This is a genomic window from Pseudomonas kielensis (assembly GCF_030505375.1).
Taxonomy (GTDB): Bacteria; Pseudomonadota; Gammaproteobacteria; order Pseudomonadales; family Pseudomonadaceae; genus Aquipseudomonas; species Aquipseudomonas kielensis.
The window spans coordinates 5,466,463-5,519,982 of record NZ_CP130043.1 but is presented as its reverse complement, the minus strand read 5'-3'; the positions used below and the strand labels follow the sequence as shown (position 1 = coordinate 5,519,982).

At 61.5% G+C, this 53,520-nt stretch carries 61 protein-coding genes and 2 pseudogenes (2 of these 63 cut by a window edge); 34 read left to right on the top strand and 29 right to left on the bottom strand.

The window, feature by feature from the left end:
* Positions 1-747, bottom strand: the 5' portion of a protein-coding gene (gene pdxR / locus Q1W70_RS25540; RefSeq protein WP_182344461.1) for a MocR-like pyridoxine biosynthesis transcription factor PdxR. It extends 654 nt beyond the left edge of the window; only the first 747 of its 1,401 coding nucleotides appear in the window; the start codon lies at positions 745-747; its stop codon lies beyond the left edge, outside the window.
* Between the two features lie 87 nt (positions 748-834).
* Between pdxR and Q1W70_RS25535 the strand changes: the two genes are divergently transcribed.
* From Q1W70_RS25535 to Q1W70_RS25520, 4 genes are all read left to right on the top strand, one after another.
* A complete protein-coding gene (locus tag Q1W70_RS25535) occupies positions 835-1,281 on the top strand; it encodes a GNAT family N-acetyltransferase (RefSeq protein ID WP_166591203.1) in 447 nt (148 codons plus the stop codon).
* A complete protein-coding gene (locus tag Q1W70_RS25530) occupies positions 1,278-1,898 on the top strand; it encodes an FMN-dependent NADH-azoreductase (protein ID WP_166591202.1) in 621 nt (206 codons plus the stop codon). Before Q1W70_RS25535 ends, Q1W70_RS25530 begins: the two co-directional genes overlap by 4 nt.
* A 27-nt stretch (positions 1,899-1,925) precedes the next feature.
* Positions 1,926-2,357 (top strand): carboxymuconolactone decarboxylase family protein, encoded by a 432-nt coding sequence (locus tag Q1W70_RS25525; RefSeq protein ID WP_185817998.1) that lies wholly within the window; start codon positions 1,926-1,928, stop codon positions 2,355-2,357.
* 141 nt (positions 2,358-2,498) lie between these two features.
* Positions 2,499-2,999 carry a DUF2867 domain-containing protein gene (locus Q1W70_RS25520; RefSeq protein ID WP_371927868.1) on the top strand — a complete coding sequence of 167 codons (501 nt, stop codon included), beginning with the start codon at positions 2,499-2,501 and terminating at the stop codon, positions 2,997-2,999.
* Positions 3,000-3,006: 7 nt separating this feature from the next.
* Here Q1W70_RS25520 and Q1W70_RS25515 read toward each other — a convergent pair whose 3' ends face one another.
* Positions 3,007-3,441 (bottom strand): Lrp/AsnC family transcriptional regulator, encoded by a 435-nt coding sequence (locus Q1W70_RS25515; RefSeq protein WP_095169736.1) that lies wholly within the window; start codon positions 3,439-3,441, stop codon positions 3,007-3,009.
* Positions 3,442-3,580: 139 nt separating this feature from the next.
* Between Q1W70_RS25515 and Q1W70_RS25510 the strand changes: the two genes are divergently transcribed.
* On the top strand, positions 3,581-6,628 hold the full coding sequence (locus tag Q1W70_RS25510; RefSeq protein WP_166591199.1) for an aminotransferase class III-fold pyridoxal phosphate-dependent enzyme: 3,048 nt from the start codon (positions 3,581-3,583) through the stop codon (positions 6,626-6,628).
* Between the two features lie 247 nt (positions 6,629-6,875).
* Positions 6,876-7,406, top strand: a complete 531-nt coding sequence (locus Q1W70_RS25505) for a glyoxalase superfamily protein (RefSeq protein WP_166591198.1) — start codon at positions 6,876-6,878, stop codon at positions 7,404-7,406.
* Between the two features lie 40 nt (positions 7,407-7,446).
* On the opposite strand, the gene Q1W70_RS25500 is transcribed toward Q1W70_RS25505, so the two are convergent.
* On the bottom strand, positions 7,447-8,697 hold the full coding sequence (locus Q1W70_RS25500; RefSeq protein WP_166591197.1) for a 2-aminoadipate transaminase: 1,251 nt from the start codon (positions 8,695-8,697) through the stop codon (positions 7,447-7,449).
* A gap of 370 nt (positions 8,698-9,067) precedes the next feature.
* Between Q1W70_RS25500 and Q1W70_RS25495 the strand changes: the two genes are divergently transcribed.
* From Q1W70_RS25495 to Q1W70_RS25480, 4 genes are all read left to right on the top strand, one after another.
* The gene (locus tag Q1W70_RS25495; protein WP_166591196.1) at positions 9,068-9,856 is read left to right on the top strand and encodes an ABC transporter substrate-binding protein; all 789 of its coding nucleotides are present in this window, start codon (positions 9,068-9,070) and stop codon (positions 9,854-9,856) included.
* A 63-nt stretch (positions 9,857-9,919) separates the two neighbouring features.
* Positions 9,920-10,567, top strand: a complete 648-nt coding sequence (locus Q1W70_RS25490; protein ID WP_159995468.1) for an amino acid ABC transporter permease — start codon at positions 9,920-9,922, stop codon at positions 10,565-10,567.
* A gap of 10 nt (positions 10,568-10,577) precedes the next feature.
* Entirely contained in the window at positions 10,578-11,237 is a 660-nt protein-coding gene (locus Q1W70_RS25485) for an amino acid ABC transporter permease (protein ID WP_166591195.1), read from the top strand.
* Positions 11,234-12,001: an amino acid ABC transporter ATP-binding protein gene (locus tag Q1W70_RS25480; RefSeq protein WP_166591194.1), complete on the top strand. Its 768-nt coding sequence runs from the start codon at positions 11,234-11,236 to the stop codon at positions 11,999-12,001. The genes Q1W70_RS25485 and Q1W70_RS25480 overlap by 4 nt, the downstream gene beginning before the upstream one ends.
* Positions 12,002-12,132: 131 nt before the next feature.
* Here the strand turns inward: Q1W70_RS25480 and Q1W70_RS25475 are convergent, their stop codons facing one another.
* The gene (locus Q1W70_RS25475) at positions 12,133-12,747 is read right to left on the bottom strand and encodes a histidine phosphatase family protein (protein WP_302098294.1); all 615 of its coding nucleotides are present in this window, start codon (positions 12,745-12,747) and stop codon (positions 12,133-12,135) included.
* 114 nt (positions 12,748-12,861) lie between these two features.
* Between Q1W70_RS25475 and Q1W70_RS25470 the strand changes: the two genes are divergently transcribed.
* A complete protein-coding gene (locus tag Q1W70_RS25470) occupies positions 12,862-13,602 on the top strand; it encodes an AzlC family ABC transporter permease (protein WP_166591193.1) in 741 nt (246 codons plus the stop codon).
* On the top strand, positions 13,599-13,925 hold the full coding sequence (locus tag Q1W70_RS25465) for an AzlD domain-containing protein (RefSeq protein WP_166591192.1): 327 nt from the start codon (positions 13,599-13,601) through the stop codon (positions 13,923-13,925). Before Q1W70_RS25470 ends, Q1W70_RS25465 begins: the two co-directional genes overlap by 4 nt.
* 30 nt (positions 13,926-13,955) lie before the next feature.
* Here Q1W70_RS25465 and Q1W70_RS25460 read toward each other — a convergent pair whose 3' ends face one another.
* Positions 13,956-14,165 (bottom strand): hypothetical protein, encoded by a 210-nt coding sequence (locus Q1W70_RS25460; RefSeq protein WP_166591191.1) that lies wholly within the window; start codon positions 14,163-14,165, stop codon positions 13,956-13,958.
* A gap of 394 nt (positions 14,166-14,559) precedes the next feature.
* Between Q1W70_RS25460 and Q1W70_RS25455 the strand changes: the two genes are divergently transcribed.
* Positions 14,560-14,787, top strand: a complete 228-nt coding sequence (locus tag Q1W70_RS25455) for a hypothetical protein (RefSeq protein WP_166591190.1) — start codon at positions 14,560-14,562, stop codon at positions 14,785-14,787.
* 25 nt (positions 14,788-14,812) lie between these two features.
* On the opposite strand, the gene Q1W70_RS25450 is transcribed toward Q1W70_RS25455, so the two are convergent.
* Complete coding sequence (locus Q1W70_RS25450; RefSeq protein WP_166591189.1) at positions 14,813-15,013, bottom strand: hypothetical protein; 201 nt, start codon at positions 15,011-15,013, stop codon at positions 14,813-14,815.
* Positions 15,014-15,302: 289 nt separating this feature from the next.
* Positions 15,303-15,780 (bottom strand): annotated as a pseudogene (locus Q1W70_RS25445) (PA2171 family ribosome-binding persister protein).
* 311 nt (positions 15,781-16,091) lie between these two features.
* On the opposite strand from Q1W70_RS25445, the gene Q1W70_RS25440 reads away from it, so the two are divergent.
* Positions 16,092-17,135, top strand: coding sequence for a sterol desaturase family protein (locus Q1W70_RS25440; RefSeq protein WP_166591187.1), 1,044 nt, complete (start codon positions 16,092-16,094; stop codon positions 17,133-17,135).
* Here Q1W70_RS25440 and Q1W70_RS25435 read toward each other — a convergent pair.
* Positions 17,127-18,464 (bottom strand): MFS transporter, encoded by a 1,338-nt coding sequence (locus Q1W70_RS25435; protein ID WP_166591186.1) that lies wholly within the window; start codon positions 18,462-18,464, stop codon positions 17,127-17,129. The genes Q1W70_RS25440 and Q1W70_RS25435 overlap by 9 nt on opposite strands.
* Before the next feature lie 267 nt (positions 18,465-18,731).
* Between Q1W70_RS25435 and Q1W70_RS25430 the strand changes: the two genes are divergently transcribed.
* The 8 genes from Q1W70_RS25430 to Q1W70_RS25395 all read left to right on the top strand — a co-directional run bounded on the left by Q1W70_RS25430 (position 18,732) and on the right by Q1W70_RS25395 (position 26,528).
* Positions 18,732-19,037 carry a hypothetical protein gene (locus tag Q1W70_RS25430; protein ID WP_166591185.1) on the top strand — a complete coding sequence of 102 codons (306 nt, stop codon included), beginning with the start codon at positions 18,732-18,734 and terminating at the stop codon, positions 19,035-19,037.
* Between the two features lie 179 nt (positions 19,038-19,216).
* Positions 19,217-19,396, top strand: a complete 180-nt coding sequence (locus Q1W70_RS25425; protein ID WP_166591184.1) for a ribbon-helix-helix protein, CopG family — start codon at positions 19,217-19,219, stop codon at positions 19,394-19,396.
* A gap of 644 nt (positions 19,397-20,040) precedes the next feature.
* On the top strand, positions 20,041-20,265 hold the full coding sequence (locus tag Q1W70_RS25420; RefSeq protein ID WP_166591183.1) for a hypothetical protein: 225 nt from the start codon (positions 20,041-20,043) through the stop codon (positions 20,263-20,265).
* Positions 20,266-20,369: 104 nt separating this feature from the next.
* The gene (locus Q1W70_RS25415; protein WP_166591182.1) at positions 20,370-20,603 is read left to right on the top strand and encodes a hypothetical protein; all 234 of its coding nucleotides are present in this window, start codon (positions 20,370-20,372) and stop codon (positions 20,601-20,603) included.
* Between the two features lie 338 nt (positions 20,604-20,941).
* Positions 20,942-23,773 (top strand): xanthine dehydrogenase family protein molybdopterin-binding subunit, encoded by a 2,832-nt coding sequence (locus Q1W70_RS25410; RefSeq protein ID WP_166591181.1) that lies wholly within the window; start codon positions 20,942-20,944, stop codon positions 23,771-23,773.
* Positions 23,766-24,305 (top strand): (2Fe-2S)-binding protein, encoded by a 540-nt coding sequence (locus Q1W70_RS25405; RefSeq protein ID WP_095168494.1) that lies wholly within the window; start codon positions 23,766-23,768, stop codon positions 24,303-24,305. Before Q1W70_RS25410 ends, Q1W70_RS25405 begins: the two co-directional genes overlap by 8 nt.
* Before the next feature lie 2 nt (positions 24,306-24,307).
* Complete coding sequence (locus Q1W70_RS25400) at positions 24,308-25,555, top strand: cytochrome c (RefSeq protein ID WP_166591180.1); 1,248 nt, start codon at positions 24,308-24,310, stop codon at positions 25,553-25,555.
* A gap of 1 nt (position 25,556) precedes the next feature.
* Positions 25,557-26,528 (top strand): XdhC family protein, encoded by a 972-nt coding sequence (locus Q1W70_RS25395; protein WP_166591179.1) that lies wholly within the window; start codon positions 25,557-25,559, stop codon positions 26,526-26,528.
* 36 nt (positions 26,529-26,564) lie between these two features.
* On the opposite strand, the gene Q1W70_RS25390 is transcribed toward Q1W70_RS25395, so the two are convergent.
* The 8 genes from Q1W70_RS25390 to Q1W70_RS25355 form a co-directional block, all read right to left on the bottom strand.
* Positions 26,565-26,795: a hypothetical protein gene (locus Q1W70_RS25390; RefSeq protein ID WP_095168489.1), complete on the bottom strand. Its 231-nt coding sequence runs from the start codon at positions 26,793-26,795 to the stop codon at positions 26,565-26,567.
* Positions 26,796-26,809: 14 nt separating this feature from the next.
* Positions 26,810-26,986: a hypothetical protein gene (locus tag Q1W70_RS25385; protein ID WP_166591178.1), complete on the bottom strand. Its 177-nt coding sequence runs from the start codon at positions 26,984-26,986 to the stop codon at positions 26,810-26,812.
* 58 nt (positions 26,987-27,044) lie between these two features.
* Positions 27,045-28,697: an ABC-F family ATP-binding cassette domain-containing protein gene (locus tag Q1W70_RS25380; RefSeq protein ID WP_302098290.1), complete on the bottom strand. Its 1,653-nt coding sequence runs from the start codon at positions 28,695-28,697 to the stop codon at positions 27,045-27,047.
* 144 nt (positions 28,698-28,841) lie between these two features.
* Entirely contained in the window at positions 28,842-29,879 is a 1,038-nt protein-coding gene (locus tag Q1W70_RS25375; RefSeq protein ID WP_302098289.1) for a DNA topoisomerase IB, read from the bottom strand.
* Positions 29,880-29,945: 66 nt separating this feature from the next.
* The gene (gene modC, locus Q1W70_RS25370) at positions 29,946-31,034 is read right to left on the bottom strand and encodes a molybdenum ABC transporter ATP-binding protein (protein ID WP_185818007.1); all 1,089 of its coding nucleotides are present in this window, start codon (positions 31,032-31,034) and stop codon (positions 29,946-29,948) included.
* 3 nt (positions 31,035-31,037) lie between these two features.
* A complete protein-coding gene (gene modB, locus Q1W70_RS25365; RefSeq protein ID WP_166592998.1) occupies positions 31,038-31,718 on the bottom strand; it encodes a molybdate ABC transporter permease subunit in 681 nt (226 codons plus the stop codon).
* On the bottom strand, positions 31,719-32,486 hold the full coding sequence (gene modA, locus Q1W70_RS25360) for a molybdate ABC transporter substrate-binding protein (RefSeq protein ID WP_302098287.1): 768 nt from the start codon (positions 32,484-32,486) through the stop codon (positions 31,719-31,721).
* A gap of 249 nt (positions 32,487-32,735) precedes the next feature.
* Positions 32,736-33,800 carry an NAD(P)H-dependent flavin oxidoreductase gene (locus Q1W70_RS25355; RefSeq protein WP_166593013.1) on the bottom strand — a complete coding sequence of 355 codons (1,065 nt, stop codon included), beginning with the start codon at positions 33,798-33,800 and terminating at the stop codon, positions 32,736-32,738.
* Between the two features lie 161 nt (positions 33,801-33,961).
* On the opposite strand from Q1W70_RS25355, the gene Q1W70_RS25350 reads away from it, so the two are divergent.
* Positions 33,962-34,420 carry a GyrI-like domain-containing protein gene (locus Q1W70_RS25350; RefSeq protein WP_302098286.1) on the top strand — a complete coding sequence of 153 codons (459 nt, stop codon included), beginning with the start codon at positions 33,962-33,964 and terminating at the stop codon, positions 34,418-34,420.
* Here the strand turns inward: Q1W70_RS25350 and ada are convergent.
* From ada to Q1W70_RS25325, 5 genes are all read right to left on the bottom strand, one after another.
* Positions 34,417-35,478: a bifunctional DNA-binding transcriptional regulator/O6-methylguanine-DNA methyltransferase Ada gene (gene ada / locus Q1W70_RS25345; RefSeq protein WP_166593001.1), complete on the bottom strand. Its 1,062-nt coding sequence runs from the start codon at positions 35,476-35,478 to the stop codon at positions 34,417-34,419. The two genes, Q1W70_RS25350 and ada, sit on opposite strands and share 4 nt — an antisense overlap.
* A gap of 85 nt (positions 35,479-35,563) precedes the next feature.
* Positions 35,564-36,241 carry a DNA oxidative demethylase AlkB gene (gene alkB / locus Q1W70_RS25340; protein ID WP_302098285.1) on the bottom strand — a complete coding sequence of 226 codons (678 nt, stop codon included), beginning with the start codon at positions 36,239-36,241 and terminating at the stop codon, positions 35,564-35,566.
* Entirely contained in the window at positions 36,231-36,995 is a 765-nt protein-coding gene (locus Q1W70_RS25335) for a 2OG-Fe(II) oxygenase (protein WP_166593003.1), read from the bottom strand. Before Q1W70_RS25335 ends, alkB begins: the two co-directional genes overlap by 11 nt.
* A gap of 110 nt (positions 36,996-37,105) precedes the next feature.
* A complete protein-coding gene (locus Q1W70_RS25330; protein ID WP_166593004.1) occupies positions 37,106-37,276 on the bottom strand; it encodes a hypothetical protein in 171 nt (56 codons plus the stop codon).
* Between the two features lie 34 nt (positions 37,277-37,310).
* Positions 37,311-37,613, bottom strand: a complete 303-nt coding sequence (locus tag Q1W70_RS25325; protein ID WP_095168468.1) for a DUF1883 domain-containing protein — start codon at positions 37,611-37,613, stop codon at positions 37,311-37,313.
* Between the two features lie 209 nt (positions 37,614-37,822).
* Between Q1W70_RS25325 and Q1W70_RS25320 the strand changes: the two genes are divergently transcribed.
* The 4 genes and pseudogenes from Q1W70_RS25320 to Q1W70_RS25305 all read left to right on the top strand — a co-directional run bounded on the left by Q1W70_RS25320 (position 37,823) and on the right by Q1W70_RS25305 (position 40,309).
* Positions 37,823-38,173: a hypothetical protein gene (locus Q1W70_RS25320; RefSeq protein ID WP_166593005.1), complete on the top strand. Its 351-nt coding sequence runs from the start codon at positions 37,823-37,825 to the stop codon at positions 38,171-38,173.
* Positions 38,174-38,418: 245 nt separating this feature from the next.
* Positions 38,419-39,066 (top strand): c-type cytochrome, encoded by a 648-nt coding sequence (locus Q1W70_RS25315; protein WP_302098282.1) that lies wholly within the window; start codon positions 38,419-38,421, stop codon positions 39,064-39,066.
* Positions 39,063-39,987 (top strand): annotated as a pseudogene (locus tag Q1W70_RS25310) (c-type cytochrome). The gene Q1W70_RS25315 and the pseudogene Q1W70_RS25310 overlap by 4 nt, the downstream one beginning before the upstream one ends.
* A gap of 91 nt (positions 39,988-40,078) precedes the next feature.
* The gene (locus Q1W70_RS25305; RefSeq protein WP_166593014.1) at positions 40,079-40,309 is read left to right on the top strand and encodes a hypothetical protein; all 231 of its coding nucleotides are present in this window, start codon (positions 40,079-40,081) and stop codon (positions 40,307-40,309) included.
* Between the two features lie 11 nt (positions 40,310-40,320).
* Here the strand turns inward: Q1W70_RS25305 and Q1W70_RS25300 are convergent, their stop codons facing one another.
* A complete protein-coding gene (locus Q1W70_RS25300) occupies positions 40,321-40,602 on the bottom strand; it encodes a hypothetical protein (RefSeq protein ID WP_166593008.1) in 282 nt (93 codons plus the stop codon).
* Between the two features lie 137 nt (positions 40,603-40,739).
* A complete protein-coding gene (locus Q1W70_RS25295) occupies positions 40,740-40,928 on the bottom strand; it encodes a hypothetical protein (protein ID WP_159995516.1) in 189 nt (62 codons plus the stop codon).
* 211 nt (positions 40,929-41,139) lie between these two features.
* Between Q1W70_RS25295 and galU the strand changes: the two genes are divergently transcribed.
* Together galU and gorA are read left to right on the top strand one after the other, a co-directional pair.
* Positions 41,140-41,979 carry a UTP--glucose-1-phosphate uridylyltransferase GalU gene (gene galU, locus Q1W70_RS25290; RefSeq protein ID WP_095108460.1) on the top strand — a complete coding sequence of 280 codons (840 nt, stop codon included), beginning with the start codon at positions 41,140-41,142 and terminating at the stop codon, positions 41,977-41,979.
* 129 nt (positions 41,980-42,108) lie between these two features.
* Positions 42,109-43,467: a glutathione-disulfide reductase gene (gene gorA / locus Q1W70_RS25285; protein ID WP_166593009.1), complete on the top strand. Its 1,359-nt coding sequence runs from the start codon at positions 42,109-42,111 to the stop codon at positions 43,465-43,467.
* Here gorA and Q1W70_RS25280 read toward each other — a convergent pair.
* A complete protein-coding gene (locus Q1W70_RS25280) occupies positions 43,464-44,498 on the bottom strand; it encodes a DNA-binding protein (protein ID WP_166593010.1) in 1,035 nt (344 codons plus the stop codon). The two genes, gorA and Q1W70_RS25280, sit on opposite strands and share 4 nt — an antisense overlap.
* A 270-nt stretch (positions 44,499-44,768) precedes the next feature.
* Here Q1W70_RS25280 and ahpC point away from each other — a divergent pair, with 270 nt between their 5' ends.
* Both ahpC and ahpF read left to right on the top strand, forming a co-directional pair.
* Complete coding sequence (gene ahpC, locus Q1W70_RS25275) at positions 44,769-45,332, top strand: alkyl hydroperoxide reductase subunit C (RefSeq protein ID WP_095168453.1); 564 nt, start codon at positions 44,769-44,771, stop codon at positions 45,330-45,332.
* A gap of 121 nt (positions 45,333-45,453) precedes the next feature.
* Entirely contained in the window at positions 45,454-47,016 is a 1,563-nt protein-coding gene (ahpF, locus tag Q1W70_RS25270) for an alkyl hydroperoxide reductase subunit F (RefSeq protein ID WP_166593011.1), read from the top strand.
* 76 nt (positions 47,017-47,092) lie between these two features.
* Here ahpF and gloA read toward each other — a convergent pair whose 3' ends face one another.
* Positions 47,093-47,620 carry a lactoylglutathione lyase gene (gloA, locus tag Q1W70_RS25265; RefSeq protein ID WP_166593012.1) on the bottom strand — a complete coding sequence of 176 codons (528 nt, stop codon included), beginning with the start codon at positions 47,618-47,620 and terminating at the stop codon, positions 47,093-47,095.
* Between the two features lie 177 nt (positions 47,621-47,797).
* Here gloA and Q1W70_RS25260 point away from each other — a divergent pair, with 177 nt between their 5' ends.
* Complete coding sequence (locus Q1W70_RS25260) at positions 47,798-48,334, top strand: DUF4946 domain-containing protein (protein WP_166593015.1); 537 nt, start codon at positions 47,798-47,800, stop codon at positions 48,332-48,334.
* Positions 48,335-48,495: 161 nt separating this feature from the next.
* On the opposite strand, the gene Q1W70_RS25255 is transcribed toward Q1W70_RS25260, so the two are convergent.
* A complete protein-coding gene (locus Q1W70_RS25255; RefSeq protein WP_302098903.1) occupies positions 48,496-49,647 on the bottom strand; it encodes an ISL3 family transposase in 1,152 nt (383 codons plus the stop codon).
* Between Q1W70_RS25255 and Q1W70_RS25250 the strand changes: the two genes are divergently transcribed.
* Positions 49,570-49,791 (top strand): hypothetical protein, encoded by a 222-nt coding sequence (locus Q1W70_RS25250; protein ID WP_256669976.1) that lies wholly within the window; start codon positions 49,570-49,572, stop codon positions 49,789-49,791. The genes Q1W70_RS25255 and Q1W70_RS25250 overlap by 78 nt on opposite strands.
* 56 nt (positions 49,792-49,847) lie before the next feature.
* Here the strand turns inward: Q1W70_RS25250 and Q1W70_RS25245 are convergent, their stop codons facing one another.
* The 3 genes from Q1W70_RS25245 to Q1W70_RS25235 form a co-directional block, all read right to left on the bottom strand.
* A complete protein-coding gene (locus Q1W70_RS25245) occupies positions 49,848-50,210 on the bottom strand; it encodes a histone-like nucleoid-structuring protein, MvaT/MvaU family (protein WP_166592770.1) in 363 nt (120 codons plus the stop codon).
* Positions 50,211-50,431: 221 nt separating this feature from the next.
* The gene (locus tag Q1W70_RS25240) at positions 50,432-51,991 is read right to left on the bottom strand and encodes an EAL domain-containing protein (RefSeq protein ID WP_166592771.1); all 1,560 of its coding nucleotides are present in this window, start codon (positions 51,989-51,991) and stop codon (positions 50,432-50,434) included.
* 114 nt (positions 51,992-52,105) lie between these two features.
* Positions 52,106-52,978, bottom strand: coding sequence for a LysR family transcriptional regulator (locus Q1W70_RS25235; protein ID WP_166592772.1), 873 nt, complete (start codon positions 52,976-52,978; stop codon positions 52,106-52,108).
* Between the two features lie 78 nt (positions 52,979-53,056).
* Here Q1W70_RS25235 and Q1W70_RS25230 point away from each other — a divergent pair, with 78 nt between their 5' ends.
* Positions 53,057-53,520: the 5' portion of a DMT family transporter gene (locus tag Q1W70_RS25230; protein ID WP_182344492.1), read on the top strand. The gene runs 478 nt beyond the window's last position; the window shows 464 of its 942 coding nt (coding positions 1-464); its start codon is at positions 53,057-53,059; its stop codon lies off the right edge, out of view.

Sequence of the window (53,520 nt, the reverse complement as noted above, 5' to 3'; positions counted from 1 at the left end):
GGTGGGCGTGACCACGGCAAAGCGGGCATCCGGGGCGCGGCGGATGCCTTGCGCGACGTCCAGTCCCTGGTCATCCACGGGCACCGGTACCCACTGTGCGCCGGCTTCCTGCAGGGCGTTGCGGGCCATGAAATAGCCGGGCTCTTCCAGCCAGCAGCTATCACCAGGCTGCATCAGGGTGTGGCTGATCAGGTCCAGGCACGCGCGATAGCCAGCGCAGACAAATATCTGCTGCGGGTGACAGGTGATGCCGCGGGAGATGCCCAGGTAGGTGGCGATGGCCGCACGCAACGGGGCGTGGCCGCGAGGGTCCGGGTAGACCAGGCCCTCGACGCCGGACTGGCGTAACTGGCGGCCCGCCAGTCGGGTCCAGAGCTTGCGCGGAAAGGCATCCAGGGCGGGCAGGCCCATCTGCAGGGCGAGCGGCTGAGCTCCGCTGTGGGTGGTCTGGTACGCGGTCGAGGCCAGCGGGGGGTGAAGGATGGGCGAGGAAACGGTTGCCAGGTGTGGTGTCACCACCGTTCCGGCGGCCCCGCGAGCCGTCAGGTAACCCTCGCCAATCAGTAGCTGGTAGGCCGCGTCCACGGTGCCGCGCGCTAGGTTCAGTTCCGCCGCCAGTGCACGGACAGCAGGCACCCGGTCTCCCGGACGCAGGCGGCCGTCGGCGATGGATTCACGAAATCGCTGATAGAGCTGGCGATAGATCGGCGCTGACTGGCAGCGGTCCAGTTGGAAGGGCGCAATCATGGCCTAGTCGTTTATGCATTTTTCGGCCCTGTAGCTTAAGCCATTGCCGCCCTAAAGTGTGCCATCTCTTCACGGCGGACCACGGACATGCCTTACACCTTTGAACATCTTGACGACGAGCAGGCCTTGGCGGCCAGCTTTGAGCTAATGAGGGTCTTGCGCCCGCACGTTGTCGACCCGGATCGCTATGTCGCGCAACTGGTTCGGCAGACGGCGCAGGGCTACCGCGTGCTGGCAGCGAAGGAGGGTGGGCGCCTGCTTGGCCTGGCCGGTTACCGCGAGCTGGAGAACCTGCTCTACGGGCGTTTCATCTACGTCGATGACCTGGTGGTCAGCCCCGAACTGCAGCGTAGCGGCGTCGGCGCGCAACTGTTGAGCGCGGTTCGCGAGCAGGCCCAGCAGCGCGGTTGTGATCACCTGGTGCTGGATACCGGCCTGCACATGCCGCTGGCTCAACGCTTCTATTTCCGCCAGGGGCTATTGGCCCGTGGCATGCATTTCACCCAGAGCCTGCGGGCAGGAAGTGCGGCATGAACACTGTTTTGTTGATCAATGCCAGCCCGCAGGGGCAGGTGTCCCATGCCAACCAGTTGGCACTGGAGTTAGTGGCCTCCCTGCGTAACCGTCATCCGCAGCTCGAACTGGTCGAGCGTGACCTGGGCGCCCAGCCGTTGCCCCCGCTGGGCATGGACTATGCCCGCGCGCTGACCACGGCCACGCCGTTCGACTCGCCAACGTTCGAGGTATCCGAGGCGTTGATCGGCGAGTTGGAACGCTGCGACATGCTGCTGATCGCCACGCCGATGCACAACTTCACCCTCCCGGCCGCGCTCAAGCTGTGGGTCGACTATGTCCTGCGCATCCACCGCACATTCAGCTCAGGCCCCGAGGGCAAGACCGGTCTGCTGCGCGATCGCCCGGTGTACGTGTTGGTCGGCTCCGGTGGGTTCCACCAGGGCGAGCGGGCCCGGCAAGCGGATTTCCTGACCTCGTACCTGCGCCACGTGCTGAACACCCTCGGGCTGTTCGACCTGCACTTTTCTTATCTCCAGGGTTTGGTGCTGGGTGAGGAAGCTGTCCGCGCAACGCTCGACAACAGCCGCGCCCGCCTGGCATTGGAGCCGCTGTTCAACCACCTCGTTTGTGCCTGATCCGTTTTACTACCCAGGAGTTTTACCATGAGCCAACTCAGACTGCCGTTTCCTTCCCTGTCACCTGCCGCTTACCAGGGCCTGCTCGCCACCAACACGGCGCTGGCCGCCAGCCCCCTGGGCCTACAACTGCTGGAGCTGGTGTATTTGCGCATCTCGCAGATCAACGGCTGCGCGTTCTGCCTGGGCAAACATGCGCAGACACTGCGTGAAAGTGAGGTGGCGCAAGAGAAGCTGGATTGCCTGGCGGGCTGGCGCATCAGCGAGCTGTTCAACGACCGCGAACGCGCCGCCCTGGCCTGGGCCGAGACGCTCACCTACGTCAGCGAGAAGGGGGCGCCAGACGAATTGTACGCGCCGTTGAAAGCACACTTCAGTGATGTCGAGATCAGCGACCTGACGTTGGCCGCAGCCTTGATGAATGCTTTCAACCGGCTGGCGGTGGGGATGAAGCTCTAAGGGCAAGAAGCCTATTCTCAAACCCCTGGGTGAGGCCGATAATCCGAGCGAGTGTGAATTTTTCGAACAGCTGGATGAGCTGTTCCAGCACTCCTCATGGCGGATCAATCCGCAGTCTTCACCCAGGTTGAGGGATTATCCTTGGTTGGCACATCAGTTGTTCACACCCTGCGTCCACTGTCCGAACTGGATTACTACGACTGCCGCTCGGCCGCGCTGGCGGCGGACATCAGCGTGCTTGAGGCATGGAACATCATCACGGCGCAAACGGGGTGGTTCATGCGTCTGGCGTTCCGGGTCAGGGACCGGATTTCCTCGTTGTTCGGCGTCAAGCGCATCGGCGGTTTTTCCGGGAGCCGGCGCCAGACAGTGAGTGTGGGGGACTACCTGGATTTTTTCCTGGTGGAGCATTGTGCCCCCGACGTGCTGGTGCTGACCGAGCGTGACCGGCACCTGGATGTGATGATTTGCCTGTCGATAACCGCACGGGTGGTGACGATCACCTCATCGGTGGTCACCCACAACGCCTTCGGCCGCGCCTACATGGTGCCGGTGGGGCCAGCGCACAAGGTCATCATCCAGCGCAACCTGCGGCAACTGCAGCGCGCGCTGGCGCAAGGCGCATCAGCGCTATCGGATTAGGCGCCGATCACTGGCGATCAATGTCGCGCCGCAGGACCACGGCGGTGGTGATGTCTTCAACGGATTCGTGAATGGCGACGGCGTCCCGGACGCGGTTGAGGTCATCGATGGTGCGCGATTCAACCTCGATCACCAGGTCGAGCTGGCCACTGACCGAGGACACGCGGCGTACCTGGGAGTTCTGGGCCAGCAGGTCCAGCAGGCCGATGGCGGGGGTGCGTTTGAGGCTGACCAGCAGGATGGCGCGAATCACGTGGGCGTCGATTTCGCCGATGTCGGCACGGTAGCCGCGGATCACGCCATTGCGTTCCAGGTTGATCACGCGCTCGCTGGTGGCACTGCGTGACAGTCCGATTCTCGCGGCCAGGGCCTTCAGGGCGATGCGCGCTTCTTTCGACAGGATCTCCAGGATTTCGCGGTCTTTGGTGTCCAGGTCGCGCATATCAACTCCCCTATTTTGCTGCCGATTTTGTGCCGGTCGATTCCGACAATATGCAGGCCAAAGCCGACCGTATACTTACTGCCTTCCCTGGTTTCGCGTGCCAAGCTATCTGAAAAAAATGGCTTGGAAAACAATTACTATGACTAATCTTTCCCATCCTGCCCCGCAGTTCTCGACAGGCGATGCCGAAAAGCTGGGCGTGCAGCTTTTCAACGTAATCGGTACGGCCACGCCTCTGGACGGTGAGCGAGATCGCAACTACCGGTTGCAGACCCAAGGCGATGCGGGGTGGATCCTGAAAGTCGTCAACTCCACCGAGCCACGGGTCGAAAGCGAGTTCCAGGCGGCCATTCTCAGCCACCTCGCCAGTCACAATCCCGAGCTGACCGTGCCGTTTCTGAAGAAGAGCCTGGCCGGTGATTTCCTCGCCACGGCAGTGGCGGCCTCTGGCGAGACCCATGCGGTGCGCCTGGTCAGTTGGCTGCACGGCACACCGCTGGCCGAGGTCGAGCGCACCTTCGAATTGATGCGCAGCCTGGGCCAATCCTTTGGTGATATCGATCGAGCGCTGCAGGGCTTCATGCACCCCGGCGCGGTGCGCGACCTGGACTGGGATCTGCGCCACGCCGCCCGTTCGCGCGAACGCCTGCACTTCGTCAAGGACCCGGGCAAACGGGCGATTCTGCAACGCTTCATCGAGGCGTTCGAACAACACGTCCAGCCCCGGCTGGCGCGCCTGCGCGCCCAGGTCATTCACAATGACGGCAACGACTGGAACATCCTCGTCGATTCCGGCAATCACCAGAAAGTCTCGGGCATCATCGATTTTGGCGATGCGGTCCACACGATTCTGATCGCCGAAGTGGCCATCACTTGTGCCTATTCGATTCTCGACATGGAAGACCCCATCGGCGCGGCGGCCGCCCTGGCTGCCGGGTTCCATGACAAGTACCCGCTGCAGCCGGAAGAGTTGGACGTCCTGTTCAACCTCATCGCCATGCGCCTGGTGACCAGCGTGACCTTGTCGGCCTCGCGGCACGACCAAACGCAAGACAACCCTTACCTGGCCATCAGCGAAGCCCCGGCCTGGCGCCTGCTGGAGCGCATGGACGCGATGAACCCGCGCCTGGCGACGGCGATCCTGCGCAAGGCCTGTGGGTTTGATGCGGTCGAAGGCGCCGGTGCGATTCGCCGCTGGGTGGCCGAGAACAGCCAGTCATTCGCGGATATCGTGCGGCCGTCGGCGGCGAGCATGAACAAGGCGATTGCGCCGTTCGGCGATGCCTCCCATGTGATGACGGTTGCTTCAGCCGAGCAGCGTCCGGCAGAGGCCACCCAGTGGTGGGAAGACTTTGCGGCCGAGCACAAGGTGCCGCTGGGTATCGGGCCATGGGGCGAGGAAAGAACCATCTACACCGACGCCGCGTTCGAGTCGCGCTTCATCCAAGGGCAGCGGCGCATCGTGCACGTCGGTGTCGACCTGATCATGCCGGCAGGAACGCCGCTCTATACGCCGGTCGCCGGGGTGGTGCAGAGCGTCGAGGTCGAGTTGGAGCCGCTGGGCTACGGCGGCCTGATCATGCTCAAGCACACCCCTGAAGGGTGCCCGCCATTCCTGACCCTGTGGGGCCACATGGCCCATGAAGCGCTGACTCGCCTCAAGCCCGGTGACCGGCTTGAAGCGGGTGCGCTGGTCGGGTACATGGGGGCGGATCAGGAAAATGGCGGGTGGATTCCCCACGTGCATTTCCAGATGTCCACGGACACCGGCCTGCAAGCGAGCGAGTTCATCGGTGTCGGTGAACGGGCTTATCTTGAGGTCTGGGCCGATGTGTTCCCCGACACCTCGACGCTGGCCGGGATCCCGCCGGAAACCTACAGCCAGGATGGACGCAGCAAGGCTGAGATTGTCGCCAAGCGCAAGGAGCTGTTGCTGCCCAACCTGTCGATTTCCTATTCGGACCCGATCAAGTTCGTGCGCGGCGATGGGGTCTGGTTGATCGATAACTTCGGTCGGGCCTATCTGGACTGCTTCAACAACGTGTGCCACCTCGGCCACTCCCACCCGGATGTGGTGCAAGCACTGTCGCGCCAGGCGGGACGCCTGAACACCAACACCCGCTACCTGCACGACAATATCGTGGAGTATGCCGAGCGACTCACCGCGACCTTGCCGGAAGGCTTGGCGGTGGCGTCCTTTGGTTGTTCAGGCAGTGAAGCCAACAGCCTCATGCTGCGCATGGCGCGCAACCACACCGGGCGCAACGACGCCATCGTGCTGGATTGGGCGTACCACGGCACCACTCAGGAACTGATTGACCTGAGCCCCTACAAGTACAAGCGCAAGGCCGGTAAAGGCCGGGCCGAGCATGTGTTTGAAGCGACCGTGCCGGATGCCTACCGAGCACCACAGGATTGGCCGTTCGAGGAGCTGGGCAAGCGTTTTGCGCAAAGTGTGGCGGAGCAGATTGACTGCATGCGCAAGCAGGGCAGGGCCCCGGCGTTCTTCTTGGCGGAATCGATTCCCAGTGTCGCCGGGCAACTGTTCTTCCCGGAAAACTACCTCAAGGAAGTCTATGCCATGGTCCGCGCTGAGGGCGGCCTGTGCCTGGCGGACGAAGTCCAGGTCGGCTTTGGTCGTGTCGGTAGCCACTGGTGGGCGTTTGAAACCCAGGGCGTGGTGCCCGATGCGGTGACCATGGGCAAACCCATTGGCAACGGCCATCCGATGTCGGCCGTGGTGACCACTCGGGAGATCGCCGACAGCTTCAACAACGGTATGGAGTACTTCAATACCTTTGCCGGCAGTCCGGTGTCTTGTGCGGTAGGGCTCTCGGTGCTGGAGGTGATCGAGCGCGATAACCTCAAGCTCAATGCGCTGACCATGGGTAACTATCTGCTCGAGGGTTTCCGCAAGCTGCAGCAGCGCTATGACGTGATCGGCGACGTGCGCGGACAGGGCCTGTTCCTTGGGATAGAACTGGTCACTGACCGCAAGACCAAGGAGCCCGCCACGCACATGGCCAAACGGGTGGCCGATGGTGCCCGGGAGCGCGGCATCCTGATCGGTACCGAAGGTCCGTATGACAACGTCCTGAAAATGCGTCCCTCGATGATTTTCAGCCAGGCCAACGCGGACTTCCTGCTGGAAGTGCTGGACGACAGCTTCAGGGCTGCACTGCAGTAAATCCCCGGGGCAGGGCGTGCGACAACAAACGTGTCGCACGCCGTCCGCGGTCGCCGCAAGGCCTGAGGTGATCAAGCGGTTGGCGCTGACAGAGCGGTTGTGTACTATCGGCGCTGGCCGCTGCTGCCCGCCGCTCGCTCCCTTGGGGAAAGGTGAAAGCAGGTTTTCTTCAAACTCTCCTGTATCACTCTTGATAGTCGAGGTTTGGCAACGCGAGCACCAGAATGCTTCGACTCCGGGAGTCACAATGCTGTCTATTCTCAAAGCCAAGCAGATGGCCAAGCACCTGCGTGCTTCGCTCGAGCAGCACCATCAACCCGTGTCCCACTCCACCGCGCTAGAACTGGTCGCCCAGCAACTGGGCTACAAAGACTGGAACACCGCCTCGGCACTGCTGCCAGAAGAACATCCCCAACCCACTGTGACCTTCGACAAAGCCATTCCGATCTTGCGAATGTTCGACGAAGCCAAGGCGCGGGAGTTTTATCTGGATTTTCTGGGTTTCAGCGTCGAATTCGAGCACCGCTTCGAAGCGGATCTGCCGCTGTACCTGGGCATCAGCCGTAACGGCCTGCAACTGCACCTGTCCGAACACCATGGCGATGCGAGCCCCGGGGCGACGATATTCGTGCCGATGCACAACATCGACCTGCTGCGCGATGAGTTGCAGGGCAAACGGTACGGTTACGGACGTCCCGATATCGTCGAGCAGGGCTGGGGCAAGGTTCTGGAAGTGTACGACCCGTTCGGCAACCGGATCCGCTTCTGTCAAAGCTGATGGGGGGCGGGCCCTGAGCCGTAGCCAGGGCCCGCCCGGTTTAGCGAATAGCTGCCAGGCAGCGCTCGAAAATATCCAGGCCTGCTTCCAGGACGTGCGGCTCGATCGTCAGGGGTGGCAGCAGACGGATGATGTGCCGGGATTTTCCGCTGGGCATCAGCAGCAGGCCCTGCTGTCTGGCGCTTTCGAGTAGCTGTGCCAACACCGCCGTGGCGGGCGCGCCTTCGGGCGTGAGCAGCTCAATACCGCGCATGGCCCCGACACCGGTCAATTTGCCGAGATAGGGCGACAGCTTGTTCTGCTGCCAGGCCTGATAGCGGTTGAGGATCGCCTGTTCCTGGGATTCACCCCAGGCCGCCAGGTTGGCATCGGTCATCTCGTCCAGGGTGGCCAGCGCCGCCGCGCATGCAATCGGGTTACCGGAGTAAGTGCCTCCCAGTCCGCCTTTGGGCAGGGTGTCGAGCAGTGCTTTTTTGCCGACCACCGCGCCCAGCGGCAGGCCGCCGGCAATGCTTTTGCCCAGCAGGATCAGATCCGGTTCTATGCCCAGGCGGGTGAAGGCAAACCGTTGCCCGGTACGCCCGAATCCCGACTGGATTTCATCGACGATGAGCAGAATGCCTTTTTCATCGCAGAACCTGCGCAGTGCTTGTGCGAACGACGGCTCGAGCGCCAGGAACCCGCCTTCGCCCTGCACCGGTTCGAGAATGAAACAGGCCACTTCATTGACGTCGATTTCGACGCTGAACAACCGATCCAGGGCCTTGAGCGCCTCCTCGGTCGTGACCCCGTTGTCTTGACTGGGGTAGGGCAGGTGGTAAACCGGGCCGGGCAGGGTCCCGACCCGCTGCTTATAGGGTGCGACTTTGCCGTTCAGGTTCAGGGTGGCCAGGGTCCGTCCATGGAAGCCGCCATCAAAGGCAATGACCGCCGTTCGGCCGGTCGCCGCACGGACGATTTTCAGCGCGTTTTCTGCCGCCTCCGCACCGCTGTTGGTCAACATGCCGCTGACCGCATACGACACCGGGATGAAGCTGGCCAGGCGCTCCATCAACTGCTTGTACGGTGCGTGTGGCGCGGCGTTGAAGGCGTAGTGGGTCAGTCGGCCGGCTTGCGTGCAGACCGCCTCGACAATCCGTGGGTTGCAATGGCCCAGGTTGAGCACGCCGATGCCACCGACGAAGTCGATGTAGCGCTTGCCGTCCGTGTCCCAGACATGGGCATTGAGACCGTGGCTCAAGGTGACGGGGTGGACAATGGCGATGGACTCGCTGATGGATGACGCGGTCATGGGGTGGTCCCTGGCTTCATGGATTTTTCCCTATGAAAGCGAGGATCGCCTGGCCACCACAAGCGAAAAGAAATGCCCCGGTCATTCCATAAACTCCTGAAGTGTCCCGATGCTGGATTTCTCAACCCGGCACGGCATTGCGCCAATGCCGCATCCAGCAGCCGAGGACCTGTGCCATGGCGCACGAGGCAGAGGTTTGCCGCGAGCATTTCGCGGTCAACCCGGCATAGTGTCGGTCAACTCCGGCAATGTGTCAGGCAGGCTGACACCTTGCTTGGTGCATTCCAAAATTGCCTATGCAAAACTTTTTGTGAAGGCTGGGTGAACAACCCCTGAAAAATAAATAATAACTCTTCGAAGGTGCCAACCGATGCTAACCAGAAAGCTCAAAGGCTTGATTGTCGCTTCCACCGTGGCGGCTGCGGCGTTACTTTCCACCTGCGCTGTTCTGGCTGACGATCTGCAGAAGATCCAGGACGCCAAAGAGATCCGGATCGCCATGAGCGGTCAGTACTCCCCCTTCAGCTTTGCCAACGAACAGAACCAGATTGTCGGCTTCGACGCCTCCATCAGCGAGGCCCTGGCGGAACGCATGGGGGTCAAGGTGACGATCGTCACCACGCCATTCGACGGGATCATCGCCGGCCTGCTGGCAAAGAAATACGACGCTATCATCGCCTCCATGACCATTACCCCGGAACGCCAGAAGGCCGTGGATTTTGTCGGTCCCTATTACCATGCGGGTCGCACGATCGTGGTCAAGGAGGGCTCGCCCATCCAGAGCCTGGATGACCTCAAGGATGTGACCGTCGGCGTCACGCTCGGCGATGCCCACGACAAGTGGGCCCGGGCGCGCGGCAACCTCAAGGTCAGGACCTACAAGGGGCTGCCGGAAATGCTGGTTGACCTGGAGGCCGGGCGGATCAACGCACTGGTAATGGACAGTGTTCCAGTGCTGGTTGCCGTCAAGGAAACCGGGCAGAAGGTGCGCATCATTACCCCGCCCGAGAGCGACGGTGGCATTGAAGGCATGGGCATTGCGCTGCGCAAGAACAACCCTGAGCTCAAGGCGACGATGCAGCAGGCCCTGCAAGACATGCTCGCCGACGGCACCTACGAAAAGATCTCGATGAAGTGGATCGGCAACGATATCCGCTGATTCATCGCACGCCTGGCTCGACCTGGGGTCGGGCCAGTCAATCCGACTTTTCCGAGGGTTCCCATGGATCTGACACTCATACAGCGCACATTCCCGTTTTTCCTCGAAGCGGCGTGGATTACCGTGCAGATCTCGGTGCTGGCTCTGCTCCTGGGGTTACTGGTGGCGTTCGTGCTGGTGGCTGCGCGGTTGTCCACGGTGTTCCTGTTCCGGTGCCTGGCAAGAATCTACGTCAGCGTTTTTCGCGGCACGCCGTGCCTGGTTCAATTGTTCATCATTTACTTCGGCGGGCCGCAGATCGGCCTTGAACTGGAGCCGTTCGCGGCCGGGGTGATTGGCCTGGGCCTGAACATTGCGGCGTATATGGCCGAATCCATTCGCGGCGCCATCAGCAACGTCGACCCGGGCCAGGAAGAAGCGGCGCGTTCCATTGGTTTCGGACGCCGCCAGACGTTATGGCTGGTCACGCTGCCCCAGGCAGCCAAGTTGATGATTCGGCCCCTGGGGGTGAACGCGGTCGCACTGATCAAAGGCTCGGCCCTGGTATCGACTATTTCGGTGGTTGAACTTTCCTATACCGCGCAGCGTTTTATCAGCTCGACCTACAAGCCCTTTGAAATTTTCATGGTGTCTGCGCTGCTGTACATCGTGATGGTCTACTCGGTTCGATTTGTCGTCGACTATCTCGACAATCGTTTCGCGGCAAGGTGAGAACATACCCATGCAAGGTCTGGATCTAAGCATCGTTACACCTTATTCCGAGTTGCTGGCGACGGGTCTGTGGTGGACGGTCGTGATGTTTGTCAGTTCCAGCATCTTGAGTTTGCTGGCAGGGATCGCCTTTGCCCTGATCGTGCTGTACGCGCCAAAACTCATGGCGTTGCCGGTGCGTTTTATGACCTGGCTGCTGATGGGCACGCCACTGCTGCTGCAGTTGTACGTGATTTATTACGGCCTGGTGCAGGTGGGGATAGACATTCCCGCCCTGGGGGCGGGCATCATCGGTCTTAGCCTGCACTTTGCGGTCTACAACGCCGACGTGATCCGCGCTGGCGTGGTGTCAGTCGACCCCGGGCAGATCGAAGGCGCCCGCTCCATCGGCCTGAGCCGTGGCCAGACCCAGCGCTACGTTGTCGTCCCGCAAGCGTTGCGCAGCACCATTGCCCCCCTGGGCAACAACCTGATTGTCCTGCTCAAGGACACGTCTCTGGTTTCCATCATCGGTATTGCCGAGTTGGTGTATAGCGCCCAGCTTGCGGTGAGTGAAACCTACAGCCCATTTGAGTTTTATCTGACTGTTGCGGTTATTTACTATGCAGCCAACCTTGTTCTGGAAGTCGGCCTGCATCTTCTCGAAAAAAAGGTAGAGATGTCACGATGATCAGCGAAAAATTCATGGTTGAGGTCAAGGGCGCACGTAAGGCCTACGGCGCACTCGAAGTACTCAAGGGCATCGATCTTTCGGTCTCGCGCGGACAAATCGTCGCCATCATCGGCCCCAGCGGATCGGGTAAAAGCACGCTGTTGCGGTCAATCAATCAACTGGAAGTGCTTAACGATGGCGAGATCTGGCTGGAGGGTGAACAAGTCAATCGGCCATTGAAAGGTCGTGCCTATGAGCAGCATATAAACGCCGTGCGTCAGCAGATGGGCATGGTGTTCCAGCACTTCAATTTGTTCCCGCACTTGACCGTGTTTGAAAACATTGCGCTTGGCCCGATCAAGCTCAAGGGCCTTTCGAAAAAAGCTTCCCGTGAACTGGCAATGGAATATTTGTCAAAAGTAGGGTTGGCCAACAAGTTCGATGAGTACCCCTCGCGCCTGTCGGGCGGCCAGAAGCAGCGCGTGGCGATTGCCAGGGCACTGGCGATGCAGCCCAAGGTCATGCTGTTCGACGAGGCGACATCGGCACTGGACCCCGAGCTTGTCGAGGAGGTCAACCAGGTCATGAAGCAGCTCGCGGCGGAACACATGACCATGTTGATCGTCACCCACGAAATGCGGTTTGCCGGCGAAGTGGCAGACCGGATTGTGTTCATGGATGGGGGGGTGGTTGTGGAGGAGGGCGCACCGCAGGATATTTTGCAAAACCCGGTCCACGAGCGGACGCGGTCATTCCTGAAAAAGCACCTGCATGATCGATAGCGTGTAGGGCTGCGATCTTTTGATCTTGGCCATGTGGGAGCGAGCTTGCTCGCGATGGGGCCGGCACAGCCAACATCGACGATGCCTGGCATACAGTCATCTCGAGCAAGCGCAACGCCGCCCGGCGGCTCCTACAGATGCAGAGCGCTTGACCAGCGCTGTCCGTCAAAGGTGAAGCAAACAGACTCACCATTAACGATTGGGTTCGCCTGGTCGAACTCACGAAACGCGTCCATGGCCGCGGCATCGATTCGCTGGGGTGCCAGCAGAATCAGCCAGCGTACGACCTGCATGAACTGTCCGTGGCCGAACACCAGCACCGAGCCGGTTTTGCCTTGCAGTTGGCGCAGCGTTGTTTGCGCGCGCAGCACCAGGCCGCGGAAGGACTCTGTCCCGGGGCCGTTGCTGTGATCCGGCTCGCTGGCGCGCCAATAGGCTTCTACCCAAGGACGTCTTTGCGCCGCCGTTGTCTTCATGCAGTTCGCGGGCGAGAGGTAGGTGAACTCCTCGACCGGCCACACCTCTACCGGGACGCCCGGGAATGTGCGCAGGGTGGGGGCTGCGGTATCTTGGGCTCGGATGAACGGCGACATGACGATCAAGTCCGGTGCCGCCTCAAAAGACTGGGCAATGGCCTGGGCCTGGGCTTTGCCGCGCTCAGTGAGGGCAATCAGGGCCGGGTCCGATGATGCTCCGCCGGCATTGGCGGCGCTCTCGCCATGTCTGATCCACGTTACCGTCAACACCAGGTCCTGCCCCTCGCTGATTAATTCATCCGGGCACAATAAATCCCCCGGCAGGGCTTTGTAAGCTTTATGGTCTCGATACCTGGCGACGCGAACACACTACAAGGAGTCCACATGCCCTACCGAACAGCAAGGGAAGCATTCATGCACGGTGTGCGGGCGCTGTTGCCATTGAGTCCCGGGGTCGTGCCCTTTGGCTTGTTGACGGGGGTCATGGCTATCAGCCTGGGCCTTTCGCCCGGCACGACCATGGGCATGACGCTGCTGTTCTACTCCGGATCGGCGCAGATGGTTGCGCTGCAATTGCTGCATACGGGCGTCATGCCGCTGGCGATTGTGGTGACGGCCCTGGTGATCAACTTGCGCTTCATCATGTACAGCGCATCACTGGCACCCCATCTGCATCATTTGCCCCGCCGCTGGACCTGGCCCTTGTCCTACATGCTGTCCGACCAGTCCTACGCCCTATGCAGTGTCAAACTGGCGTCCGGCGAGCTCGGGCGATTTGCCCAGCATTACTATGCCGGCACCGCCGTTGCCATGTGGCTGGTATGGCAACTGTCGGTATTGGCAGGCATCTACCTGGGCGCCAGCATTCCCGAAAGCTGGTCGCTGAGTTTTGCCATCCCGCTGTCGTTTCTCGCGTTGCTGGTGCCCGGTATACGCAATGCACCGAGTCTGGGGGCCGCCACGGTAGGCGGATTGATCGCCGTGTTTGCGGTGGACATGCCCTATAACCTGGGCCTGGTCAGCGCCTCTGTGGGTGGTGTGGTGGCGGGGGTGTTGCTCGAGAATCTGCGCAAGCGCCCATCGAGCGAAGCGCTGGCCGCTGACGCCGAGGGGGAAACACGATGAGCGACCTGAGTTTGTGGGGGCTGTTCCTGGCGGTCGGGCTGGGCACGTTCGCCATGCGTCTTTCCTTTGTCGAACTGTATGGCCGACTGCGCATCCCGGCGCTGCTCAGGCGAGCCTTGCTCTATGTGCCGGCGAGTGTGCTGGCGGCCCTGGTGCTGCCCGCCGTGGTGTACCCCGGTGGCCAGGGTGAATTTGTCCTGGCCAATGCGCAGATCCCCGCCGCCATTCTGGCTGCCTGGGTCGCCTGGAAGACTCGCAATACGCTGCTGACACTGGTGGTCGGGATGGGGGCGTTGTGGTTGTTGAAGTATTTTGCCGGGTAACGGCCACCTGTGCTGTGGGCAAGCAGGAGGTCACTCGGGCGTCATCAGCACCGCCAACGTCAGGCTGATGAATTCCTCGTTGTGGTCGATGGTGTCCAGGGCGCCGCGGACCTGATCGGCAACATCGGCCGAGCCGCGCAGCTCGACCCAGTTCGACAGTTCCAGGATGGCCGCTTCGAGGGCGAGCTGGTTTTCGTTGAGCTTGAAGAGCAGGGAAGGCAGCAGGTCGGAATTGGGCATGGTGGATCCTCCGTGGTGGTTTCAGCGTAGCAGCCACATCAGCGGGAGGAGGCGGGAAGGGGGCAGGCGTCGGGTGACTGGAGAAACGTGATCGGGTAATTGAAGATCGGGCGGTTCTCATCGATACATCGAGGACGCCGCGGCTGGTCGAGAGTATTTTTGTGTTCGGTGATGGCGTATTGATATTGCTGCCTGCATACTCTCGAACGGCACATTTGCCTGCCATCACGCCGCCTGGGCATGGAAGTCCGCACTTGATAAAACAAAAAATCTTCGCCGCATTGATCTTGGTTGCCGCTACGGCGTATTCGGTGTTTAACCTATTCAACATGCTGACCTACGGCTAGTCGCGACCAGGGTCAGACACCCCCGTTACCGTCAATTAGTGAGTCTTATGAAAGATGACCTGAGGAACCAGGCGCTGACCAACTGGCGCAGACTGTTCCTGATGCCCCAGAACCTGATCAACGCCGAGGATCGCTATGAAAAGCTGCTGCGCGCGGCCGATCATATGGAGCGCACGCAGTTGATCAGCAGTGACGAGTGGCGTGCGCTTGTCCAGCAGGCGGGTACTTCTTTTGCCAGTACCGCGCAATGCATGGGGGGATCGGTTCAGGAGTGAAAGGGTGGAGGCTGACGCCTGCGCGTTAGTAGCTGGTGGCCTGGCCGAGGGTGTTTTCCTGCGTGCAGGCCATGAGGTGCAACGGCATTGGCGGTTGCTCATCGGTGCAGGTAATTTCCAGATTGCCCACCACCTGGGGCGCGCGCTCACTCAGTCGGGCCGACTCTTGTTCCTTTTCCTTGGCCATTTTCGCGTGGTTCGCTGCGATTTCATGAAGAGTTGACACGTTACATCTCCGGTGACTGACCAAGCGTTTCGCTGGTGTCCTTTAACGTTAGATTGAATTAGCCCTGCGCGTCAGAATTTCGTCATTGCGCGGCGCTAGTGCGGGCTTGTGCAATCCCTAAGCCAGACAGTATAGGGCTAACCCCATGACTTATCGCTACGCGACGAATGGTGGGGCAGTTGCGTTAAACAATTGTGACTGAGCCTGATGCCAGGCGATCACTCGTTCGCCTGCCGAGCGGGCATTGCGGGCCCCGCCGTCGACGTGGGGCCCGCACTTCCGGTGCCGGTCAGGCGGCGACTTTGCCGGCGCTGAGGTCTTTTTTGTACTGCGCCTTCATGGCTTCCATCTGTTTACCCAGCTCTTGCAGCGTGGCGTTGCCCAAGAGCTTTTTCGCCTGGGGAAACATCTCGGTTTCTTCCTCCTTGATGTGATGCTCCAGCAGTCTCCTTCACCACCTTGGCCCGACCGGCAAATTCCGGGGTGGTGGGGTCGGTCAGCTTGAGGTCGGGCAACACCAGGGAATCGACCGTGCGGTGTTCTTCCTTGGCCTCGTAGTACATTTCATCCTGCTCCTTGCCCCCGGCTTTTTTGAATGCCGGGTACAGGATGTCCTCTTCCAGGCGGGTGTGGATGGCGATCTCCATCTCCAGCTTGGCCACCAGTTCGGTGCGTTTTTTCACGGCGCGGTCGGTCGACTCACTGAGTTGGGTGAGGAGGGCTTTGACGCGCTCGTGGTCAGCTTGCAACAGGTCAATGGCGTTCATGCAGGTCACCTCTTTGGTCACGGGGGCATTGCGGTTCGGTCTGTGCCTAGCGCGGGAAACACCCAACAGATATTGCAGGGCCTGTGCCAACGAGATGAATTAATTAGATTTTTAAAATCAAATACTTACGATTAGTCTTGACGCGGTTTGCCATGCAGCTTGCACGGAACGGCGTAGCGCGCCGTGCAAAAAACGTGACGCCAGGGCCTGAAAAAAACCTCGGGCCAGGCACGCCCCGGAGCAGGGCCTGCGCGGCCAATCAGGGGCGAAATGATTTACACTAGCGCCCCTTTCGTGGAGGCCGGTGATTGGTGGACGTTTTAGCACTGCTTTATAACGGCTTGCACAGGTGGGTGATCGGTCCTGTCACCCAGCAGTTCCTGGGCATTTTTGATCTGAACGGGCGCCTTGGCCTGGTCTTCCTGCTGATGTCCTACAGCATTGCCTACGGTCTGTTCCAGTTCCGCCGGCGTCGCGGCCTGACGGATGCCAGGTCATTCTGGCAGTTCATCGGCGGGCGGGGTGTACACCTGCATCGCTCGGCCTTGCTCGATTATCGCTATTACTTCGTGCGGGCGATTCTCAAGGTCGCGTTGGTGCTGCCGATCGTCGCTCTAGTGGACCCGTACATCTTGCGGTCCGGGGACTACCTGCAGTTCTTCACCAACCTGTGGGGCGCGCGGGAGCAGGCAGGGCAGCACCTGGGGCTTTCGCTGCTGTTCGGCCTGGGGGTGTTCCTGGTGCAGGACTTCACTCACTACTGGGGGCACCGGGCCTTTCATAGCCGATGGTTGTGGGCATTTCACAAGGTTCATCATTCGGCGCCGGTGCTGGTGCCTGCGACGGCCAGCCGGGTGCATTTCCTGGAAAAAATCGTTGAGAAACTGATGACCACGGTGACCGTGGGGGCGTACGCCGGGACCTTCTGGTATGCCTGTGGGGGCGAGGTCAGTCGTTACACCCTGTTCGGCGTGACCTACCTGGTGTTGATCCTCAATAGCCTGGCGGCCAATTTGCGCCACAGCCATGTCTGGCTCTCTTTCGGACCGGTGCTGGAACACGTACTGAACAGCCCGGCCCAGCACCAGATTCACCACAGTGACACGCCCCGGCACTTCCACAAGAACTTCGGCACCAACCTGTCACTCTGGGACTGGATGTTCGGCACGCTCTATGTCACCCGCGCCACGCCCGAGCCCATCCGGTTCGGTACGGGGGAGGGCGATCAGGATCGCTACCTGACGGTCTACAGCCTGATCGTCACCCCCTTTGTCGACACCGCGCGCCGGATGGGCTGGGTCAAGCGCCCAATGACCCCAGCCTCGAGCCCATCCGGGCCGCGCCCGTCAGTGTGACACTGGCGATTGGGCAGGCACGGCCTGGGGCTGGCTGCGGATGATCAGCAACCCGGCGGTCGCAATGACCAGGGGCACGATCAGCGCACTGTAGTAGCCCGACGGGCCACCGTGTTCGAGGAACCAGCCGCCACTGGCCGAGCCAATGATGGCGCCGACCCGGCCCAGGGCAATCGCCCAGCCGGTGGCGGTGGCCCGCAAGGCGGTGGGGTAGGCCTGGGCGACCATGTAGTTGAGCACGATCTGCTGACCGCCGATGCCCAGGCCCGCGGCGCCGGCGAGGATGAACACCAGCGACCAGTGGGTACCGCTGTTGGCCAGGCCCCAACTGATGGCGATACCGAACAGGAACAGCGCCAGCAGCAACAGGCGCGCGTTGACTTTCGGCAGGATGATCGCCAGCGGAATGGCGCAGACCACGAACACTGTGTTCACCGCCACGGTGCCCATGGGCGCCTGTTCGGCGGGTAGGCCGGTGGCCTTGAGCACGGTCGGCAACCAGGAAAGGAACATGAACCAGGCGACCCAGTTGAACAGGTAGATGGTCCAGATGCCGCAGGTGGTGCGCGCCAGGCCGCCGGTGAACAAGGAACCGACGCTGGTTTTGATCTCGACTTCGGGCACGCTGAAGGTGCTGCCTGCCGGCGTCTGACGCCCGCTGATGGTGGTGATAATGCGTTCGATCCGCGCGCGCTGGCTGCCCAGGCGATGGCGGGTGAGAAAATGCAGGGAATCCGGCAGCCAGATCATCAGCACCGCCAGCAACACCAGTGGGGCGATCCCGCCCACCAGGAAAATCCCCTGCCAGCCAATCACCGGCAGCATTTTGGCCGCCAGCAATCCACCGAGAATGGCGCCGGCAGGCAGGCCGAGCAGGACGGTGGTCATGATGGTGCCGCGGTTTTTCGCTGGCCCGTATTCCGCTGCCAGCGACAGCACTACCGGGGTTGCACCGCCCATGCCCAGGCCGGCGATAAAGCGCAGGACCAGGATCTGCTCGGTGGTTTGCGCGAATGCGGTTGCCAGGGTGGCGCAACCAAAGAGCGCCACGGCGCCGATGATGGTGGGGCGCCGCCCCAGTTTGTCACCCAACAGCCCCAGCGACATGGCGCCGAGCACCATGCCAACGATGCCAGCGGTGAGGATGGGCGCCAGGGCCCCGGGACCCAGTCCAAAGGCCTGGATAATCGACGGCCCGGTAAAGGAAATGGCCTGGGTATCAAATCCATCGAGGATCGCCACCAGGAAACACAGGGTGAAGATCCGCCACTGGAAGGCGCTGAGGCGCGCGCCATCGATCAGTTCGGGTATGGAATAGTGACTGCTCATGGGGGGCTCCGAGTGCTTTCTAGTTGTAGTTTTTCAGGCGCACCTGTTGAGCATCACGCTAAAGCCTGGGCGGGCCGGGCGTCTAATATCAAATGGGTGCAGCACCATACCTGGTGGGTATGGTGCTGCACTGGGCCATTGCCCTAGGGCGGTGTACTAGTTGGGTACTTTACTTTGTCATTGAGTCGCAAAGTGAGTGGGTGGTATTTCACCGGGAAGTCGCGTTACTGTTGGCAACTAGTGGGTGCTAAAGCCAGGAGTTGTTAGATGTATATAAGATCCAATGTGTATCACGTGTTCATGCAGCAATACCCGGATGCGCACTTTGTGACGGTTTACCATGAAAACGGCCGCGTTTCGGAAATTGCCTCTGGCAAGCGCGAGGGAAAAGTCGAGGTGGTTTTTGTCGGGACCTACGAAGCGACGGGGTGCCTGGTGGTCGAAAGTCGCATCACTGAAGACCCTTGGGGCCTGCCGGAAACGCTCTGCAGCGCAGGTCCCATGCACTACTACAGCCTGGGCGCCGAACGCGCGATGACTCACGCCAACAGCCCGATCTGCTCCAAGCGATGAAGGCACAGCGCGCTTGAAGAAGCCGCATCGCTCAGGTGTTTCGCGCAGAAAGTTAGGCATTACCTGAGGGTTGGACTATGGTCCACTGGGCTTAAGAATATTGTATTTATCATTTAAACCAGGAACTGGAATTCCGCTCGCAGCCTCAATAGCGCTGCGCAGGTCACAAGGATCGTAAAATGCCCAATAGAACTGCACGCCTGACGATACTGATTGACCAGCAGACCAAGAAAGAACTTGAAGAACTTGCTGCGCTGTCTGATCTGACCACTTCGCAAGTTATTCGCAAGCTCATAAAAGACTATCTGGAAGATTCCGATAGCCCGCCGATGCACCCCCAAAAACACCTTATCCAGTAGCCCGTCGGGTTCAGCGCACAGCCGTGGCCGCGGTCTTGTCTCGACCGTCGAGCCACTGTCCGGCAGTGGCTGTCCAAGGCGTTTTTGATGATCGGTAATCCGCCTTTTACGTAAAAAAAGTGTGGTTATTTAAGCACTTAGCTAAAATTTATTTCATTTTTTTACATGTAAATATCTTGTTACAACTCCCTGTGTCGGGTTAATATCGCCCCGCGTTCACCACCACGGTTTATGCATTTTTAAGCCCCAAGTTTCCATCAGCTACTTGGGCTTTTTTTTGCCTGAAATTTGACCTCAAGGCCGGGTAGCGGATATTCCCAGGCCCCATAAGGCCAGGACAAAAGGTTATTAGACCGTCTCCCGGGCCTCTGCTAAAAAAGTAGCTGCACGACAGTCGCCCCGCACCAAGGTGGGTCGACGTGCGACGTGCACTGCATCTCCATTTGCTCAAATGGAAATCGCCCAACATTGTGCTGGGCAACGATCAATGAGTCCGATGCCACCCTTCGGGTCAATTGCTGCGCCTCTGGCCAACTGCTCGCGCAACGCGCAAAGGGCTCATTGATCACTTTCCCTCCTGCTGCCCATCCTCCGCCCGCACTGCCGTTAGAATGACCGCACTTGAACAAGCGGGTGGGTCACTGATGCGCAGAGAAATTGGTTACTGGCACCGGGAAGGGCGCGAGCTGTTCTATTACCTGGAATTCGAACCGCAGACCGCGCAGTTCTTCCTCACCTGCGAGCACAGGCCCCCCGGCGCTGAGATGAGCGTCAGGCGCGTACCGCTGAGCGAAGCCCGCGGCGAGCGTTACTATGAGGATGCCCTGCTGATCATCAAGGAAGAGTTGTTCCGGGATTACCGGATCTGAGCGCAGGGCCAAGGGCAGCCCGGCGCGATCAAGCCGGGCGATTAAGGTGCTACAGTTTTCCCATGCACCTTATCCAGTCGTACCCAGAGACGGAGGCCATTGTCATGTTACTCAACAAACCGGAACAGCAATTGCGACGCGACCTGCAAGGCATTGCATCGGACCTGCGCTGGTCAGCGGTGGACATCAAGGTCATTGCCGAGCGACTGCACCAGGCCGGCAACCCGGCCGACGCGCAGGCGTTGCTGAGGATGTGCGAGGTGTTCGAAAAAACCGAAGCGCGGCTCGTCAGCTACGCCAATGAGGTCAAGGCTCACAAAATCAATCTGAGCACCTGAGCACCTGAGCACGAGTGCCTGGGCTGCATGACCAGAGCTTCAGCCAGGATCTTCCCGCCAGCACCTTCAATCAAGAGCCCCGCGCTCACCCAGTTATCCGCCCATCAAGGAGCAGTCACCCGACTGCTCCCGGCCAAGCCCTGCGCCCGGATAAATTTCAGCGTGCTACTACTATTACTTTTGCCCAGGCCGGGCAAATTCGATAAAGTTAACCATTAGGTCAACTTTTTTCGGTTTGTCGGCCCTTCGCGTCTTCAGGAAGGGTTTCTGTATGACCTGAATTTTCCAGAACACCATAACGACATGGACGGATTTCATAGCCGTCCAGAGGATGATCCATGTCCAACCGTGACATATCCCGGCGCTCCTTCCTGCAGGGCGGGTTGATCGCTGGCGTCAGCGTAACGCTGACACCGCTCAGCTCCCAGGCGCTGGCTGCCTTGATGGAAAACAGCGTGACCGTGCCGTCCGAGCAATGGCTTGGCAACAACGGCAAGGCCCGCATGCGCAACGACTCGCTGTCCAAGGTCTGCGGCAGCAAGGTGTTTGCCCGCGACATCCGTGCCAAGGACATGCCGGGCTGGCCCCAGCAGCAGGGCCACGCGATGCTGCTCAAGACCATTCGTGCCGACCGCCTCTACGAAGGCTTCGACCTGGCGCTGCTGGGTGCCGACCTGCAACCCGATCGCATCGTTACCGCCCAGGACCTGGAGCAGGACGGCATTGTCTTCCCCGAAGACCACGCTCCCGATCCGCTGCTGCCCACCGGTAAGGTACCGATGTTCATCGGCCACCCGGTGGCGATCCTGATCTGGAACGACTTCGAGCGTTTCCGCCAGGCCAAGAACAAGCTCAAGTTCAACGACAAGGCGATCCGCTACGGTGCCCAGGCGCCGCTCTATACCCGCGACCCTTATGGCAGCTTCCGCTACGTGCGGGTGGGCGGTGCGACGTCGGCCGACGAAGACGAATTCGCCAGCCTCAAGGACTCGATCCTGTTCCCGATGATTCGCGAACGCCGCCCGGTATGGAATGCCCAGCCCAACGTGCACGGCAACCTGACCGAGCGCGGGCTGTTTTATGCCGACCGCATGCAGCAGCAACTGCAAACCCCGCCGGAAGGCTGGATGGTCTTTGACGAGCGCTACAAGACGCCGTCCATCGAGCCTGCGGCCCTGGAACCGGACAACGGCAACGGTTGGTACGACCCGGCGACCAAGACCCTGCATTTTGTGGTCGCGACCCAGTGCCCACTGGAAGCCGCCTCGGAAACCGCGAAGATGATCGCGCCGTCGCGTTTCGGCCTCGCCACGCTGAACATGCACCCCGGCTACACCGTGGGTTATGGCTCCAAGGACCACAACATCTTTGTCTACTACGCGGCCCTGGCGGCGTTGTACGGCAACGGTGTACCGGTGCGCCTGGCGAACGATCGCTACGAGCAGTTCCAGAGCGGGATCAAGCGCCACCCGTTCGACATCCGCTACCAACTGGCGGTCGACAAGCAGGATCACAGCTTCAAGATTTTCCGCGCCGACATGACCGTCGACGGCGGTGGCCGGATCAACTACAGCCCTTCGGTGGCGGCAGTCGGTGCTACCGCGGCGCAGTCGATCTACTACATGCCGCAGAACGACCTGCAAGTCACCGCCTACCACTCGCGCGGCGTTGAAGCCGGCTCCATGCGTGGCTACGGCACCCTGCAGAGCATGGCCGCGACCGAAATGATGGTCGACGAGATTGCCGATCGCCTGGGCATCGACGCCATCGCCCTGCGCCAGAAAAACGTGCTGCGCTCGGGCATGAAAAACACCCAGGGCGCGGTGCCGGCCGGGGCCTTGCGCCTGCACGAGATCCTCGAGAAGGCCGCCGCGTTCGACCTGTGGAAAAACCGCAAGGCCTTGAAGCAGGCCGAAGACGCCAAGGACCCTGACAACTGGTACGGGATCGGCTTCGCCATCTGCCAGAAAGACTTCGGCACCGGTTCGGAAGCGCCGATGGCCAGCATCGAGTTCACCGCCGAGGGGCACATTACCCTGCGCCACATCGGCATCGAAATCGGTACCGGCATGTCCACCTCCCAGGCCCTGGTGGTTGCCGACTTCCTCGGCAGCCCGGCCAGCGAAGTCAAGACCGGTGAAACCGAGTGGGACGAGTTGCAGCTGACCAGCAGCGGCAACCCCTACATCATGAGCCAGGCCGAACAGGACAGCGTGCTGCGCAATCCGCGCTGGGTCGGCAAGATTGCCTCGGCATCGTCGGCCACCAACTCGGCCTACTACTTCAGCCATGCCACCCGCGAAGCGGCGCGCGTGCTGTTCAACCACGGCCTGTGGCCTGCCGCCCTGGAAATCTGGCGCCAAGGTCCGTTTGGCGGCCAGGCCAACCCCTACGTGGTGCGCCGTGAAGACGCCCATTGGGTCGACGGCAAGCTGACGGCCAACGGCATGGAACCGCTGCCCTTGGCAGTGCTGGCCAAGCGGGCCCATGAACGTGGGCTGGTGACTGGCGCCACAGTGCATGGTTTCAACCGCTGGAGCTGGGCCGAGGCCGAGTACAGCATCAATGGCGTGCGCGAACGCCTGCCGCTCGATGCGCTGGCCGTGAAGTACGGCGATGGCGCGCCGCAGGCGATCAAGGCGCAGATGAAGTCCGCCGGTTTCCACCTGCTGGACCGTCAGAACGTGGCTTACCCGGCCACGCAACTGAACAACGCTGCCGTCACCTACTACAGCCCGGTGGCGACCATCGTCGAGCTGAAAGTCAACAAAGGGTCGGGCGAGGTGCAAGTGCTCAACCATCACTCCTGGCTCGAATGCGGCCGGGTGTTGGTGCCGGAACTGGTCAAGGGTCAGCTCGAGGGCGGGATCGCCATGGGCATCGGCCACGCGTTGCTGGAAGAGATGCCGTTGTACGAAGGCGGGCCAGGGGAGGGTGACTGGAACTTCAACCGTTACCGTCTGCCGCGGGCCAAGGATGTCGCGGTGTGGAAACAGACCTCGGAAATCCTGCCGCCGTTGTCACCCAGCGACCCGTCCAAGGGCATCGCCGAGGTGGTGATGATCCCGGTGGTGGGTGCCATCGCCAACGCCGTGGCCCACGCCATCGGCAAACGGGTCCGTGACCTGCCTATCACTCCAGCGCGCATCAAGGAGGCCCTCAATGGCTAACCGTCCGCTCCAAATGACCCTCAATGGTCAAACCGTCGGTCCTGTCGAGGTCCCTGATGATCTGCCGATGATCGACTACCTGCACGAGTACCGGAACCTGACCGGCTCGCGCCTGGGTTGTGGCCAGGGCATCTGCCACGCCTGCGTGGTGATCGTCGACAACCCCGATGGCACCAGCGAGGAAGTGCGCACCTGCATCACCGGCGCGCACTACTTCGAGGGCAAGAAGATCCGCACCATCGAGGGCCATGCGACCCGCGACGAGGCTGGCAAGGTCACTGAGCTGAACCCGATCCAGCAGCGCTTCGTCGACGAATTTGCGTTCCAGTGCAGCTACTGCGCGCCGGGGTTCGTCAACGCCGCGACGGTGCTGGTGGAAAAACTGCAGCGTCAGCCGATCAAGCAAAGCCAGCTGGAAGCGGTGATCGAGGACAGCCTCGGCCACCACATCTGCCGCTGCACCGGCTACGTGCGCTACTACAGCGCCACGCGCAACGTGCTCAACGATCTTGGCCTGGTCAAGGAGGGTTGAGCATGAACCGACTACTTAGCGGCGTTGCCACTGCCGTGGGCCTGGCGGTTGCGTTGCTGGCCAGCCCAGCGGTCCTGGCGGCGGACCCACAGCAGGTCAAGCAGGGCGAATACCTGGCGCGGGCGGCCGACTGCATGGCCTGCCACACCGCACCCGGTGGCGCGCCTTATGCCGGCGGCCTGCCGATCGTCTCGCCGTTCGGCACCATTTACGGCACCAACATCACGCCGGACAAGGAGCACGGCATCGGCCTGTACAGCGATGACGAGTTCTTCGCCGCCTTGACCGAAGGCAAGCGGCGCGACGGCGCCAACCTGTACCCGGCAATGCCCTACACCTCCTATCACCTGATACCCCGTGCCGATTCCGACGCGATCCACGCGTACCTCAAGACGATCGCGCCGATCAATCGCGCGGCACCGGTGACCAGCCTGAGCTTCCCGTTCAACGTGCGCCTGGGCCTGATGGGCTGGAACATGCTCTACGCCAAGGACGTCAAGCTGGCACCGGCCGAAGGCAAGGGCGAGGCATGGAAACGTGGCCAGTACATGGTCGACGTGCTCGGTCACTGTGGCGAATGCCACACCCCACGGGGCCTGCCCGGCGCCATGCAGCAGGACAAACGCATGACCGGCGGCCTGCTCAACGGCTACCTGGCGCCGAGCCTGCTGGCCAACGACCTGGCGGCTCGCGGCTGGAACCATCAGGACCTGAGCTCGTTCCTCAAGCATGGCATGAGCGCCCAGGGCACCATGTTCAACGAGATGTTCCCGGTGTTCCACAACAGCACCCAGCACCTCAGCGACCCGGACCTGGCGGCCATGGCCACCTTCCTGCTGGGCGAGCAGCCACCGCAACCGAAGGTGCTCACCGAGGTCAAGCTGGACCAGCTCACTGCCAGCGCCCAACGCGGCCGCCAGGACTACCTGAACGTCTGCGCCGGTTGCCACGGCGGCAATGGTGAAGGCAAGCCGCACATCGCTGTGGCGATGCAAGGCAACACCACCTTGCGCCTGGAAGATCCGCGCAACCTGTTGCGGGTGATCGAGGACGGGATTGGCGAGCAGCAGTTCGCAGGATTCGAGCGCATGCAGCCGATGCCGGGTTTTGCCGACAAGTTGAGCACGCAGCAATCCACCGACCTGATCAACTACCTGCGCCAGGCCTGGGGCGGGCAACCGGCTGATCTGCTGATCAGCCAGATCGAACAACTGAAGGCAGAGGCTCCCGCGGAGCACAAGGCGCACTGATATGCAGCATCTTGACCTGCAAGTGATACGGCGCGCGCTGGCCTGGTCCAGCGCGGGCCAACGTGTGTGGTTGTGCAGTGTGCTCAGTACCTACGGTTCGGCGCCTCGTGCGCCAGGCTCGATGCTGGCGGTCAACGACAGTGGGCACTGGATCGGTTCGTTGTCCGGCGGCTGTGTCGAGGACGACTTTCTCGAGCGCATGGCCGAAGGCCTGTTTGCCGAGGCCGTGACGGTGGTGCGCTACGGCGAGGGCGATGATCCGCGCTCCCAGGTGAAACTGCCCTGCGGCGGACTGCTGGATGTACTGGTGGAAAGGCTCGAGCCCGATTGCGAGGTCCAGGCTCACCTGCGTGAACTGGAGTCCGCGCTATTGGGCCAGCGCCGGCTGATCCGTGAAGTCGACCTGCAAAGCGGTGCTCGCGGCCTGCTGGTCGACCGCGAGCACGGGCCACGCATCGAGCGCGAAATCGATCGGGTGCGGTTGCGTGTCGGGGCGGCTCAACGGCTGTTGCTCGCCGGCTACTCCAGCGTGGCGCAGGCGTGCGCCGAGTTTGGGGTCGGCCTGGGGTTCGAGGTGATCCTCTGTGATCCCCGTGAGGAGGTGCTGGAGGGCGTGGTGCTGGAGCATGTGGAGATTCGCCGCCAGTTGCCCTCGGTGTTCATTGCCGAGGGCGGGTGCCACAGCGACACGGCGGTGGTCGCCTTGACCCATGATCCGCGTATCGACGACCTGGCCATGATGGAAGCCGTACGCACCGATGCGTTTTACATCGGGGTCATGGGCTCCCTGCAAACCTCGCAGAAACGCTTCGAGCGCCTGCGCCGGATCGGTGGTCTGGGGGAGGCCGAGCTGGCGCGGATTCACGCGCCCATCGGCCTGAACCTGGGCAGCAAGACACCGGCGGAGATCGCCTTGGCGGTGCTGGCCGACATTCTGCGCATTCGCAGCGGTATCGCCCGGAATCAGCTCTGATTACCGGTGCTGCACACGGCCCTCAAAGCGCTCGGCTCAGCGGAAGCGTGGCAGGGGCCGGTCCAGCGGTTTGAGCGAGGTCAGCGCGTTCTGGATCAGCGGCGCGTCCTTCTCGATGTCTTGCAGGCGGTCGCGGATTTTCATCGCCGTGGGATGACCGTCATGTTTGTCGACCCAGTCGGCAATTTCCTTGCATGCCGCCGTCAGGCGCGTTTGGCGCGAGTCGAGCAACGTCAGCAGGGTGGTGATGGACTCTTTTTCGGACATGGAAAACACCTCCATTAGTCGAGTAGCGTGGCAAAGGACAACACAGCGCTCGCCCGGTGCATAACCTTGTAGGAGCGAGCCTGCTCGCGATGGACGTCGACGATAATGCGCGGTGCTTGATCAACCGCGTTGTTCTCGGGCTCATCGCTGCAAGTATAGACCCCGTCGTGGAACGGGATTGTTGCCCCCATCAACTATAGATCCCGCTGCAAAACCTGCAAAAACCCCACGTGCTGTTCGTCGCCTGATTCAGCCTGGCAGCGTCTGGCCGACCTCTTGCAGCTGCCAGCCGTGTGCGCTCCAGTGCAGGTGGTGGGTGGGTTGCAGGGCCTGGAGAAACGCGGCGTCGTGGGAGGCGGCGATGAGCGCTCCGCCAAAACCGCGCAAGGCCTGTTCCAGGGCCTGTACGGAATCCAGGTCGAGGTGATTGGTGGGTTCGTCGAGCAGCAGCAACTGCGCGGGGGTATTGCCCCACGATGCGATCGCCAGGGCGGCCTTGAGGCGCTCGCCACCGCTGAGCTGACCCGTGGGCACGTGCACTCGCCGGGCGTCCAGTTGCAACTGCGCCAGGCGGCTACGCACTGCCCCCTCGGACAGCGGGGTGTCCAGCAGATTCAACTGCTCGACCACCGAGCGCTCGGGGTCCAGCAACGTCAGGTGCTGATCCAGGTAGGCACTGGGGACGTGGGTCTGGCACTGGCCGCTGACGGCGGCGCAGTGACCGGCGAGCATTTTGAGCAGGGTCGATTTACCGCAACCGTTGGGACCACTGAGCGCCACCCGCACAGGCCCCACCAGCGTCAGGTCGAGCTGACTGCCCGGCGTTTGCCGGGGTAGCCACGGCAACTGCGCCGCCACCAGGCGGATGACTTGCCGGCTGTTGGGCACTGCGGTGCCGGGCAAGGGGATCAGCACCGGCTCATTGGGGATGACCCGTGCATGGGCCTCGCGGACCTGGGCGTTGAGCTCGGTTTTGCAGGCTTGGTGGGCCTGTCGCACGTGCCCCATGATCTCGCTGGCGCGGCCTTTCATGGTGGCCCGCTCGAAGCGCGAGACGTTGGCGGTCTGCGCCTGCTTGCGCGATCCGGCTGCGTGGCGGGTGATGGTGTCGTGTTCGCGCTGCAGGCGTTGCAGTTCGCGGCGGCGCTGGCTGCGACTGTGCTCCAGTGCCGCGTGGGCCGCCGCTTGCACCACCGAGCGCTGTTGCAGGTAGGCCGCGTAGTTGCCACCGAACACCTGCACCCCCAAGGGCGACAGTTCGACGATGCGTTGCACGCTGTCGAGCAGGCGCCGGTCGTGACTGACCAGGATCAGGCCACCGCGCCAGGCGGCCAGTTGCGCCATCAACCAGTGCCGACCCGAAGCGTCCAGGTGATTGCTTGGCTCATCCAGCACCAGTAAGCCGGCCTGGCTGATAAAGGCGCCGATCAGGGCGATCCGCGCACGTTGACCACCACTGAGGGCGGCCATCGGCTGCTGCGCCGTGAGCCCGGCGAGTCCGGCCTGGGCCAGCATGGATGCGAAGCGCTCGGCCAGGTCCCAGCGCTCGGCAACGTCCTCCAGATCCTGGGCGCGAGCATGACCGGCGGCCAGGCGGGCGAGCGCATCGAGGGTGCTGGCGACGCCTGCCGCCTGGGCGACAGTCTGGCCGTCGACGCACGGGGGTTCCTGTGCCACATAGGCGACGCTGGCGTGGCAGTTCAGGGTTCCGGCGCTGGGTTGCAGTTGGCCGCTGATCAGTCGGGCGAGCACGGATTTGCCGCTGCCATTACGGCCCACAATGGCCGTGGGGCGCTGGTCGAGGCGCAGATCGAGGGCATCGAACAGGCAGTCGCCATCGGCAAACTGAAAGCTGAGTTGGTTCAGGGTAACGAGTGCAGGTAGACGCGTGACGTGAGTCATAGCACCTCCAAAAAATGTCGGAAAAGGCCAACAAGTGCCCCAGGCAGCTTGTTGCGCATACATTTTTGAAAGGCTTAGTTGTTCACGGCGAAAGATCGTCCTGCAGTAGGGAAGGCGGCCAGCCTAGCTTAGATCGGCAAGGCCTTACAAGCCCTGTGGCTTTTGCGAGAGCGTTTGCAGGAACATCATCAGCCCGACTTCTTCGCGGTTCAGGTGCTTGCGTTGGCGTGGCGTGGGCAGTTGCGCCAGGGTGCCGAGCAGGTAGCTGTCGAGCACGGCCGGATGGATGTAGCACTTGCGGCACACGGCAGGGGTGTTGCCCAGTTCCTTGGCAATGCGCTTGACCATCTCGACGATGTGCTGCCTGGCGTCGGTCGCCGACTCCCAGGGCAACTCGCGCAGCGCCGACAGGGCCAGGCTGCTGCCGGCCCAGGTGCGGTAGTCCTTGGCGGTGAAGTCGCCCGCCGTCACTTCATGCAGGTAGGCGTTGATGTCCGAGGAGGTCACGGTGTGCCGTTGCCCGTCTTCGTCCAGGTACTGGAACAGGTCTTGCCCGGGGATTTCCAGGCAGCGCTTGATGATCCGGGCCAGGCGCCGGTCCTTGACGGTGATCTGGTGTTCGATGCCGCTCTTGCCGCGAAACTGGAAGGCGATCGCGCTGCCGTTCAGCGACACATGCCGGGTGCGCAAGGTGGTCAGGCCGTAGGAGCGGTTCTGCCGGGCATATTGGCTGTTGCCAACGCGGATCAAGGTGGTGTCGAGCAGGCTGATGACCGTGGCCATGACCTTGTCGCGGCCATGCCCCGGGCTGGCCAGTTGCGCTTCCAGATGACGGCGCAGCTTGGGCAGTGCCAGGCCGAACTCCAGCAGGCGCGAATACTTGTCGCCATCGCGCACTTCCCGCCAGCGTGGGTGATAGCGGTATTGCTTGCGCCCCCGGGCATCGCGGCCAGTGGCCTGTAAATGGCCCTGGGGGTCGGCACAGATCCACACGTCGGTGTAGGCGGGAGGCACGGCGAGGGCGTTGAGGCGTTTGACTTCCACCGGGTCGGTAATGCGCTGACCAGCCACGTCGAGATAACAGAACTGGCCGCGCAGGATTGTGCGGCGGATACCCGGCTGCGTGTCATCGACATAGTGCAGGTCCGGTGGCAGCGAGTCGGCGGGGGTGAGGTCCGGCATGGCGCTGGGTCCTTGGGCGGGCGGGTATAGCCATTGACCGCAGGCGTCGGCGGTCGTGCCAACGGGTTACGCCAGCACCGCCACGGCCTTGATCTGCGCCCACAGCGCCTGGCCGGGATGCAGTTGCAGATGGTCCCGGGAAAAGCGCGTGATGCGCGCCAGCAGCGGCGTACCGGCGGCATCCAGGCGCACCAGCACATGGGCGGCGTTATCGGCGGCGATTTCGCTGACCACCGTCACCGGCAGCCGATTGAGGATGCTGCTCTGTTCGCCGGCGTGCAAGCTCAGGCTGACATCGCGGGCCTGGACCTTGAAGCGCAATGGCTTGCCCAGGGCCAGTGGCAGATGGGCCACGCGCACGCTCAATTGGCTGTTGGGCAGTTGCAGGGTCAGCAGTTGATAGTCGAGGTCGTAGTCGGTGACCTGGCCGTCGATCACCACGCCGGCATCGTCGCCCAGGGCCAGCGGCAGGTCCAGCCGGGCCAGGGTTTCGCCCACCGGGCCACTGGCCAGGGCCTTGCCGGCGCTGAGCAGGACGATATGGTCGGCCAGGCGCGCGACTTCGTCCTGGGAATGACTGACGTACAGCACCGGGATGTCCAGTTCGTCGTGCAGCCGTTCGAGGTACGGCAGGATCTCGCTTTTGCGCTGGGAATCCAGAGCCGCCAGGGGTTCGTCCATCAGCAGCAACCGCGGGCTGGTGAGCAACGCCCGGGCGATGCCGACGCGCTGGCGCTCACCGCCGGAGAGGTGTTGCGGATGGCGATCGAGCAGGTGGCCGATCCCCAGTAACTGCGTGGCATGGGCCATGTCGACCCGGCGTTGCGCGCGCGGTATACGCCGCCAGCCGAACTCCAGGTTGGCCAGCACCGACAGGTGGGGAAACAGGCTGGCTTCCTGGAACACATAACCCAGCGCCCGCTTGTGGGGTGGCACAAACCGTTTGTGGTGGCTGTCCTGCCAGACTTCGTCGTTGATCTGCACAAACCCCTGTTCGGCCCGTTCCAGCCCGGCGATGCAACGCAGGCAGGTGGTCTTGCCGGAGCCCGAGTGGCCATACAGCGCAGTGACTCCGCGCCCGGGCAGGTCGAGGTCGACATCCAGGGAAAAATCCGGGTAGTGCAGTTGCAGGCGCACGTGAATCGCGTCGTTCATCGGTCAGCTCCAGCCGGTTTTGGTCTTGCGGCTGGAGTACAGCGCCAGCAACACCAGGAACGAGAACACCAGCATCGCCCCGGCGAGCCAATGGGCCTGGGCATATTCCATGGCCTCGACGTGGTCGTAAATCTGCACCGACACCACTCGGGTCTTGTCCGGGATATTGCCGCCGATCATCAGCACCACGCCGAACTCACCCACGGTGTGGGCGAAACCCAGAATAGCGGCGGTGATGAACCCAGGGCGGGCCAGGGGCAGGATCACACTGAAAAAGGTGTCCCAAGGGTTGGCGCGCAAGGTCGCCGCCACTTCCAGGGGCCGGGTGCCGATTGCTGAAAAGGCGTTCTGCAGAGGTTGGACCACGAAGGGCATCGAGTAGATTACCGAGCCGATCACCAGGCCGGTAAAGCTGAAGGTCAGGGTGCCCAGGCCCAGGGCCTGGGTGAACTGGCCGAGAAAACCGTTGGGGCCCAGGGTCAGCAGCAGGTAGAAGCCGATGACCGTGGGAGGCAGCACCAGGGGCAGGGCGACGATCGCCCCGACCGGGCCGCGCAACCAGGAGCGGGTGCGCGCCAGCCACAACGCAATCGGAGTGCCGATGATCAGCAGAATCACGGTGGTCAGGGACGCCAGTTTGACGGTCAGCCAGATGGCGGCAAAGTCGGCACTCGATAGGGTCATTTAGCGCTGGTAACCATAGGACTTGATGAGGGCCGCGGCTTTGGGGCCCTTGAGGTAGTCAACCAGGGCCTGGGCGGCCGGGTTGTCCTTGCCTTTGTTGAGAATGACGGCGTCCTGCTTGATCGGATCATGCAGGTCGGCCGGAACGATCCACGCCGAACCGCTGGTGACTTTGCCGTCTTTGTAGATCTGCGACAAGGCAACAAAGCCGATTTCGGCATTGCCGGTGGACACGAACTGGTAGGCCTGGGTGATGTTCTGGCCTTCGACGATCTTGGCCTTGACCTTGTCGGTCAGGCCCAGCCCGGCCAGGACCTGGGTGGCGGCCAGGCCGTAGGGTGCGGTTTTCGGGTTGGCGATGGACAGGTGCTGGTAGTGGTTGTCGGCGAGCACCTGGCCCTTGGCGTCGACGTAACCCTCTTTGGCCGACCACAGCGCCAGGGTGCCGATGGCGTAGGTGAAGCGCGAGCCCTTGACGATGTCGCCCTCGCTCTCGAGTTTTTGCGGGGTGCTGTCGTCGGCCGACAGGAACATCTCAAACGGTGCGCCGTTCTTGATCTGGGTATAGAACTGGCCCGTGGCGCCATAGGCGGCCACCAGCGTGTGCCCGGTATCTTTCTTGAAGTCGGCGGCAATGGCCTGGATCGGCGCGGTGAAGTTGGCTGCTACCGCCACCTGGACCTCATCGGCGTGCGCCGAACCCAGGGCCAGCAAGGCGATCAGGGACGCCAGGCAAGTCGGCGCGAAACGTGAGACACGAGTTGTCATGAAGCGGCTCCGAGAGGGGGTGGTGAAACGCTGTATAGCCGAATATATAGCGAATCAGCGATGAACGGAACTCTTCAGGGCGGGCTGATTGAGAGGTTGTATACAATTTTCTTGTCGCACCGCGCCTTTGTAGCCGCTGCCGCAGGCTGCGTTGGGTTGCGCAGCGAACCCAACGGTATTGCCAAGTCGAATGAACGTCCTGCGGCCGTTGACGCAGCCTCGCGTTGCTCGACAAGCTGCTACGGGATCTCATCGGCGAGTGATCAGGGTCAACGCTTGCGCGGCCAGGCGTCGGGTCAGTTCGCCCGTGGGCAGTTCGATGCCCAGGTGCACGGCTTGACCGGCCCACAGGTTGCTGAAGTCCGCTTCACCCTGGGCGCGCAGCGGCAGCAAAGCGCCACCGGCCAGCGGGAAGGCCGGGGCTTGCGGGCAGATCGGGCCGAGCTCGCGCATGACCCGATTGATAATGCCCCGGGCCGGGCGTCCGGTGAAAATGTTGGTGATCGCGGTGTCGCTGTCCTTGGCGGTCCGCAGGGCGCGGTAGTGCGAGGCGCTGACCTTGGCTTGTGGAGTGAACAGGTAGGCGGTGCCCAGTTGCACGGCCGAAGCGCCGAGGGCGAACGCGGCGGCAATCCCGCGGGCATCGCCAATACCGCCGGCCGCGATCACCGGCACGCTGACCGCGTCGACCACTTGCGGCACCAGGGCCAAGGTGCCGACCTGGCTGCTCAGGTCCTCGCTGAGAAACATCCCGCGATGGCCGCCAGCCTCGTAGCCCATGGCGATGATTGCGTCACAGCCATGTTGTTGCAGCCAGATTGCCTCATCCACCGTGGTCGCCGACGACAGCACCTTGGCGCCAGTGGCCTTGACCCGATCAAGCAGGGATTTTTCCGGCAGGCCAAAGTGAAAACTCACCACTTTGGGGCGAAACTCCTCGACCACCGCACACGCGGCGGCGTCGAAGGGCGCGCGGTTGGAGACCGGGGTTGGCGCCTCGACATCCACCCCGAGTTCGCGGTAGTAGGGTTCCAGCAGCTGTTTCCATTGCCGCGCGCGCAACTCGTCGGCAACGGGCGGCTGATGACAGAAGAAGTTCACATTGAACGGACGCTGGCTGTGCTGGCCGATAATCGTCAGTTCTTCGCGCAACTGCTCGACACTCAGCATCGCTGCCGGCATCGAGCCCAGTCCGCCGGCGTTACTGGCCTCGATGACCATGGCCGAGCCGGTCGCGCCGGCCATGGGGGCCTGGATGATCGGCAACTCGATGCCGAGCAGGTCAAGAATGCGGGTGTCTGGCCATTGGCTCATCAGCAGAGTGCTCCGGTTGGAAATCGGGTGAGGGGCCTTGGCATCATTGACAGCCATTGGCGGTCTTTGGGTAGAAGCCGTCGCCGAGGGCGAAAATCATAAACTTCTCCTGTAACGTCGAGGATGAATTTTTTACCAGCTTGATCAAGGAGGGAGTGCTCATGAGCATCAAACAACTGGAAGTGCTGCCGTTTCGCGTGTCAGGTTTGCGTGTGCGCACGCTCAATGCGGCGGAGCAACAGACGGCAACCGCACGTATCGGCCCGATGTGGGGGCGATTTTTCAGCGAAGGTCTGTACGAAAAAATATCGGGTAAAACCCCAGAATCCCTGGTGTATGGCGTGTACAGCAGCTATGAGTCCGACGCGAGCGGCTCGTTTGATGTGCTGGCCGGAGTCAGGGTCAATGAGCCCGAGGCGCAATACGCAAGCATCGAGGTACAAGGCGGGCAATACCTGGTGTTCGATGCCCAGGGTGCGATGCCGGGCGCGGTGATCGAGGCCTGGGGCCGGGTGTGGGGGTATTTCGAGGCGCATCCGCAGATCAAGCGCCGCTTCGCCACGGACTTCGAGGCCTACACCGGTCCCGACAGCGTGGCGGTGCACATCGGGATTTTCTAGGGCTGGTTTTCCCGGTCCAGCAGTTGCCGCTTGCGCTCCACTCCCCAGCGATAGCCTGAGAGCTCGCCATCGCTGCGCACCACCCGGTGGCAGGGAATCGCCACCGCCAGGTGGTTGGCGCCGCAGGCCTGGGCCACGGCGCGAAAGGCCTTGGGCGCACCGATCCGCTGGGCGATGTCGGCGTAGCTGGCGGTACTGCCCGGTGGAATCTCGCGCAGCGCCATCCACACCCGCTCCTGAAAGGCCGTGCCACGTACATCCAGCGGCAGGTCGAGGCCGAGGGCGGGTGCTTCGATAAACCCAACGACTTTGGCCACCCAGTGCTCGAAATCCGGTTCGGCGCCGATCAACGTCGCCTGGCTGAAGCGCTGTTGCAGGTCTTCGAGCAAGACGTTGGGGTCATCGCCCAGGAGAATCGCACACACCCCACGCTCACTGCGCGCCACCAGGATCGCCCCCAGGGAGCATTGGCCGACGGCAAAGCGGATCTCGGTGTTTTGCCCCGAGGCGCGGTAGTCACTGGGTTTCATGCCGAGCAGGTGATCGGCGGATTCATAAAAACGGCTGTTGGAGTTGAAGCCGGCGTCGTACAGCGCCGCGGTCACGGAGTCGGCGGATTCCAGGCGTTCACGCACCCGCCGCGAACGCTGGGCGGTGACGTAGCCCTTGGGCGTGAGGCCGGTGACGGCCTTGAACACCCGGTGAAAATGGAATGGGCTCAGGCCGGCGCTGGTGGCCAGTTCGCCCAGGCTGGGTGGGCTCTGGGCCTGCTCGATCTGCCGGCACGCGGCGGCCACCAGGGTCGCATGCTGGGTGGCGACCAGGGTCTGGTCCGCCGCCGCCCGCTTGCTGGCCCGAAAACCCGCGGCCAGGGCTTGTTCCTCGGTGTCGAAGAACACCACGTTCTGCGGTTTGGGCAGGCGCGCCAGGCTGCTGGGGCGGCAGTAGATCCCGGTGGTCTTGACCCCGTAGACAAACTGCCCGTCGGCACGCGGGTCGCGGGCCACGACCGCGGCCCAGCGCGGGTCTTGCTCGATACTGTGTTTGGCTTGGGACATGACGCGCCACCCTGTGAAGATTTGCCTCAGGGTAACCGCTGCAACGGCGCAGGGCACCCGGCGGCTTGCGCTCGAATTCGCCGTTTCAGCCGGCAGTACGCAGGGTGAAGTTGATGCGCTGGGCGCCCAACTGTGGATGCAGGCCTTCTTTGAGCGGTAACACCCCGTGATAACGCAAACGATCGACGCCGCCCCAGACCACCACATCGCCGTGCAACAACGGCACCCGCTGGCTCTTGTCGCTGCGTTGCATGCCGCCGAACAGGAACATCGCCGGCAGGCCCAGGGAGATCGAGACGATGGGCGGCTCGTAGGAGCCTTCGTTGCGGTCCTGATGCAACGACATCTTCGCCCCCGGCAGGTAGCGGTTGATCAGGCAGGCATCCGGGGCGAAATCGGCGAAACCGGTCTCGCTCGCGGCGCATTGCGCCAACTCCCGGAACACCTGCGGCATCGGTGGCCAAGGCAGGCCACTGACAGGGTCGAGCGCGGTGTAGCGGTAGCCGCTGCGGTCGGTGGTCCAGCCCAGCGCCCCGCAATTGCTCAAACCCACCGACATGGTGAAGCCGCCGGGGGTGAGCATGTTGCGAAACGGCGCCGCCTTCAGCGTTTGCTCCAGTGCTGCGAGCAGGCGTGGCACCCAGGGCAGGGCGAAGCCGCGCAGTACGAATGCCTGGGGGCCGAGCTGTTCGGTTCGCGCCGGTTGCTGGTCGGCGTCGGCAAACAGGTCGAGGGTGGTCGGGCCCAAGGGCTCACTGTGCATCGTGGAATATCACTCCCAGGGTATGTCGTTGGCCGCTGTGCAGGCGACTGACGCCATGGCGCAGGTTGACCCGGTAGTCGCCGCGAACCCCGGCCATCGGTCGCTGATGCACCGCAAAAATCAGCGCATCACCTTGCTCCAGGCGCATCACCATGGGCCGCGATTGCATCCGCGGGCGCTGTTCAGTGAGCACCAGCTCGCCTCCCGTGAAGTCTAGCTCGGGCGCTGACAGCAGGATTGCCACTTGTAGGGGAAATACGTGTTCGCCATACAGGTCCTGGTGCAGGCAGTTGTAGTCCCCAGGACCGTATTGCAGCAACAGCGGTGTCGGGCGCTGTTGGCCGGCGTCGTGACAGCGTTGCAGGAAGGCCGGATGTGCCGGGGGAAAGCGGCCAGGCAAGCCCAGGCGTGCCTGCCAGCGATTGGCCAAAGGCACCAGGCGCGCATACAGGGCGCTGCGCAATCGCTGGACTGGCTCGGGCAGCGGGTAGTCGAAGTATTGATACTCGCCACGACCGAAACCGTGCCTGGCCATCACCACCCGAGCGCGAAACAGCCCGGGTTGCTCGTACATCGCCCGCAGGTCCTGGCATTCCGGGGCATCGAGCAGGCGGGGGACCACGGCACAGCCGTCCTGATCGAGGCGCTGCTCCAGTGACGGCCAGGGCAGGTGGTCGATACGTTCGAGCAGCGACGGTTGGATCGCCGCGGCGAGGTCGTTGGGCAAAGGGGTATGCAGGGAAGAGACGCGCATTGCCGGCTCCTGGGCCAAGGTCGAGGAGGGCCAGTCTGGGCCGCTCGACGCGAGGCAACACTCCGCGGCTTGCGGTCAAATTGTGCCGGTTTGGCCGAGCGCCGGGCTGCTTACAACGCCTTGCTCACGCTGATATCGGTGATCACGTCCGAGCTGTCGCCATGGATCGCCGCCAGAGCGGCCTTGGCCTCGTCTTCGGTGCCATTTACCAGTTGGGCGAACTCGAAGCGGCGCTCGCCGTTGAGTTTGTACTTGATGACGTACTTGGTCGTTGGAGTCACGGGTGTACCTGTCTGTCGCGGAGCGGGCGGGGAATCAGCTGAATTTGGAGCTGGACCGGCGAACGATCTTGATCGAGTGGGTCAGCGTCGGCTTGCGGGTCACGCTGATCGCGCGGCTGGTGACCGTGTCGATGGTGATGTTCCAGAAACCGGTGCTGGGTGCGGTGATTCTCGCCGGGAAGGTGTCGAATGCGCCGCCGTGGTAAGAGTGACGACCGCCGTTCTTGAAACTGCGGAAGTTGGCGTCGCTCATCAGGCGGATGTTGCAGGTCTGGGAGCATTGAATGACGACGATGTCATCTTCGTTGAGGTGCTCGCGCTGGTGGATAAATTTCATGGGCGCCTCCAGAAGGGCTTTTTCTAGCAAATCAAAACGATAGCATGGACGATGGCCCAGTTTATCAGCGAAGGCCTCGGAAAAGCGGGCCGCTGGGAGCCGGTTTGACAATTAAAAACAGTTATCCGCGATTATTTACGCGATAAAGCAGGACAGGCCGGAGAAAAAGCGCATTTACGCTGTCCGAGGGTCTTTATCGGAGGATTTGTATGAAGCAGGGCGTTTTGTTGCTGGCATTGGTGATGAGTGGGTGTGCGACAGTCTCGGACATCAATCAGAGCCCGCCCACCATGAACGTGATTTCAGGGAAGAAGCCGCAGGAATATGCCAATTGTGTCGCCGAAAAGCTGGCCAAGAGCCGGGGCGCGGTACAAATGGAGCCGCACAAGGATGGGATGCGGGTCATCGTGCCGGGCAAGCTGTCGACCGATCCGGCAGCGGTGTTCGACATCGAAGAACGGTCCGGCGGCAGTAGCATCAAGCTGCATGAGAGCCTGTCCAATGTGCCGATGCGCCCAGGTGACATCGGGGTTGCCGCCAACGAGTGCATCTCCGGCTAAGGCCAGACCACCCGCGGCCACGCCCCCCAAAAGCCCGACCCGGACCTTCCCGGCTCGGGTTTTTTTGTGCCTCGACATAATCGCTGGACACGCCGATTATCCTGAGTGGGCGCGAGCCTGCTCGCGATGGTCGTCCACCCGGACGCGCATAGCCTGAGCGGTTGAGATAGCCGTCACAATCACTTACTCTTTATAGGCTTATGCAAACTAAGTCTAAGCTTATAACTAAAAAAAGAGGGTTAGAGATGGATTTCAAACCGACCGTACTGGGCAGCCTGATGCTCATTGCTGTCAGCGTCGTGAATGCCGACGACGGACAGAAAATCTATACCCAGGGCGGTGCGTTGCCTGCCGCTACAGCCTGCTTTGCCTGTCATGGTGCCGATGGCATGGGCATGCCAGCGGCCGGATTTCCCCGGCTGGCCGGTTTGTCGGCGGGTTATCTGAGTAAACAACTGGCGGACTTTCGCAGTGGCTCGCGGGTCAGCCCGGTGATGCAGCCGCTGGCCAAGGCGTTGAGCGAGAGCGAAATCCAGGCGGTCACCAGCACCCTGGCGGCCATGCCGGCGCCGACCACCGCGCACGTGACACGCAACACCACGCCGACGGAGCCTGGCGCGCGGTTGGCGTTGCGCGGTGCCTGGGATCGGCAGATTCCCGAGTGCGTGATGTGTCACGGCCCCGGTGGGGTCGGCGTGGGCACGGCGTTTCCGCCACTGGCTGGGCAGTCGGCCAGTTACCTGGTCGGGCAATTGAACGCCTGGCGTGACGGCACCCGGCATAACGACCCCAATGACTTGATGGGGCACATCGCCAAATCCCTGACCCCGGATGAAATCAAGGCGGTCGCCGACTACTTTGCGACACTGGGCAGCCAGGAGGCCAAGCCATGAAATTCCTATCCCTCGCTCCATTGGCCCTGGCGCTGGTCAGTCTCAACGGGTATGCCGCCCAGACCGTGATGGACGACCAGTCTGAACTGAAGATCCCGGCCGCCACTAGCGCAAAAGTCGAGTATTTCCAGGCGCCGGCCGAGCATGAGTTGCCGGACAACGCCTTTGGCAAGCTGGTGCGCCAGGGCCACAACCTGTTTGTCGACACCAAGCGCCAGGCCCCGGCCTATGTGGGTAATGGCCTCAATTGCAGCAACTGTCACCTGGATCAGGGCCGTTTACCCAACTCTGCGCCGTTGTGGGGGGCTTACCCGATGTACCCGGCGTATCGTAAGAAAAACGACAAGGTCAATACCTTCGCCGAGCGCTTGCAAGGCTGTTTCGAGTTCAGCATGAACGGCAAGCCGCCAGCGGCCGATGGCCCGGAAATCAGCGCGTTGTCGGCCTACGCCTATTGGCTGGCGACCAAGGCACCGATTGGCGTCGAGCTTGCCCGGGCGCGGTTATCCGGAAGTCAAGCAGCCGGCCAAGGGTTACGACATTGCCCAGGGCGCGCAGGTCTACAAGGCCCAGTGTGCGGTGTGCCACGGCGACAGCGGGCAGGGACAGAAAGTCGGCCAGGACTACGTGATGCCACCGCTCTGGGGTAAGGACTCCTACAACTGGGGAGCGGGCATGCACCGTATCAACACCGCGGCTTCGTTCATTCAGTACAACATGCCCCTGGGCAAGGCGCAGAGCCTCAGCGATCAGCAGGCGTGGGACGTGGCGGCGTTCATCAACAGCCATGAGCGGCCCCAGGACCCGCGGCTGATCGATGGCTCCGTGGAGAAGACCCGGGTGAAGTTCCATGCCAACGACGGGGTCAATCTGTATGGGCAAACCGTTGATGGCGTGCTGATTGGCCAAGGCATCCGGTAAACTGTCGTCCAACGACACAATGCCGCCCTGGGCGCAATGCTGGTTGAACAGCATCGGGCCTTGGGCGGCATTGTCATCAATGGAGCAGGCAATGAAGCGCGAGCAAGTCCGAGAGCGGCATGCAGAGGGTCACATCTCTGCCACCCATGTGATCCAGAATCCGGCGACACCGGGGGAGTGGATCGTGTTTTTCAAGAAAAGTGCAGGGCGCAGTTTTTTCCTGGTGGACGACAATGACGAAGTCGAGTCATTCAGCCACCTGGATGACTTGGTCGAGACCATACGGGGCCTGGGCATCAAGTTCGCGGAAATTCACATGTAACGGCCCAGGGCCTAGTTACATACCACCACTACGCTGCGACTCTTGAAGTTGCCGACATCAGCGCCCAGGGTCTTGTCGCTTTCCTTGAGCGCTGGCGTGCCCTCGGAGCCGACAATCTTGTAGCCCGTACCGGCGCAGGACGCGTCGGCTTTTTCGTAGCAGGTGGCCCAGGAATTGGCTTGACCTGAACAATCGATCGACAAGCCTTGCTGGCCATCGTCCAGGTACGTCTTGGACGCCGTGGCACAACCACTCAAGACCAGTACCGCCATCACAGCCAGGGTTATTTTCATCGGATCGTTGCCATCAGGGGGGGAGGGGCGTCAGGCGCAGAGAAGGCCTTGTAGCGAGAGGTTATAGCGAATGGCCATTTCGGTACAGACAAACACAAAAAAGCCCCGCACAGGGCAGGGCTGTTTGACCAGGCACCTTACTCGGGCTTGGCCCCACGACGCTTGGGCGCGGGCGGGGTGTCTTGCAGCACCGACGCCACTTCGATGGCCATGGCTTCAGTGGGGAAAGGTCCGGCGATGTTTTCGCCACCGGCGCTGTCGACCCACCATTGGCCGTCTTTGGCCTTGTTGATCAGGTATCCGTTCACGCTTTTTGCTGCCGACATCTATCTGCCTCGTTGGCTGGTTCAATTGCTCAATGATAGCGGTAAATGTGCCTGAGGGTCTTCCCTGGTCTAAAGTGAAGCCTTTGCGGAACTATCGTTAAGATTATTTCTCTATGATGGCATCGGTTAGCCAGTGCGGGGCATTGTAAGGTACACGCCGCCTGATTAGACTGCGCCGAAACTCGTACACACAGCCCTTTCAAGGACTTTTATGATCAAGAAATGCTTGTTCCCAGCAGCCGGTTACGGTACTCGCTTCCTGCCAGCGACCAAGGCCATGCCTAAAGAAATGCTGCCGGTGGTGAACAAGCCACTGATCCAGTACGGCGTCGAAGAAGCATTGGACGCTGGCCTGACTGAAATCTCCATCGTCACCGGTCGCGGCAAACGCGCCCTGGAAGACCACTTCGACATCAGCTACGAGCTGGAAAACCAGATCAAGGGCACTGACAAAGAGAAGTACCTGGTCGGTATCCGCAAGCTGCTCGATGAGTGCTCGTTCTCCTACACCCGTCAGACCGAAATGAAGGGCCTGGGCCACGCGATCCTCACCGGTCGTCCGTTGATCGGCGACGAACCCTTCGCCGTCGTGCTGGCGGACGACTTGTGCGTCAACCTGGAAGGCGACGGCGTCCTGACCCAGATGGTCAAGCTGTACAAACAGTACCGCTGCACCATCGTGGCGATCCAGGAAGTCGACCCGCAGGAAACCCACAAGTACGGGGTGATCGCCGGTGACTTGATCGGTGACGACCTGTACCGTGTGCGCAACATGGTGGAAAAACCAAAACCTGAAGATGCGCCGTCCAACCTGGCCATCATCGGTCGTTACATCCTGACCCCGGACATCTTCAAGCTGATCGAAGAAACCGAGCCGGGCAAGGGTGGCGAGATCCAGATCACCGACGCCCTGATGAAGCAGGCGCAAGACGGTTGCGTGATTGCCTATAAGTTCAAGGGCACCCGTTTTGACTGCGGCGGCGCCGAAGGCTACATCGAAGCCACCAACTTCTGCTTCGAGCACTTCTACAAGACGGGCAAGGCGTACTGATAACGCCTGGGCATCCCGTTCTGAAAAGCCACCTTCGGGTGGCTTTTTCATTTTTCAACCCCGTATTGTTCGCGGCGCAGACCCGCACTGCGTCAGCAGGTATGCTGGTGTCCTGCCGAGGAGATAGAAATGGCCTACGATTTTGACCTGTATGTGATTGGCGCCGGTTCCGGCGGTGTACGCGCGGCACGCTTTGCCGCCGGTTTTGGTGCAAAAGTCGGCGTGGCCGAGAGCCGCTATCTGGGCGGCACCTGCGTCAACGTGGGGTGCGTGCCCAAGAAGTTACTGGTCTACGGCGCACACTTTGCCGAAGACTTCGAGCAGGCGGCGGGCTTCGGCTGGAGCCTGGACGAGGCGCAGTTCGACTGGGCCACGTTGATCGCCAACAAGGACCGCGAAATCAACCGTCTCAACGGTATCTATCGCAATCTGCTGGTCAACAGCGGGGTGACCCTGCATGAAGGCCACGCCCGGATCGTCGCGCCCCACACCGTCGAGATCAACGGCGAGCACTTCAGTGCCAAGCATATCCTGATCGCGACCGGCGGCTGGCCGCAGATCCCGCAGATCCCCGGGGCCGAGCACGCCATCAGCTCCAACGAAGCGTTTTTCCTCAAGACCCTGCCCAAGCGTGTGCTGGTGGTGGGTGGCGGCTACATCGCCGTCGAATTCGCCGGGATCTTCCACGGCCTGGGCGCCTCGACGTCCTTGCTGTATCGCGGTGACCTGTTCCTGCGCGGCTTTGACGGTGCGGTGCGCAAGCACTTGCAAGAGGAGCTGACCAAGCGCGGCATGGACCTGCAGTTCAATGCCGACATCGAGCGCATCGACCGGCAAGCCGATGGCAGCCTGAACGTGACGCTCAAGGATGGACGCAAGCTGGAAACCGATTGTGTGTTCTACGCCACCGGCCGTCGGCCGATGCTGGACAACCTGGGGCTGGAAAATACGGCGGTCAAGCTCGACCAGAAAGGCTTCGTCGAGGTCGACGAGCTGTACCAGACCGCCGAGCCGTCGATCCTGGCGATTGGCGATGTCATCGGTCGTGTGCAACTGACGCCGGTGGCCCTGGCCGAAGGCATGGCTGTGGCACGTCGTCTGTTCAAGCCCGAGCAGTATCGCCTGGTGGATTATCAGATGATCCCGACCGCCGTGTTCAGCTTGCCGAACATCGGCACGGTCGGCCTCACCGAAGAGCAGGCCCGCGAGGCAGGCCATGAGGTGCAGATTTTCGAAAGCCGGTTCCGGCCGATGAAACTGACCCTGACCGAGTGTCAGGAGCGTACGCTGATGAAGCTGGTGGTCGACGCCAAGACCGACAAGGTCCTGGGTTGCCACATGGTCGGTCCGGAGGCGGGCGAAATCGTCCAGGGCCTGGCGATTGCCTTGAAGGCCGGCGCGACCAAGCGCGACTTCGACGAAACCATCGGCGTGCACCCGACGGCCGCCGAAGAGTTCGTCACCATGCGCACGCCCGTGGCCGGTTAAGGTTCTTCCGACTGCGCCGGAGCCGGGACCGGGACCGGCTCCGGCGCTGCTTGCTTGGCCACCGCCAGATGCAATGCCTGGAGGCTGGCTTCGGCGCTGGCGGCCCGCCGCTCAAGTTCCACGTTGGCTTGCAGGTGCTCGCTGGCGGCCTGTTTGGCGCTGGTGCTTTCCAGCACCGCCACCCGCAGACGTTCCTGCAACAGGGTGGCTTCGGCCTCGTTGCGGCGGATCTGCTCCTGGGCTTGGGCCTGACGGGTCTCGCTGTGCTTGAGTTGATCCTGCAACAGGTGCAGCTCACGCACGGTGCCGCGATTCTCGGTCAGCAGGCGTTCGTTATCGCGGTTGAGCTGGGTGATCTCGTCCTGGCGAACCATGGCGCTTTGCTGGGCCTGGCGCAATTCCATCTGGATCTGTTGCACTTGGCCTTCATGGCGCCGTTGTTCCTGCTCGCGCTGGTCCTTGATGGCCTCGCGATAGTGCTCCAGGGCGTCGCGGGCGTGCAGGTGTTTTTCTTCCAGTGAGCGGATCTGCTCATCCTTGTCGTTCAAGCGCAATTCAAAATCACTGAGGGCCTGGCTCAAGCCGGCATTGCGAGTCTGTTCGCCTTGCAGCAATGCGCGGGTGTCGTGTAAGGCGGCGGACTCGCTGGCCAGGGTCGCGCCTTGGGTCTGCAATTGGTGGGTCAGTTGAGCCTGCAGTTGCAGGGCTTCGGCCAATTGGCTTTCCAGCGCCTTGCGCGCTTGCTCGAAACCTTCCAGGGCTTGGTCGATGCGTTCCTGGCCCTGTTCCCTCAGGCGTTGCGCCAGGCGCGCCACCAGCCCGGTCAGTTCGTCGTCAATCTGTTCCTGTGGCTCGCTCTGGCGGGCCGCGACCTCGTCGTCCAGCTCCTTGAGGTAGCGATGAATGGTGGTTTTGGAACCGGTATTGCCCATCTCGATACGTACTGCATCAATGCTGGGGTTGTCGCCGCGCGCCAGGATGGCCATGCGTGCCGCCTGCACTACAGCCTTGTTTATACCGCCCCGAGCCATGTTTTCTCCTGCCTTTGCGTAATGTAGTACGTACTTTGTATGGGCGGCGAGTGTATCACGCGGCCCAGCGCCTCATGGCGGGCGTCAGCCGTGAGCGATGTGGTTCGAGCGGGGTGCCGGGGATTTTTTGCTGAGACGGTTTTCTTCTATTAAGAGGGGTGGCTAATAGCGAAAGCCAATGAGCGGCATGAGGTTTGCCAATGAGCCATCAGGCGATCGGTTGGGTAGGATTCACCTCATCAACTTTTCAACCCTGACGGAGAGTCAACGATGCCTATCATCAACAGCCAAGTTAAACCCTTCACCGCTACCGCTTACAAAAATGGCGATTTCGTACAAGTGTCGGACGCCGATCTGAAAGGCAAATGGTCTGTCGTATTCTTCTACCCGGCTGACTTCACTTTCGTTTGCCCAACCGAGCTGGAAGACCTGGCCGACAACTACGCTGAATTCCAGAAGCTGGGCGTCGAGATCTACAGCGTTTCCACCGACACCCACTTTGCCCACGCAGCCTGGCACAACACTTCGCCAGCCATCGGCAAGATCCAGTACACCATGATCGGCGACCCGACCCATGTCATCTCCCGCAACTTCGACGTGTTGATCGAAGAAGCGGGCCTGGCAGACCGTGGCACCTTCGTGATCAACCCTGAAGGCCAGATCAAAATCGTTGAGCTCAACGATGGCGGTGTAGGTCGTGACGCTTCCGAGCTGCTGCGCAAAATCAAGGCTGCACAGTACGTCGCCGCTCACCCGGGCCAAGTCTGCCCAGCCAAGTGGAAAGAAGGCGAGGCCACCCTGGCCCCGTCCCTGGACCTGGTCGGCAAGATCTGAGTCAGTGACTCGCGATACCAGGGCGGTACGCCGCACCTAAGTCAGCTGCACCGCCCTCAAGACGCCCGGGCGAGATTCGCTCGGGCGTTTTTTTTAGAATTGAACAAAGGAGATCGCCCGTATGTTGGACGCCAATCTTAAAGCCCAGTTGAAGTCATACCTGGAACGGGTCACCCAGCCGATCGAGATCGTTGCCTCCCTCGATGACGGTGCGAAATCCCAGGAAATGCTCGCATTACTGCAAGACGTTGCCAGTCTTTCCAGCCAAATTACCTTGCTCGACAACGGTGCCGATGCACGCAAGCCATCGTTCTCGATCAACCGCCCAGGGGCCGATATCAGCCTGCGTTTCGCCGGCATCCCGATGGGCCACGAATTCACCTCCCTGGTGCTGGCGCTGCTGCAAGTCGGCGGCCACCCTTCGAAGGCCAGTGCCGAAGTGATCGAACAGATCCGCTCGCTCAGGGGTGAGTTCCACTTCGAGACCTACTTCTCGCTGTCCTGCCAGAACTGCCCGGACGTGGTTCAGGCGTTGAACCTGATGGCAGTGCTCAACCCCAATATTCATCACGTCGCCATCGACGGCGCGCTGTTCCAGGCTGAAGTCGATGAGCGTCAGATCATGGCGGTGCCCAGTGTTTACCTCAATGGCGTGAACTTCGGTCAGGGCCGCATGGGCCTGGAAGAAATCCTCGCGAAAATCGATACCAGCGGCATCGAGCGCCAGGCCGAGAAAATCAGCGCCAAGCCAGCGTTTGATGTGTTGGTGGTGGGCGGTGGCCCGGCCGGTGCGTCAGCTGCCATCTACGCGGCCCGTAAAGGCATTCGCACCGGTGTTGCCGCCGAACGTTTTGGCGGTCAGGTGCTGGACACCATGGCCATCGAAAACTTCATTTCCGTACAGGAAACCGAAGGCCCAAAACTGGCGGTCGCCTTGGAAGAACACGTCAAGCAATACGACGTCGACATCATGAACCTGCAGCGGGCCGATGCCCTGGTGCCAGGCCAGAACGGCGAGCCGCACCAGGTCAAATTCGCCAGTGGCGCGACCCTCAAGGCCAAGACTGTGATTCTGGCCACCGGTGCCCGCTGGCGCGAAATGAACGTGCCGGGCGAACAGCAATACCGCAACAAGGGTGTTGCCTACTGCCCGCACTGTGACGGCCCATTGTTCAAGGGCAAGCGCGTGGCCGTGATCGGCGGCGGTAACTCCGGGGTCGAGGCCGCCATTGACCTGGCAGGGATTGTCGCCCACGTGACCCTGCTGGAGTTCGACGTGCAACTGCGCGCCGATGCGGTCTTGCAGCGCAAGTTGCACAGCCTGCCGAACGTCACGGTGATCACCCATGCGCAAACCACTGAAGTCACCGGCGACGGTCAGAAGGTCAATGGCTTGCGTTACAAGGATCGCCAGTCTGGTGAGACCCTGACCGTCGAACTCGAAGGCATCTTCGTGCAGATCGGCCTGCTGCCTAACACCGATTGGCTAAAAGGCACTGTCGAGCTGTCGCCACGGGGCGAGATCATCGTCGATAACCGCGGTGAAACCTCGATTCCCGGGGTGTTTGCCGCCGGTGACGTGACCACCGTGCCGTACAAGCAGATCGTGATTGCCGTAGGCGAGGGCGCCAAGGCCTCGTTGAGCGCCTTCGACCACCTGATCCGCACATCGGCCCCGGCCTGAACCTTAGGGCTGAAAACAGCAACCTGCAGGAGCGAGCGAGCCGCAAGCGGGCGCTCGCTCCTACAAGAGCTCGCGGCTACGGCAGCAGTGGGGCTGGCTGGATGATTTCGACCCAATAGGCATCCGGGTCCTTGATGAACGCCAGGCTCTTCATGCGGCCATCATTCAGGCGTTTCTGGAAATCACAGCCCAGGGCTTCGAAGCGCTCGCAGGCGGCGCGGATGTCTGGGACCGAAATGCAGATATGGCCAAAACCGCGCGGGTCGGTGTTGCCGTTGTGGTAGGCGAAATCCGGATCGTTCTCAGTGCCGTGGTTGTGGGTCAGCTCGAGAATCCCCGGGATCGACTTCATCCACTCGGTACGAGCTGCCGCGTCGGCGGGGATCTGGTTTTTGTCGACCAGGGCCAGGAAGTACAGGCTGAACTCGGCTTCCGGGAAGTCGCGTTTTTCCACCAGGCTGAAGCCGAGGATGCGTGTGTAGAAATCCAGGGACTTGGTGATGTCCTTGACCCGCAGCATGGTGTGGTTGAACACGAATTGCTGGGTGGCTGTGTCAGGTTGGGCAGTGACGCCGGGGAAGGTGTTCAGATCGTGCAGGCTCATGGGCCCTCCGGAAAATATGTGGGGCAAACGACGCTCCAGTCGATGGAGCTGTCCTTGGGCTTAGGCGGCCAATGATACGCAAGGGAGGGGAGCCGGCCAATGCACAAAGCTCCGGCTATTGCCTGGAGGCCCGGCTGGGCTCAGACTTTGCGCCTTACCTCGCCAGTGTCTTGCCTGATGATCCGAGCCATTCGATCCCTGTTGCTGTTATCCAGTCTGTTTGCCGCCGCTGCGGGTGCGCAACCTCAACTCGCCGAAGTCGCCTGGCCCAGTGGTTGGCAGGTTCAGGCCCTGGAGCCGGAGGCCGCGCCGGACGAGGCGTCGGCGAAGGTTTCACGCCAGCGCGCGGTGAAAAACGATGAGAACGGCGACACGATACTGGTCATGGAGTTGACCATGACTCAGGTTGAAGTCGGGCATGTGGTCAACTTGCAGGGGGTGCTGCTGGAAATGCGCAAGTCGATCCAGAAGGACTTCTTTCAGGGCGGCTACCAAAGTGTGTGCAACAAGATTCATCCCGCTACATTGAGTCGCCTGGCGGCCCTGGAAACCACCTGCACCATTACCCAGAATGGACGTCATGTGTTGTCGCAAACACTAGTGGCCGCGGTAGAGGCAGATAAGGCCTATGTATTTTCCTACGCCGGACAAGCCGATGCGTACGCAGCAAGTCAGAAAGAAATACAGGCGGTGCGTGAAAGTTTGAAACTTTAGTTCCAGATTGCAGTACACACGAGGCAATGGCGGCTGGCCAGTTCTTTAGCCGTAAGGACTAACTAAAAAGGTAATTGTGCCGGCCCAGGGTAGTTAGCGGATTTTTCAGCTAGATCGGCGAGCATCGTTACTTAAAATCCGTGAGGCATAAAAAAGGTTCTTCACGGATTACCGGGAAAGACGCTCTTGATCTTCATGAAAAAGAACTCGCTATCCCGGTAACCGTACGCCATTCGCTTGATGACCTTTATTCGATTATTTATTCCTTCCAACTGACCGGTGTGCATCGGCCAGCGAACCCGGCTGACGATGTCCCGCCAGTAAGTCTTTAGCCGTTTGGCGAACTGGATCAGTGCCGGTATTTCGCTTTCATGCGCATGGCGCAGCCATTGCTTCCAGGCCGATCGCCAACCCCAAGCGGTGCTCGGCGTCCAAAGCGTTTTGAGTTCAGTCTTCATCAAATAGACCTTCATCAACGCGTGGTTGGCCGCCAGCAGATCCTCCAAGCGGACCTGTTGCTCCGGTGTTTTCAGGTTCTGCGGGTTGCGCAGGAGCAGCCAACGCGCCTGCTTGATGACCTGTCGGGCCGGCTTGTCATGACGCAGTCGATTGGCTTCGTCGACACGAACCCGATCAATCACCTCTCGGCCATACTTGGCCACCACATGGAAGAGGTCGTAGACCACTCGCGCGTTGGGACAGTGCTGACGAACCTCCAGGTCAAAAGCGGTGTTCATGTCCATTGCCACCGCTTCGATTCGGGCGCATCCCTCTGGCCCCAGCTCTTCGAAAAACGGCCTGACCGCCGCCCGGCTGCGGCCTTCGCCGATCCACAGCACTCGTCGTGTATCCGCATCCAGCACCACACTGGCGTAACGATGGCCCTTGAACAGGGCGAACTCGTCCATCACCAGACGCCGTGGTTGCGCCTTCGGCAGATCGCTCAATGCCGCTTGCAAGGCACGACGCTCCAGCAACCGAACGGTGTCCCAATGCAGCCCAAACATCTGCGCCACGTGCAGCGTGGGAAGGCGCTCACAGGCTTGAATGACCGCCTCTGCCAGACGCCGCGTCATGCGGGCATAGCGATCCAGCCAACTGACGGCCTCCATGCGTTTACCACAGTCGCGGCAACCAACGCGTCGGAGCAAAACGCTCAGGCGCACCGCACGACCGAGAATGGGCAAATCACGAATGACTCGCTCGCAATACTCATGCGTGGTTGAACAGGGTTTTTGGCACCCGCCACAGGAAGGGAATCGGGTGGCGTGGGGTGTCAGATCGATCTGGAGGGCGTCACCATCAGGCTTGATCGTGACGACAGAAAAGCCCTCCCAAAAAGGAAGGAAAGTATTAATATCGCGCATAAGAACGCCGGTTTGTTAGATGTGTTTGCTCGCACGAACATCATCAATCAAATCGGCGTTCTTGTTTCTGTGTTTCCCGGGATTCCGTGAAGAACCATAAAAAAGCCCTGCGTTGGCAGGGCTTTTCAGGGTGAGGCTCATGGCCCTCAGGCACGCAGCCAGGAATCAACGGTGCTGGCGCCGTATTGTTCCTTCCAGGCTTTCAGGCCGCGATGGTTGCCGCCTTTGGTTTCGATCAGCTCGCCGGTGTGTGGGTTCTGGTACACCTTGACCACGCGGGCGCGGCGGGTCTTGGGTGCCGGGGCGGACTGCTGGCTGGCCTTGGGGTTGGGGTCGAGGATGGCGATGATGTCGCGCAGGCTCTTGCCGTAGGTCTTCATCAGGCCCTGGAGCTTTTCTTCGAATTCGATTTCTTTCTTCAGCCCGGCGTCGTTCTTCAGTGATTCCAGCTGCGCAAGCTGCTCTTGAAGGGCCTTTTCAGCTGCACGAAATTCAGCGAGTCTGGACAATATCTTTACTCCAATAGTGTGTTTGGCTGAGACCAACCGCAAAAAAGCTATAAGCCAAGAGCCTTGAAGCGACTCGGTGAGAGTGGCGCACCTGGCAATCTTGCGCAGGCAGGAAAAATTGTAGTAGTTAATTCACTCCGAGTAAATCATGTCTTTTTCTTTATGTAACACCGTGCCGCTGTTTGATGCAATTTGGTGCGCCGACAGCTCGGTAATGGTTTTTACAGGGTGTTTTTCTCAACGGCTAAGTGTTTGTTCAATTCGATAATGAATTCGCCAGCGGGCATTGGCCGGCCATACAGGTAGCCCTGCAGAAAGTTCACCCCGTGACGTGCAAGGTACTCACTCTGTTCAAGTGTTTCGACGCCTTCGGCGACTATTCCCAAGTCGAGTTTGCCGGAGAGTTCGATGATGCTGTCCAGAATATGCCGCGACAGGGCGTCCATACCGATCATTGCGACAAAGCTCTGGTCGATTTTCAGGAAGTCCACATTGAATTGACGCAAGTAACCCAGGCTGGAGTGGCCGGTCCCAAAATCATCGATGGCGATCATCACGCCCAGTTCATGCAGCTGTTCAAACAGTTGATGGGTGATGGCCGTGGGTTCGATCAGCTCGCGCTCGGTCAACTCCAGGACCAGCGCGACCTTGCCGGGGGGAAAGGCCGCCAGGAACTCGCGGCAGTCAGCGACCAGGTCGAGGTCCTGGCAGTGGCTGGCAGTGATGTTGATGCCGATATGGAAACGCTCGCTGTCAGGACTGATCTGCGGGCCGAGCAATGCGGCGGTCTGCTGCATCAATGAACGCGTCATCGGCACAATCAGCCCCGAGTGCTCGGCAAACGGAATGAACAGGTCGGGGCGCACCAGGCCATCCTTGGGGTGGTTCCAGCGCATCAGCACCTCGGTGCCGGCCCAACGTTTACTGTCACCATAAACCACCGGTTGAAAGTACGGCACAAACTCCTTGGCCTCCATGGCCCGCTGCAATTCCAGGCTGGGTGATGCCGAGCGCTTTTGCAGCCAGTGGGCGAGGGTGCCGGCAATGGCGCCAAAAAATATCAGCAGGCTGAACAGGGGAGGGTACTCGCTGACCATGTAGCGCCAGGTTTCCCCCTCGGGGAATCCGGCCTCCACTTTAAAGGCATAGCGTGACGACTCCAGGTAATTGCGCGCCACGGGCAGTTGCGGCAGTGCGCCCTCATGGACCTGGCCGTCGGCTGACAACCAACTGTCTCCGACCTGCAGCAGCAACAGGGTCTGGCGCCCGATCAGGCGCAGCACATTGCTCAGGTGGTAGCCATCGAGTGTGGTCAGCGCGCCAGCCCGGCCCTCGCTCTGGCGGTACACCAGCAGGGCGGTGTTGGGCGTTACCGGATTGCCGTTCATCAACCACAACTTGCCCTGGGTGTACTCGCCCGGGTCGACCTTCTCCTGGAACTCGCCAAACAACGAACTGCAGTACAGATTGTTGTCCCACACCAGGTTGGTCGAGCGCACGAAGGGGCGGCGGGTCACCTGTTCACGCAGGGCCAGCTTGACGTCCGCACAGGGTTGCCCGGCCAGCGGTAGCAGGAGCTGGGCCGCCTGGGCGGTGTTGTCGAGCATCAAGTCAAACTGGCGGACGGCTTCCTCGGCGGTCTGGTGCGTGCTCTGGCTGAGCCGGCGTTCGGCTTGCATCTGCAAAATGGCGGCGCCCAGCACCACGGGCACCAGGGCCACCAGCGCGGTGATGGCGTTACGGTAGGCGCTTTTACGCCGGCGCTTTAAGGTCAATGGCATTCGGGAAACCTGGGACGATGGAATGGGCTCTCAAATGCTGGTGCGGCAACGCCTTGCCTCCCATGAAGAGATTGCATATTGGGGATGATAGATGGCACTGGGTGATTGTGCTGCTCAACTCAAGGGCAACTCCCTTGCCAGTTTGATGAACGCCAGGGTGGCGGGTGAGCATTGGCGTTGATCCAGCACCGCCAAACCGACCTGGCGCTTGACCACCGGCGACAGCGGCCGTTTCACGTAATCCACCTGCGGGGTGTCGGGCAGCGAGCGTTCGGCAACCAGGGTCAGCGCTTCACCGCGACTCACCGTCGCCAGGGTGCTGAGCAGTTGCGAACAGCGAAAACGGATGTCGGGGCTCAGCCGTGCCGCACTGAACAGGCGCGTCACCAGTTCCGCCGAGCCCGCTTCGGTGAGGATGAACGGGTCGTGGCAGAGCTCGCGCAGCGTCAGGCTATCGCGGCTGGCCAGGGCATGTCCGATGGGGATCAGCGCCACCATCTGGTCCTCGACCAGCGCGAAGGTGTCAAAACGCTCTTCGGGCAGCACCACAAAACCGACATCGATTCGTCGCTCATCCAGCCACTGCAACACTTGCCGGTCGGGGCCTTCATCAATGTGCACTTCGATGCCGGGGTAGGCCGCCCGGTACCGTGGCAAGATTTTCGGCAGCAGGCCGATCGACGCGGTGGGGCCAAAGGAGCCGATGCGCAGCGTGCCACTTTTCATTCCACGGGCGTCGGCGGCCTCCTGGCGCAGGGTGCTGGCCAGGCCGAGCATGGCGCGGGCGCGCAGCAGCAACTGCTGGCCGATATCGCTGAGTTCCACCTGGGACTGCTGGCGCCTGAGCAACTCGACCCCCAGCTCCTGCTCCAGGGCCTTGATGGCATGGGACACCGCCGATTGGCTGATGCCCAGGCGGTGGGCTGCGCTGGTGAAGCCTTGCAGTTCGGCAACCAGGGAAAAGATCTCGAGTTGGGTCAGGGTCATGAGTAAGTACTCATTTTACGATGATCGATCATGACGAGAAGAATAAGTCATCAACCCGACTATGTCCCAGGAGCCTGCATGAAAAGTCTTGTCCCGAGTGATGGGCGCGCTTCGGATGTCCCGATTTACCTGAAGCTCGCCAGCGTCACCATGCTCTGGGGCGGGACCTTCGTCGCCGGGCGTTACCTGGCGGGTTCGCTGAGTCCGTTGTTCGCCGCGAGCCTGCGCTTTGCGCTGGCGAGCCTGGCGTTGTTGCTGTTCATGGGGCTGGCCCGCATCCCCCTGGCTCGGCCGACCGGTCGGCAATGGCTGCAATTGGGGCTGCTGGGGTTCTTCGGCATCTACTTCTACAACCTGTGTTTCTTTTACGGCCTGCAGTACATCCACGCCTCCCGCGCATCGTTGATTGTCGCCTTGAACCCGGCAGTGATCGGGCTGGCCTCCTGGTTGCTGTTCAAGGAGCGCCTCAATACCAGCAAGATCGTCGGCATCCTCCTGTGTCTCGGGGGAGCGGGACTGGTGATCGTCAGTGGCGATCAGTC

Excerpts from the sequence above, each read along its gene's own strand:
- Q1W70_RS25385 (WP_166591178.1), bottom strand. The coding sequence starts at position 26,986 with ATGGGGGCAACAATCCCGTTCCACGACGGGGTCTATACTTGCAGCGAT.
- Q1W70_RS25380 (WP_302098290.1), bottom strand. The coding sequence starts at position 28,697 with ATGACTCACGTCACGCGTCTACCTGCACTCGTTACCCTGAACCAACTC.
- Q1W70_RS25480 (WP_166591194.1), top strand. The coding sequence starts at position 11,234 with ATGATCAGCGAAAAATTCATGGTTGAGGTCAAGGGCGCACGTAAGGCC.
- Q1W70_RS25435 (WP_166591186.1), bottom strand. The coding sequence starts at position 18,464 with ATGAGCAGTCACTATTCCATACCCGAACTGATCGATGGCGCGCGCCTC.
- gloA (WP_166593012.1), bottom strand. The coding sequence starts at position 47,620 with ATGAGCCTGCACGATCTGAACACCTTCCCCGGCGTCACTGCCCAACCT.
- Q1W70_RS25535 (WP_166591203.1), top strand. The coding sequence starts at position 835 with ATGCCTTACACCTTTGAACATCTTGACGACGAGCAGGCCTTGGCGGCC.
- Q1W70_RS25460 (WP_166591191.1), bottom strand. The coding sequence starts at position 14,165 with ATGCCCAATTCCGACCTGCTGCCTTCCCTGCTCTTCAAGCTCAACGAA.
- Q1W70_RS25470 (WP_166591193.1), top strand. The coding sequence starts at position 12,862 with ATGCCCTACCGAACAGCAAGGGAAGCATTCATGCACGGTGTGCGGGCG.
- Q1W70_RS25510 (WP_166591199.1), top strand. The coding sequence starts at position 3,581 with ATGACTAATCTTTCCCATCCTGCCCCGCAGTTCTCGACAGGCGATGCC.
- Q1W70_RS25295 (WP_159995516.1), bottom strand. The coding sequence starts at position 40,928 with ATGTCGGCAGCAAAAAGCGTGAACGGATACCTGATCAACAAGGCCAAA.
- ahpC (WP_095168453.1), top strand. The coding sequence starts at position 44,769 with ATGCCTATCATCAACAGCCAAGTTAAACCCTTCACCGCTACCGCTTAC.
- Q1W70_RS25485 (WP_166591195.1), top strand. The coding sequence starts at position 10,578 with ATGCAAGGTCTGGATCTAAGCATCGTTACACCTTATTCCGAGTTGCTG.
- Q1W70_RS25495 (WP_166591196.1), top strand. The coding sequence starts at position 9,068 with ATGCTAACCAGAAAGCTCAAAGGCTTGATTGTCGCTTCCACCGTGGCG.
- Q1W70_RS25315 (WP_302098282.1), top strand. The coding sequence starts at position 38,419 with ATGGATTTCAAACCGACCGTACTGGGCAGCCTGATGCTCATTGCTGTC.
- Q1W70_RS25525 (WP_185817998.1), top strand. The coding sequence starts at position 1,926 with ATGAGCCAACTCAGACTGCCGTTTCCTTCCCTGTCACCTGCCGCTTAC.
- Q1W70_RS25530 (WP_166591202.1), top strand. The coding sequence starts at position 1,278 with ATGAACACTGTTTTGTTGATCAATGCCAGCCCGCAGGGGCAGGTGTCC.
- Q1W70_RS25505 (WP_166591198.1), top strand. The coding sequence starts at position 6,876 with ATGCTGTCTATTCTCAAAGCCAAGCAGATGGCCAAGCACCTGCGTGCT.
- Q1W70_RS25395 (WP_166591179.1), top strand. The coding sequence starts at position 25,557 with ATGCAGCATCTTGACCTGCAAGTGATACGGCGCGCGCTGGCCTGGTCC.
- Q1W70_RS25320 (WP_166593005.1), top strand. The coding sequence starts at position 37,823 with ATGAAGCAGGGCGTTTTGTTGCTGGCATTGGTGATGAGTGGGTGTGCG.
- Q1W70_RS25350 (WP_302098286.1), top strand. The coding sequence starts at position 33,962 with ATGAGCATCAAACAACTGGAAGTGCTGCCGTTTCGCGTGTCAGGTTTG.
- Q1W70_RS25300 (WP_166593008.1), bottom strand. The coding sequence starts at position 40,602 with ATGAAAATAACCCTGGCTGTGATGGCGGTACTGGTCTTGAGTGGTTGT.
- Q1W70_RS25490 (WP_159995468.1), top strand. The coding sequence starts at position 9,920 with ATGGATCTGACACTCATACAGCGCACATTCCCGTTTTTCCTCGAAGCG.
- Q1W70_RS25260 (WP_166593015.1), top strand. The coding sequence starts at position 47,798 with ATGATCCGAGCCATTCGATCCCTGTTGCTGTTATCCAGTCTGTTTGCC.
- modB (WP_166592998.1), bottom strand. The coding sequence starts at position 31,718 with ATGACCCTATCGAGTGCCGACTTTGCCGCCATCTGGCTGACCGTCAAA.
- Q1W70_RS25405 (WP_095168494.1), top strand. The coding sequence starts at position 23,766 with ATGGCTAACCGTCCGCTCCAAATGACCCTCAATGGTCAAACCGTCGGT.
- Q1W70_RS25280 (WP_166593010.1), bottom strand. The coding sequence starts at position 44,498 with ATGGCTCGGGGCGGTATAAACAAGGCTGTAGTGCAGGCGGCACGCATG.
- Q1W70_RS25335 (WP_166593003.1), bottom strand. The coding sequence starts at position 36,995 with ATGCGCGTCTCTTCCCTGCATACCCCTTTGCCCAACGACCTCGCCGCG.
- Q1W70_RS25240 (WP_166592771.1), bottom strand. The coding sequence starts at position 51,991 with ATGCCATTGACCTTAAAGCGCCGGCGTAAAAGCGCCTACCGTAACGCC.
- ada (WP_166593001.1), bottom strand. The coding sequence starts at position 35,478 with ATGTCCCAAGCCAAACACAGTATCGAGCAAGACCCGCGCTGGGCCGCG.
- Q1W70_RS25325 (WP_095168468.1), bottom strand. The coding sequence starts at position 37,613 with ATGAAATTTATCCACCAGCGCGAGCACCTCAACGAAGATGACATCGTC.
- Q1W70_RS25235 (WP_166592772.1), bottom strand. The coding sequence starts at position 52,978 with ATGACCCTGACCCAACTCGAGATCTTTTCCCTGGTTGCCGAACTGCAA.
- Q1W70_RS25455 (WP_166591190.1), top strand. The coding sequence starts at position 14,560 with ATGAAAGATGACCTGAGGAACCAGGCGCTGACCAACTGGCGCAGACTG.
- Q1W70_RS25400 (WP_166591180.1), top strand. The coding sequence starts at position 24,308 with ATGAACCGACTACTTAGCGGCGTTGCCACTGCCGTGGGCCTGGCGGTT.
- Q1W70_RS25425 (WP_166591184.1), top strand. The coding sequence starts at position 19,217 with ATGCCCAATAGAACTGCACGCCTGACGATACTGATTGACCAGCAGACC.
- modA (WP_302098287.1), bottom strand. The coding sequence starts at position 32,486 with ATGACAACTCGTGTCTCACGTTTCGCGCCGACTTGCCTGGCGTCCCTG.
- Q1W70_RS25465 (WP_166591192.1), top strand. The coding sequence starts at position 13,599 with ATGAGCGACCTGAGTTTGTGGGGGCTGTTCCTGGCGGTCGGGCTGGGC.
- modC (WP_185818007.1), bottom strand. The coding sequence starts at position 31,034 with ATGAACGACGCGATTCACGTGCGCCTGCAACTGCACTACCCGGATTTT.
- Q1W70_RS25390 (WP_095168489.1), bottom strand. The coding sequence starts at position 26,795 with ATGTCCGAAAAAGAGTCCATCACCACCCTGCTGACGTTGCTCGACTCG.
- gorA (WP_166593009.1), top strand. The coding sequence starts at position 42,109 with ATGGCCTACGATTTTGACCTGTATGTGATTGGCGCCGGTTCCGGCGGT.
- alkB (WP_302098285.1), bottom strand. The coding sequence starts at position 36,241 with ATGCACAGTGAGCCCTTGGGCCCGACCACCCTCGACCTGTTTGCCGAC.
- Q1W70_RS25410 (WP_166591181.1), top strand. The coding sequence starts at position 20,942 with ATGTCCAACCGTGACATATCCCGGCGCTCCTTCCTGCAGGGCGGGTTG.
- Q1W70_RS25430 (WP_166591185.1), top strand. The coding sequence starts at position 18,732 with ATGTATATAAGATCCAATGTGTATCACGTGTTCATGCAGCAATACCCG.
- Q1W70_RS25305 (WP_166593014.1), top strand. The coding sequence starts at position 40,079 with ATGAAGCGCGAGCAAGTCCGAGAGCGGCATGCAGAGGGTCACATCTCT.
- Q1W70_RS25515 (WP_095169736.1), bottom strand. The coding sequence starts at position 3,441 with ATGCGCGACCTGGACACCAAAGACCGCGAAATCCTGGAGATCCTGTCG.
- Q1W70_RS25500 (WP_166591197.1), bottom strand. The coding sequence starts at position 8,697 with ATGACCGCGTCATCCATCAGCGAGTCCATCGCCATTGTCCACCCCGTC.
- Q1W70_RS25375 (WP_302098289.1), bottom strand. The coding sequence starts at position 29,879 with ATGCCGGACCTCACCCCCGCCGACTCGCTGCCACCGGACCTGCACTAT.
- Q1W70_RS25420 (WP_166591183.1), top strand. The coding sequence starts at position 20,041 with ATGCGCAGAGAAATTGGTTACTGGCACCGGGAAGGGCGCGAGCTGTTC.
- Q1W70_RS25415 (WP_166591182.1), top strand. The coding sequence starts at position 20,370 with ATGTTACTCAACAAACCGGAACAGCAATTGCGACGCGACCTGCAAGGC.
- Q1W70_RS25355 (WP_166593013.1), bottom strand. The coding sequence starts at position 33,800 with ATGAGCCAATGGCCAGACACCCGCATTCTTGACCTGCTCGGCATCGAG.
- ahpF (WP_166593011.1), top strand. The coding sequence starts at position 45,454 with ATGTTGGACGCCAATCTTAAAGCCCAGTTGAAGTCATACCTGGAACGG.
- galU (WP_095108460.1), top strand. The coding sequence starts at position 41,140 with ATGATCAAGAAATGCTTGTTCCCAGCAGCCGGTTACGGTACTCGCTTC.